The 57,671-nt window shown below is 63.8% G+C and carries 46 protein-coding genes and 2 tRNA genes (2 of these 48 cut by a window edge); 15 read left to right on the top strand and 33 right to left on the bottom strand.

Going from position 1 to position 57,671, the window contains the following annotated elements:
• From HMI59_RS07265 to HMI59_RS07245, 5 genes are all read right to left on the bottom strand, one after another.
• Positions 1–383: the 5' portion of a chorismate mutase gene (locus HMI59_RS07265; RefSeq protein ID WP_166183354.1), read on the bottom strand. It extends 7 nt beyond the left edge of the window; only the first 383 of its 390 coding nucleotides appear in the window; the start codon lies at positions 381–383; the stop codon falls past the left edge of the window.
• Between the two features lie 41 nt (positions 384–424).
• Positions 425–2,143 carry an ABC transporter ATP-binding protein gene (locus HMI59_RS07260; RefSeq protein ID WP_193593230.1) on the bottom strand — a complete coding sequence of 573 codons (1,719 nt, stop codon included), beginning with the start codon at positions 2,141–2,143 and terminating at the stop codon, positions 425–427.
• The gene (locus HMI59_RS07255) at positions 2,140–3,108 is read right to left on the bottom strand and encodes an ABC transporter permease (protein ID WP_227471621.1); all 969 of its coding nucleotides are present in this window, start codon (positions 3,106–3,108) and stop codon (positions 2,140–2,142) included. The genes HMI59_RS07260 and HMI59_RS07255 overlap by 4 nt, the downstream gene beginning before the upstream one ends.
• 44 nt (positions 3,109–3,152) lie before the next feature.
• Positions 3,153–4,244, bottom strand: a complete 1,092-nt coding sequence (locus HMI59_RS07250; protein WP_021471853.1) for an ABC transporter permease — start codon at positions 4,242–4,244, stop codon at positions 3,153–3,155.
• A 136-nt stretch (positions 4,245–4,380) separates the two neighbouring features.
• A complete protein-coding gene (locus HMI59_RS07245) occupies positions 4,381–6,009 on the bottom strand; it encodes an ABC transporter substrate-binding protein (RefSeq protein WP_193593229.1) in 1,629 nt (542 codons plus the stop codon).
• 204 nt (positions 6,010–6,213) lie between these two features.
• Here HMI59_RS07245 and HMI59_RS07240 point away from each other — a divergent pair, with 204 nt between their 5' ends.
• A complete protein-coding gene (locus HMI59_RS07240; protein ID WP_166183362.1) occupies positions 6,214–7,041 on the top strand; it encodes a caspase family protein in 828 nt (275 codons plus the stop codon).
• A 73-nt stretch (positions 7,042–7,114) separates the two neighbouring features.
• On the opposite strand, the gene HMI59_RS07235 is transcribed toward HMI59_RS07240, so the two are convergent.
• Both HMI59_RS07235 and mnmA read right to left on the bottom strand, forming a co-directional pair.
• Complete coding sequence (locus HMI59_RS07235; RefSeq protein WP_166183364.1) at positions 7,115–8,746, bottom strand: hypothetical protein; 1,632 nt, start codon at positions 8,744–8,746, stop codon at positions 7,115–7,117.
• A gap of 82 nt (positions 8,747–8,828) precedes the next feature.
• On the bottom strand, positions 8,829–9,968 hold the full coding sequence (mnmA, locus tag HMI59_RS07230) for a tRNA 2-thiouridine(34) synthase MnmA (RefSeq protein ID WP_166183366.1): 1,140 nt from the start codon (positions 9,966–9,968) through the stop codon (positions 8,829–8,831).
• Between the two features lie 159 nt (positions 9,969–10,127).
• Here mnmA and HMI59_RS07225 point away from each other — a divergent pair, with 159 nt between their 5' ends.
• A complete protein-coding gene (locus tag HMI59_RS07225; RefSeq protein WP_193593228.1) occupies positions 10,128–11,381 on the top strand; it encodes an NAD(P)/FAD-dependent oxidoreductase in 1,254 nt (417 codons plus the stop codon).
• A 35-nt stretch (positions 11,382–11,416) separates the two neighbouring features.
• On the opposite strand, the gene HMI59_RS07220 is transcribed toward HMI59_RS07225, so the two are convergent.
• The gene (locus HMI59_RS07220; protein ID WP_193593227.1) at positions 11,417–12,643 is read right to left on the bottom strand and encodes a cysteine desulfurase family protein; all 1,227 of its coding nucleotides are present in this window, start codon (positions 12,641–12,643) and stop codon (positions 11,417–11,419) included.
• Positions 12,644–12,652: 9 nt separating this feature from the next.
• Positions 12,653–13,321 carry a metalloregulator ArsR/SmtB family transcription factor gene (locus HMI59_RS07215; RefSeq protein WP_193593226.1) on the bottom strand — a complete coding sequence of 223 codons (669 nt, stop codon included), beginning with the start codon at positions 13,319–13,321 and terminating at the stop codon, positions 12,653–12,655.
• 93 nt (positions 13,322–13,414) lie between these two features.
• Here HMI59_RS07215 and HMI59_RS07210 point away from each other — a divergent pair, with 93 nt between their 5' ends.
• On the top strand, positions 13,415–13,831 hold the full coding sequence (locus tag HMI59_RS07210) for a hypothetical protein (RefSeq protein ID WP_193593225.1): 417 nt from the start codon (positions 13,415–13,417) through the stop codon (positions 13,829–13,831).
• Between the two features lie 12 nt (positions 13,832–13,843).
• On the opposite strand, the gene HMI59_RS07205 is transcribed toward HMI59_RS07210, so the two are convergent.
• The gene (locus HMI59_RS07205) at positions 13,844–14,515 is read right to left on the bottom strand and encodes a hypothetical protein (RefSeq protein ID WP_193593224.1); all 672 of its coding nucleotides are present in this window, start codon (positions 14,513–14,515) and stop codon (positions 13,844–13,846) included.
• A 165-nt stretch (positions 14,516–14,680) separates the two neighbouring features.
• Here HMI59_RS07205 and HMI59_RS07200 point away from each other — a divergent pair, with 165 nt between their 5' ends.
• The 4 genes from HMI59_RS07200 to HMI59_RS07185 all read left to right on the top strand — a co-directional run bounded on the left by HMI59_RS07200 (position 14,681) and on the right by HMI59_RS07185 (position 17,791).
• Positions 14,681–15,619: a J domain-containing protein gene (locus HMI59_RS07200; RefSeq protein WP_193593223.1), complete on the top strand. Its 939-nt coding sequence runs from the start codon at positions 14,681–14,683 to the stop codon at positions 15,617–15,619.
• A 35-nt stretch (positions 15,620–15,654) separates the two neighbouring features.
• Positions 15,655–16,122 carry a tRNA (cytidine(34)-2'-O)-methyltransferase gene (locus tag HMI59_RS07195; protein ID WP_021471842.1) on the top strand — a complete coding sequence of 156 codons (468 nt, stop codon included), beginning with the start codon at positions 15,655–15,657 and terminating at the stop codon, positions 16,120–16,122.
• A 177-nt stretch (positions 16,123–16,299) separates the two neighbouring features.
• A complete protein-coding gene (gene sigK, locus HMI59_RS07190) occupies positions 16,300–16,902 on the top strand; it encodes an ECF RNA polymerase sigma factor SigK (RefSeq protein ID WP_166183379.1) in 603 nt (200 codons plus the stop codon).
• 34 nt (positions 16,903–16,936) lie between these two features.
• Positions 16,937–17,791: an anti-sigma factor gene (locus HMI59_RS07185; RefSeq protein WP_227471561.1), complete on the top strand. Its 855-nt coding sequence runs from the start codon at positions 16,937–16,939 to the stop codon at positions 17,789–17,791.
• Positions 17,792–17,810: 19 nt separating this feature from the next.
• Here HMI59_RS07185 and HMI59_RS07180 read toward each other — a convergent pair whose 3' ends face one another.
• The 5 genes from HMI59_RS07180 to HMI59_RS07160 all read right to left on the bottom strand — a co-directional run bounded on the left by HMI59_RS07180 (position 17,811) and on the right by HMI59_RS07160 (position 22,930).
• Positions 17,811–18,344, bottom strand: coding sequence for a gluconokinase (locus tag HMI59_RS07180; RefSeq protein ID WP_193593221.1), 534 nt, complete (start codon positions 18,342–18,344; stop codon positions 17,811–17,813).
• Positions 18,345–18,418: 74 nt separating this feature from the next.
• On the bottom strand, positions 18,419–19,198 hold the full coding sequence (locus HMI59_RS07175; RefSeq protein ID WP_227471560.1) for a PIG-L deacetylase family protein: 780 nt from the start codon (positions 19,196–19,198) through the stop codon (positions 18,419–18,421).
• 4 nt (positions 19,199–19,202) lie between these two features.
• Positions 19,203–20,156, bottom strand: coding sequence for an electron transfer flavoprotein subunit alpha/FixB family protein (locus HMI59_RS07170; protein ID WP_069695179.1), 954 nt, complete (start codon positions 20,154–20,156; stop codon positions 19,203–19,205).
• 13 nt (positions 20,157–20,169) lie between these two features.
• On the bottom strand, positions 20,170–20,973 hold the full coding sequence (locus HMI59_RS07165) for an electron transfer flavoprotein subunit beta/FixA family protein (RefSeq protein WP_021471836.1): 804 nt from the start codon (positions 20,971–20,973) through the stop codon (positions 20,170–20,172).
• Between the two features lie 268 nt (positions 20,974–21,241).
• Positions 21,242–22,930 (bottom strand): S1C family serine protease, encoded by a 1,689-nt coding sequence (locus HMI59_RS07160; protein WP_166183388.1) that lies wholly within the window; start codon positions 22,928–22,930, stop codon positions 21,242–21,244.
• Between the two features lie 333 nt (positions 22,931–23,263).
• Between HMI59_RS07160 and HMI59_RS07155 the strand changes: the two genes are divergently transcribed.
• Together HMI59_RS07155 and HMI59_RS07150 are read left to right on the top strand one after the other, a co-directional pair.
• Positions 23,264–25,321 (top strand): TPM domain-containing protein, encoded by a 2,058-nt coding sequence (locus tag HMI59_RS07155; RefSeq protein ID WP_193593219.1) that lies wholly within the window; start codon positions 23,264–23,266, stop codon positions 25,319–25,321.
• 122 nt (positions 25,322–25,443) lie between these two features.
• A complete protein-coding gene (locus HMI59_RS07150; RefSeq protein WP_062097300.1) occupies positions 25,444–26,232 on the top strand; it encodes a PspA/IM30 family protein in 789 nt (262 codons plus the stop codon).
• 110 nt (positions 26,233–26,342) lie between these two features.
• On the opposite strand, the gene HMI59_RS07145 is transcribed toward HMI59_RS07150, so the two are convergent.
• The 5 genes from HMI59_RS07145 to HMI59_RS07125 all read right to left on the bottom strand — a co-directional run bounded on the left by HMI59_RS07145 (position 26,343) and on the right by HMI59_RS07125 (position 32,089).
• Complete coding sequence (locus tag HMI59_RS07145) at positions 26,343–27,149, bottom strand: GntR family transcriptional regulator (protein WP_193593218.1); 807 nt, start codon at positions 27,147–27,149, stop codon at positions 26,343–26,345.
• 128 nt (positions 27,150–27,277) lie between these two features.
• Positions 27,278–27,351, bottom strand: a tRNA-Met gene (locus tag HMI59_RS07140).
• 221 nt (positions 27,352–27,572) lie between these two features.
• A tRNA-Met gene (locus HMI59_RS07135) sits at positions 27,573–27,646 on the bottom strand.
• A gap of 195 nt (positions 27,647–27,841) precedes the next feature.
• Positions 27,842–30,823: a UPF0182 family protein gene (locus HMI59_RS07130; protein WP_193593217.1), complete on the bottom strand. Its 2,982-nt coding sequence runs from the start codon at positions 30,821–30,823 to the stop codon at positions 27,842–27,844.
• Positions 30,824–30,949: 126 nt separating this feature from the next.
• Complete coding sequence (locus tag HMI59_RS07125) at positions 30,950–32,089, bottom strand: PDZ domain-containing protein (RefSeq protein ID WP_193593216.1); 1,140 nt, start codon at positions 32,087–32,089, stop codon at positions 30,950–30,952.
• Positions 32,090–32,301: 212 nt separating this feature from the next.
• On the opposite strand from HMI59_RS07125, the gene HMI59_RS07120 reads away from it, so the two are divergent.
• On the top strand, positions 32,302–33,729 hold the full coding sequence (locus HMI59_RS07120; protein ID WP_021471829.1) for a zinc-dependent metalloprotease: 1,428 nt from the start codon (positions 32,302–32,304) through the stop codon (positions 33,727–33,729).
• 97 nt (positions 33,730–33,826) lie between these two features.
• Here the strand turns inward: HMI59_RS07120 and HMI59_RS07115 are convergent, their stop codons facing one another.
• From HMI59_RS07115 to nudC, 3 genes are read right to left on the bottom strand one after another with little or no spacing between them, the layout of a single operon-like run.
• The gene (locus HMI59_RS07115) at positions 33,827–34,393 is read right to left on the bottom strand and encodes a M48 family metallopeptidase (protein ID WP_021471828.1); all 567 of its coding nucleotides are present in this window, start codon (positions 34,391–34,393) and stop codon (positions 33,827–33,829) included.
• Entirely contained in the window at positions 34,393–36,513 is a 2,121-nt protein-coding gene (locus tag HMI59_RS07110) for an ATP-dependent DNA helicase UvrD2 (RefSeq protein WP_193593697.1), read from the bottom strand. The genes HMI59_RS07115 and HMI59_RS07110 overlap by 1 nt, the downstream gene beginning before the upstream one ends.
• An 8-nt stretch (positions 36,514–36,521) precedes the next feature.
• Complete coding sequence (nudC, locus tag HMI59_RS07105; protein ID WP_166183400.1) at positions 36,522–37,508, bottom strand: NAD(+) diphosphatase; 987 nt, start codon at positions 37,506–37,508, stop codon at positions 36,522–36,524.
• A 171-nt stretch (positions 37,509–37,679) separates the two neighbouring features.
• On the opposite strand from nudC, the gene HMI59_RS07100 reads away from it, so the two are divergent.
• Entirely contained in the window at positions 37,680–38,924 is a 1,245-nt protein-coding gene (locus HMI59_RS07100; protein ID WP_227471559.1) for a macrolide 2'-phosphotransferase, read from the top strand.
• Between the two features lie 15 nt (positions 38,925–38,939).
• On the opposite strand, the gene HMI59_RS07095 is transcribed toward HMI59_RS07100, so the two are convergent.
• Genes HMI59_RS07095 through HMI59_RS07085 form a run of 3 tightly spaced genes read right to left on the bottom strand, consistent with a single transcriptional unit; the run spans position 38,940 to position 46,251 of the window.
• Positions 38,940–42,443, bottom strand: a complete 3,504-nt coding sequence (locus HMI59_RS07095; protein ID WP_193593215.1) for an ATP-dependent DNA helicase — start codon at positions 42,441–42,443, stop codon at positions 38,940–38,942.
• Entirely contained in the window at positions 42,440–45,838 is a 3,399-nt protein-coding gene (locus HMI59_RS07090; protein ID WP_193593214.1) for an ATP-dependent DNA helicase, read from the bottom strand. The genes HMI59_RS07095 and HMI59_RS07090 overlap by 4 nt, the downstream gene beginning before the upstream one ends.
• Positions 45,835–46,251 carry an MGMT family protein gene (locus HMI59_RS07085; protein ID WP_031216334.1) on the bottom strand — a complete coding sequence of 139 codons (417 nt, stop codon included), beginning with the start codon at positions 46,249–46,251 and terminating at the stop codon, positions 45,835–45,837. The genes HMI59_RS07090 and HMI59_RS07085 overlap by 4 nt, the downstream gene beginning before the upstream one ends.
• Positions 46,252–46,315: 64 nt before the next feature.
• On the opposite strand from HMI59_RS07085, the gene HMI59_RS07080 reads away from it, so the two are divergent.
• The 4 genes from HMI59_RS07080 to HMI59_RS07070 all read left to right on the top strand — a co-directional run bounded on the left by HMI59_RS07080 (position 46,316) and on the right by HMI59_RS07070 (position 49,812).
• Entirely contained in the window at positions 46,316–47,026 is a 711-nt protein-coding gene (locus tag HMI59_RS07080; RefSeq protein WP_021471821.1) for a 3'-5' exonuclease, read from the top strand.
• Positions 47,027–47,350: 324 nt separating this feature from the next.
• Entirely contained in the window at positions 47,351–48,301 is a 951-nt protein-coding gene (locus HMI59_RS25620; RefSeq protein WP_021471820.1) for an ABC transporter substrate-binding protein, read from the top strand.
• 12 nt (positions 48,302–48,313) lie between these two features.
• Positions 48,314–49,078, top strand: coding sequence for an amino acid ABC transporter permease (locus HMI59_RS25615; protein ID WP_021471819.1), 765 nt, complete (start codon positions 48,314–48,316; stop codon positions 49,076–49,078).
• On the top strand, positions 49,075–49,812 hold the full coding sequence (locus tag HMI59_RS07070; protein ID WP_021471818.1) for an amino acid ABC transporter ATP-binding protein: 738 nt from the start codon (positions 49,075–49,077) through the stop codon (positions 49,810–49,812). Before HMI59_RS25615 ends, HMI59_RS07070 begins: the two co-directional genes overlap by 4 nt.
• A 164-nt stretch (positions 49,813–49,976) precedes the next feature.
• Here the strand turns inward: HMI59_RS07070 and HMI59_RS07065 are convergent, their stop codons facing one another.
• From HMI59_RS07065 to HMI59_RS07035, 7 genes are all read right to left on the bottom strand, one after another.
• On the bottom strand, positions 49,977–51,287 hold the full coding sequence (locus tag HMI59_RS07065; protein ID WP_193593213.1) for a glycoside hydrolase family 3 protein: 1,311 nt from the start codon (positions 51,285–51,287) through the stop codon (positions 49,977–49,979).
• Between the two features lie 115 nt (positions 51,288–51,402).
• Entirely contained in the window at positions 51,403–52,722 is a 1,320-nt protein-coding gene (gene hemL / locus HMI59_RS07060; protein WP_193593212.1) for a glutamate-1-semialdehyde 2,1-aminomutase, read from the bottom strand.
• Between the two features lie 44 nt (positions 52,723–52,766).
• A complete protein-coding gene (locus HMI59_RS07055; protein WP_021471814.1) occupies positions 52,767–53,846 on the bottom strand; it encodes an LLM class flavin-dependent oxidoreductase in 1,080 nt (359 codons plus the stop codon).
• The gene (gene hemB, locus HMI59_RS07050; protein WP_193593211.1) at positions 53,846–54,826 is read right to left on the bottom strand and encodes a porphobilinogen synthase; all 981 of its coding nucleotides are present in this window, start codon (positions 54,824–54,826) and stop codon (positions 53,846–53,848) included. Before hemB ends, HMI59_RS07055 begins: the two co-directional genes overlap by 1 nt.
• Complete coding sequence (locus HMI59_RS07045; protein WP_193593210.1) at positions 54,823–55,701, bottom strand: uroporphyrinogen-III synthase; 879 nt, start codon at positions 55,699–55,701, stop codon at positions 54,823–54,825. The genes hemB and HMI59_RS07045 overlap by 4 nt, the downstream gene beginning before the upstream one ends.
• On the bottom strand, positions 55,688–56,683 hold the full coding sequence (gene hemC, locus HMI59_RS07040; protein WP_193593209.1) for a hydroxymethylbilane synthase: 996 nt from the start codon (positions 56,681–56,683) through the stop codon (positions 55,688–55,690). The genes HMI59_RS07045 and hemC overlap by 14 nt, the downstream gene beginning before the upstream one ends.
• On the bottom strand, positions 56,680–57,671 hold the 3' portion of the coding sequence (locus tag HMI59_RS07035) for a ferrochelatase (protein ID WP_166183416.1). 232 nt of this gene lie beyond the right edge of the window; 992 of the gene's 1,224 nt are visible here — the last part of the coding sequence; its start codon lies off the right edge, out of view; it ends in the stop codon at positions 56,680–56,682. The genes hemC and HMI59_RS07035 overlap by 4 nt, the downstream gene beginning before the upstream one ends.

Below are 57,671 nucleotides of genomic sequence, written 5' to 3'. Positions count from 1 at the left end.
TGCTGGTTGGTGGTCTGGTGGTTCTCGGCGATGGCCTCGTGATGCCTGATGACCTCGCTGATGATGAAGTTGAGGAACTTCTCGGCGAACGCCGGATCAAGGTGCGCGTCCTCGGCCAAGCGCCGCAAGCGGGCGATCTGGGCGGCTTCCCGTCCCGGATCACCCGCCGGCAGCTTATGCGTGGCTTTGAGGATGCCTACCTTCTGGGTGGCCTTGAACCGCTCGGCGAGCAGGAACACGAGCGTGGCATCGATGTTGTCGATGCTGGAGCGGATGGACAACAGTTCGTCCATGATGGCCCGGTCCACTTGTCCGGACAGGGAACTCGCTGCCGGGTCGAAGGATTCGGAGTCATCAGGAAGGACATTGTTCTGCTCGGTCATGCCTCCCAGTCTAGGGTGTGGCACTTGGCCCCGCGTTGTTGTTACCCCGGGGTCGCTCCGCCCAGCAGCGCGCGGTGGGCCTCCCGCCGTCGGGCCTGTTCCTCCGGGTCCGGCACCGGCAGCGAGGCGATCAGCCGCTTGGTGTAGTCGTGCTGCGGCGAGCCCATGACATGGTTGCCAATCCCCTGTTCAACCAGCTTGCCTTTGTAAAGCACCCCCACCCAATGCGACAACATATCCACCACTGCCAGGTCGTGGCTGATGAACAGCGCGGCGAACCCATACTCCTCCTGGATGTCCTTGAAGAGATCCAGCACTTTTGCCTGGACCGAGACGTCCAAGGCCGAGGTAGGTTCGTCGGCAATGAGCAGGCGCGGATTCAGCGCGAGGGACCGGGCCAGGGAGGCACGCTGCCGCTGGCCGCCGGACAACTCGTGCGGGTACCGCTGCGCGTACGACGCCGGCAACTGGACTGATTCGAGCAACTCGCCTACCCGCTTGCGCGCCTCGGCAGCGCTTGGCTTGGTATGGATCATCAGTGGTTCCGCGACGCATTCCCCAATGGTCAAGTGGGGGTTGAACGAGGCTGCGGGGTCCTGGAAGACGAAGCCGATGTCCTTCCTGAGGGGGCGGAAGGTGCGCTCCTTGAAGTCGAGCATCTCGTAGCCGAGAACCTTCAGGCTGCCCCCGGTTACCCTGGTCAGGCCCGCAATGGCCCGACCGATGGTGGATTTGCCGGACCCCGACTCGCCTACCAAGCCAAAGACTTCGTTCTCGGACACCGTGAAGCTGACGTCATCGACGGCCTTGAAGCCGTGCTTGCCAAACCGTCCGGGATACTCGATCACCAGGTTCTTCGCCTCAACCAGGACCTTGCCGTCCTGGTGCAGGCGTCCCCGGGCTCCCTCGGATGCTGAGTTCCGCCCGAGATGGGGTACGGCGGCCAGGAGCTTCCGGGTGTACTCCTCTTTCGGTTCCGCGAACAGCACCTTGGAAGGCGCCTCCTCCACCACATCCCCTTGGTACATCACCACCACACGGTCGGCGAGATCGGCCACCACTCCCATGTTGTGGGTGATGAGGACGATCGAGGTGCCGTAGTTGTCCCGCAGATCGCGCAGGAGCTGCAGGATTTCGGCTTGGACGGTCACGTCCAACGCGGTGGTCGGCTCATCCGCCACGATCAGCCCGGGGTTCAACGCCAGGGCAGCTGCGATGACCACACGCTGCTTCTGGCCGCCCGAAAACTGATGCGGGTAGTAGTCAACCCTCGTCTCCGGGTCGGGGATTCCGACCTTCCGCAGCGCCTCCGTGGCACGCGCCTTTGCTTCCTTGGCGGAAACCCGGTGCCCGTCAGTACTGTGGGCCCGGATGCCCTCGGCAATCTGCCACCCCACCGTAAAGACCGGATTCAGTGCCGTGGAAGGCTCCTGGAAGACCATGGCAACGTCGCGTCCGCGGATACGGCGCAGGGCTGATGTGCCGAGGCTGATCACGTTGTTGCCTTTGATGAGGACAGCGCCGGAACTGATGGCTGTTTCGGGAAGCAACCCAAGAATGGTCTTGGCCGTGACGGTCTTGCCCGATCCTGACTCGCCCACAATGGCAAGTACTTCGCCGGCTCTCACGTCCAGGCTCACATCTTTGACCGCCCGGACGTCGCCGCCGTCCGTAGCAAAGGTGACCTGCAGTTTCTCAATGGACAGGACCGGTTCCCTTTGCGGGGCGTGGTCCTGGGCTTCTCCGAGGTTGATGCTCATGGCGTGGGTCCTTCCGCCGGTGCGGTCCCGGTTGTGCCGGACTGTGCACCGTTGGGTTTGGTGGCGCCGGCCCGTTTGCGGCTCCGGATCCGGGGGTCGTTGAGGTCATTGATGCTTTCGCCCACCAGGGTCAGTCCAAGCACGGTCAGGACGATGGCCAAGCCTGGGAAGACGCCTGTCCACCAGATGCCGGACGAGGTGTCCGCCAAGGCCTTGTTGAGGTCGAAGCCCCATTCAGCAGCCGAAGTGGGTTCGATGCCAAAGCCCAGGAAGCCAAGGCCGGCCAGGGTAAGAATCGCCTCCGAGGCATTGAGGGTGAACATGAGCGGCAACGTCCGGGTGGCGTTCTTGAAGATGTGGCGGCTGATGATCCGCAGGCTGGAGGCCCCCAGCACCTTGGCCGACTCCACGAACGGCTCGGCTTTCAGGCGAATGGTTTCGGCCCGGATCACCCGGAAGTACTGCGGTACGAACACCACCGTGATGGCGAAGGCGCAGGAGAATATGCCGCCCCAGAAGCTGGACTGGCCACGGCTGATCACAATGGAGACCACAATGGCCAGCAAGAGTGTGGGGAAAGCGTAGATGGCGTCAGCCACCACCACCAGGATCCTGTCCAGCCAGCCTCCGAAGTAGCCGCTCAGCAGTCCAAGGGCCACCCCAAGGAACAGAGACATGGCTACGGAGACCACGATCACGGTCACAGCGGTCTGCGATCCCCACACCACTCGTGAAAGGACGTCATAGCCTCCCACGGTGGTGCCCCACAGGTGCTTGGCACTCGGTGCCTGCTGGGTGGGGAACGAACCGGAACCATCACTGAGTTGCGAATAGCCATAGGGGGCCAGCAAGGGGGCAAAGATGCTGGTCAGGACAAAGAGGCCGCTCAGGATGACACCGGCAATCAGCATTCCCCGTTGGAGGCCGACGCTCTTACGCAGGTGGGATACCACGGGCAGTCGCATCAGGAGCGGTTGCTTGGGCGCAGTAAGTTCAGGAGTACTCAAGGTCAGTACCTCACTCGCGGGTCGATGAGGGCCGCAATAATGTCGACAATGAAGTTGGTGACGGCAACGATCACGGCCAAGAGCACCACGATGCCCTGGACGGCTACGAAGTCGCGGGCGTTCAGGTACTGCACCAGCTGGTACCCGAGGCCCTTCCACTCGAAGGTGGTTTCGGTGAGGATGGCGCCGCCGAGCATGAGCGCGATCTGCAGGCCCATGACCGTGATAATGGGGATCAACGCGGGCTTGTAGGCGTGCTTGGTGACCAGTCGGTACTCGCTGACACCCCGTGAACGCCCGGCTTCGACGTAGTCCTTGCCCAGCGTTCCGATCACGTTCGTCCGCACCAGGCGGAGGAACACACCGGCGGTCAACAAACCCAAGGCGATGGCCGGGAGCACGGCGTGGGAAACGATGTCACCCAGTGCCGTGAAGTTTCCGCTCCTGATCGCATCAAGCCAATAGATGCCCGATGGCGCTGCAAGGTTGCTCATGGCCAACTCGGTCCGGGTGGAGGCCCTCCCCGCCACCGGGAACCAGCCGAGCCATACCGAAAAAGTCAGTTTGAGGAGAAGGCCCGAGAAGAAGACGGGCGTGGCGTAGCAGAGGATCGCGAAGAGCCGCAGGACCGCGTCCGAAGCCTTGTCCCGATGCTGGGCCGCGATGAGCCCGAACGGAATGCCGACAGCGAGGGCCACGACCAAGGCGTTGATGCTCAATTCCAAGGTGGCCGCGCCGAAGGTGAAAAGTACCTCGACCACGGGACGGCGATCGGTAATGGTAGTGCCGAAGTTTCCGGTGATCAGCTGGCCAAGATACTCGAAGTATTGGACCAATACCGGCCTGTCGTAGCCGGCCTCATGGATACGCTGTGCGAGGACGTCCGGTGGGAGCCGCCCGCCTTGGGCAGCGGTGATGGGGTCGCCGATGACCCGCATGAGGAAGAAGACCAGGGTCACCAGGATGAAGACCGTGGGGATGATCAGGAAGAACCTGACCACGATGTATCTGCCAAGTCCTCCCCCGGACCTGGATTTGCTTTTGGGTGTGACGACGCCGGGTTCGGCGTCAGGCACGTCAACGAGTGTTGTCATTTGCTACCTGCGATTCCTGCTTTGGTTCAGCGGAGTTTGGCTGGAGCGTCTGCCGGGCTTCGAGGAGAAGGTGGCTCAGCAAAGGGGGCGGGACACCGGATAAGTGTCCCGCCCCCTTCCCAGCGCAGAGGCGTGGTTACTTGGACACGGTTCCGAGGCGGAACTTGAAGGAAGCGTCCAACGTCTTGTCGACGCCGTTGACGCCGCTTCCGGCGATGGCCACCTGGGCGCCCTGAAGCAGTGGCAGCGTGGAAATATCCTTCGCCAAAGCGTTTTGGACCTCTTGGATGTCCTTCTCGCGCTTTGTCTTGTCGGCCTCCGTGAGCTGCTTGCTGATCAGTTCGTTCACCGTGGGGTTGTTGTAGTGGTTCTTGAGGAACCCGCCCTCGGGGAAGAACGGCGTCAGGTAGTTGTCAGCATCGCTGAAGTCGGGGAACCAGCCGAACTGGAACAGGGGGTACTCGTCGGCGCGGCTTGCCTTGCTGTACGTGACCCACTCGGTGGACTGCAGGTTGACGGTAAAGAGCCCGGACTTCTCGAGTTGTTCCTTGACCATCGCGTATTCGTCACCCGAGGATCCGCCGTAGTGGTCCGGGTTGTACTGCAGGTTGAGTGCCACCTTCTCGGTGATCCCGGCATCGGCAAGCACCTTCTTGGCCTTGTCCAGGCTGGGCTTGCCGTCCTCGCCGTAAGCATCCTTGAAGGACTGGTTTGCCCCGAGGAAGCCGTTGGGGACGTTCGAGTAGAGCGGGAGGTAGGTGCCCTTGTAGACCTGGTCGGCAATGGCCTCCCGGTCAACGAGGTGTGCGATTGCCTGGCGGACCGCCGTGGCCTTGGCGGGGTCGGCGTCGGCGGCTTTGGTGCCGAAAGGCATGGTGTCGAAGTTGAAGGTGATGTAGCGGATTTCGCCGCCCGGGCCGGTGACTACCTTGACCTTGGAGTCCTTCTTGAGGTCGTCGACGTCTGTGGCGCTCAGGCTCCGGAAGGCGACATCGATGTTGCCCTGCTGGATATCCAGCTTCAGGTTGGTGGGGCTGGCGTAGTACTTGATGGTCGCCTCGTTATTGGCCGGTTTCCCGAGGACTCCTTGGTAGTCCGGGAAAGCCTTGAAACTCACCAACTCGTTCTTCTTGTAGCTGTCAATCGTGTACTGCCCATGGAAAGCCTTGGCTTTGATGATGTCCTCATCAGGGAGCACAGCGTCTGCCGGGAAGACTTCGTCGTCCACAATCGGCGCGGCGGGGCTGCTCAGGATCTGCGCAAAGGTCTGGTCGTTGGCGAGCTTCAGTTTGAAGACCACGGTGTTCGCATCGGGGGCCGTGACGCTCTCGATGTTGGTCAGCAAGGATGACGGACCCGCGGGATCGGCAATCGCCACCTGCCGGTCGAAGGAGAACTTGACGTCCTTCGAGTCGAGGGTGTGCCCGTTGGCCCATTTCAGGTTGGGCTTGAGCTTGACGGTGTACTCGGTGGGCGCCGTAAAGGATGAGGACTCCGCCAGGTCCGGCTCGGGCTCCGCCCCGCCGGGTTTGGAGTTGAGCAGGAACGAATAGATCTGGTTCATCACCATGAATGAACCGTTGTCGTAGGAGCCTGCGGGATCCAAGGAGGTGACTTTGTCCGTAGTGCCATAAGCGATGGGTCCGGCTGCCGCCGGCGCGGAAGAAGATCCTCCGCCCGAGGGCCCTGTGCATGCAGTGAGTGCGAGCGCGGAAACGCCCGCGAGCGCGATAACGCCATGCAGGGCCTTCTTGTTCATTGCCATCTGTGAACCTTCTGTTCGATGGATTGGGCGCCCCATCAAGGGATGAATGTGACGGAGCGCACTCTTGATTCCACGATTCAATCAGACTTCCCACCCGAAAAAGCGGCAATTTTGTGATTCGAGATACAAAATTTACCTGCGAGTAGCTCAGGTGGAAGGGCGGGGACCATTGCCTGGCTCCCGCCCCGGGAATATCTTTGGCCCATGAGCAAGGCAGCCCTCTGCGTAGGCATCAACCAGTTCAAATTCCTGCCCCAATCAAGCTGGCTCCAAGGCTGCGTCAACGACGCCGAGGATCTGTCCGGCCTTTTGGGCTCCGCGTACGGTTTTCCCCCGAAGGAAGTCGTGGTCCTCCGGGATGCGAAAGCCACCAAGAAGAATGTCATGGCCGAACTCTCGCAACTGGTCGACAAGGCTGTGGACGGGACCGCAGACCACATCGTCTTGACGTTCTCCAGCCATGGAACCCAGATACCCGACACCAGCGGCGACGAGCCCGACCGCCTTGATGAGGCCTTCGCCTGCTACGACATCAACAATGCCGGCGATGCCTGGGATCCTGACACAGTGATCTCCGACGATGAACTGTCGGCAATTTTTGAACGCCTGCCCGATGGGGTCCTCATGGACGTCATCCTTGATACCTGTCACAGCGGAACCGGGCTTAAGTCCCTGGACCTGCTGCCCGGCAGGCGCCCGCGCTTCCTGCCGGCACCCACGCCCAAGGCCGTCATCGCCTCGGAAAACAGCGACGTCCGGACGCTCAGGGACATGGTCAAGGCGGCCAAGCACTCAAAACCCGTGCTGATGGCAGCTTGCAGGTCCGACCAAACAGCCGCCGATGCCTACTTCGACGGCCGGTATAACGGTGCCTTCACCTACCATCTGGCAAGGTCGCTCCAGAGTGACGGCTCGCTGGGACGTGCAGACCTCCTCAAACTCGTCAGCAAAGCGCTGAAAGCGGGGGGCTTTGACCAGGTGGCGCAACTGGAAGGCACGACGGCGGCCCGCAAGGCAGCGTGGGGAAGCTGACGTTGGGGCAGGCCGCAGGAGGGCAGACATCGGTTCACGAAGGTCCGTCCAGCGCTTGTATTCCCGGTGACGCCTACTCTCCGGTGGAGTGGAACTTGGCCTTGACTCCGGAGGAAGCGGCTTCCTCGATGTCGTGTTCCTCGTCCGAGCCGAACAGCAGCCCCTGCCGTTCCCTGTCCATGACGGGCTTCAGGGCCGCATAGACGAGGCGCCCGCCGGCGTCGAACCTCAGCAGCCCTCCCCCGCGGATGTCCACATACTCCCTGCGCGTTTTGAGGCCAAGCCGGACGAATGCTTCGCGCCTGCTCATCCGCACAGTCTGGATGAACGAGGCGCCGATTTCGGAAACAATGAACCCGTCCGGAGAGACCCTTTCCGATGTCCGGACACGGGTGGAACTCAATGGAGTACGGCGCTCCAAGCGGGCCGCGTCCAGGAGCCTCGGATTTTCCCAGACGAAACGCTGCACTTCCTGGGGGTCGGAGCCCAGCGCGGAAAGCCTGACGGGATAACGGAGCCCCTGGTAATTCTCCACGCCGCTGATGTTGTTCAATGACACCCGCCGGATGCCGATGGCTGAAAACTCGGCCTGCAGCGCTTCGCGGTAGCCATGCGGGTCCTCAGGCACCATGTCCAGGTCCGCCGCGATGATCCCGCGCAGGAGGTCACGCCACCCGACGTCAACGGGAGGCATATAGGACAGCCCCCTGATCACCATCCGCAAGACCCTCGTGGCGACAATCGAACCGGACTCCGCTTTTTGGTGCAGGCTCTGCGCTTCCCCGAAACGGTTGTTTCGCTCGGACCACAATTTCTGCACGGCACGGAGCACGGCCCCCACTACGACAGCTCCCCTCGCGTGGGGCTCCGGGAACTGCTGCCAGTTCTCCGGAATTGCGCCGACAAACGGCTCCCGCAACGGCCCGCGCGCGAACAGGTCACGGGCAAAGTCGAACAGCGAGCGCAGCAATAAGCCATCATCCACCGCCTGGCCCGCTTCGAAGCCTCCGGCAGCTGCCTCCAGCTGGCGGTACACGATGTCCCTGGAAGAGAAAACGGACAATATTGCCACCAGGTCGGCCAAGGCCTCGTGCATGGCCAGCTGCTCCAACGTAGCCAGTTGATCCGCCCAGGCCGGCCTGAACCCGTCGAGGATCGCGTGGGTCACCTCGTGGGCCACGATGTCCCGGTAGAGGGCCGTGGGCACCTTGTAACCCATACGGTCAACGGAACCGAAGCGGATGGTGTTGCTCCCGCGCTCGTAGCCGGTGTCTGTTGCCGTGACCAGGTCCCGGGCCTTGAGGATCAGCCTGCCCTCCGGGTTCCACGGCATGCGGCGGCCCAAGGTGGTCTCGAAAATATCCAGGGTGTGCATGGCCACCCCGTAAACGTGCTGGGCCAGGAAGCGGGTGTCATCCAGGAGTTCGCGAAGGTCCGACGGCGGAGGCTGGGACAACAGCTGCCATGGATCGCCTTTGCTGGTCAGGGTCACCGGGGAAACGGTCGTGCCCCGCCATTTACGGATGTGGACGGCGTAGCGATTGCCTGTCGGACCGCGGCGAAGACGTTCTACGGGTATCCGGACCTGGGCGGTCAGCGGCGGCGATCCCGCTGCGCCTATGGGCCCTTCCGCGAGGACGGTCACTGAGACCGTCTGCCCCGCCTTGATGTCACCAGGGCTCTTCTTCGGAAATGCCACTGCCATCGCCGTCCCCATTGCGGACCCCACCGCAGCGGATACGCTGCTGAGGCAAGTATGGGCGTCCGCCCGCCTGTCAGGCAACCAGCTAGAGGGCGGCCCTCTGCAGTGAGCGGGCGGCGTCGATGGTTGCCTGTCCGAGAACGCGGCTGCCCTGGTACAGGACCACCGTCTGCCCGGGCGCGACTCCGCGCAAGGAATCGGTCAAGGTGACCACAAGTTCAGTCCGTTCAACACCGGCATCGTCCTGAACCGACTCGACCCGGGCCGTTGCCGGAACCGGATCACCGTGGGCCCTGACCTGGGCGTGGCACGGGAACTGCCCGCCTGTCGCGACCTCCGCGATCGGCAGGCCTGCCCACGACACCTTGATCCCCCGGATCTCATCGATGGCCAGCAACGCCTCCGGGCCAACCACAACCTTGTTTTCCTTGGGGCGGATTTCAAGGACGAACCGCGGCTTGCCGTCGGCGGCCGGGGTACCCAGCTTCAAACCACGGCGCTGCCCCACTGTGAAGGCGTTGGCCCCCGGGTGCTCGCCGACCTTCTTGCCGGTTTCATCAACGATGTCTCCGGTGGTCATCTCGATTTTTTCGGCAAGCCAGCCCCGGGTGTCGCCGTCGGAGATGAAGCAGATATCGTGGCTGTCCGGCTTGTTGGCCACGGAAAGGCCTCGCCGTTCCGCTTCGGCCCGCACCTCGGCCTTGGAGGGGGTGTCAGCCAGGGGGAACATGGAATGCTTCAACTGCTCATGGGTAAGGACGCCCAGGACGTAGCTCTGGTCCTTTGCCCAGTCCGCGGCACGATGCAACTCCCGGTTGCCGTCCGCATCCTCAATGACCTTGGCATAATGGCCGGTGCACACGGCATCAAAGCCCAGGGCGATGGCCTTCTCAAGGAGCGCAGCGAACTTGATGCGTTCGTTGCAGCGCATGCAGGGGTTCGGCGTCCGACCTGCCGCATACTCGTCAATGAAGTCCTGGACGACGTCTTCCTTGAAGCGTTCCGAGAAGTCCCAGACGTAGTACGGGATCCCCAGGACATCGCAGGCGCGCCAGGCATCGCGGGAGTCCTCGATGGTGCAGCAGCCACGGCTTCCCGTCCGGAGGGTTCCAGGCATGCGCGACAACGCCAGATGGACTCCGACGACGTCATGCCCGGCCTCGACTGCCCGGGCGGCTGCTACAGCGGAATCAACTCCGCCGCTCATTGCTGCAAGTACTCGCATGCTGGCTTTCTGTGATGGGGATTGGGTGGCACGGATCCGGCTCAGGTCAGTCGGCGCGCCCATCTATTCTAGCCGATTCCCTTGAGCGGACAGTTTTCCTTGACTGCCGCCCCCAACGCTTCTAAAGTCAAAGAGACCAGTTTTAGAATCGGAGTTGACATGGCAACTGAACGAATGGTCATAGCCGGCGGAGGCCTGGCTGGCGCTACCGCCGCCAAGACACTGCGCGCCGAGGGGTTCGAAGGACCCATAACCCTCCTTGCGGCCGAATCCCGGAACCCCTACCTCCGCCCGCCGCTCTCCAAAGAGTTCCTCCTGGGAAAGGCCGATGAGGAATCGGTGCCGGTCATGCCCTCGCAGTGGTACGAGGAAAACGATGTGGAGCTCCTCACGGGCACTTCCGCGACAGCCATTGACACCAGGGAGCACTCGGTCGCCTTGGACGACGGGAGCTTCCGGCAGTACGCCAAGTTGCTGCTGGCAACAGGGGCCCAACCCCGTCGCATCCCCCTTCCGGGCTCAGAGCTTGAGGGGGTCATGACGTTCCGGACCTTCGACGACAGCATCCGCTTGCGTTCGCTCCTGGAGCAAGGCGGACGGCGGGTGGTCATGATCGGTTCAGGATGGGTCGGCATGGAACTCGCGGCGGCGGCACGCAGCTACGGCAACGAGGTCACCCTGCTTGGCCTGGAGGATATCCCGCTGGGCACAGCCATCGGCCCCGAACTGGGCACCTACTTCCGGAGGCTGCACGAGGACAACGGATGCAGATTCCATCTGCCGGCCAGTGCGGTTTCCATCGAAGGACGCGGCGGGCACGCCTCGTCCGTCACCACCACCACCGGGGCTGAGATTCCAGCGGACCTGGCGATCATCGCCGTCGGCATCGCTCCCGACACGGCACTGGCCGAAGCGTCGGGCCTTGAGGTGCGCAACGGCGTCGTCGTGGATGCCTCACTGCGGACCAGCGCACCGGACGTCCTCGCAGCCGGAGACGTAGCCAATGCGCTGCACCCCTTTACCGGCGAGCACCACCGCAGCGAGCACTGGGCCAACGCCCTCAACGGGGGAAAGGTTGCGGCCAAATCCATGCTGGGCCAGGACGCCGTCCTCGACGCGGTCCCGTACTTTTATACGGACCAGTTCACCCTCAGCATGGAATACTCCGGTTTTCCGTCGCTCACTACCGGCATCGAGCCCGCCATCAGGGGCTCAATGGAGGACGGGAGCTTTACCGCATTCTGGATCCGGGACGCCCAGGGCGGCACGGGTCAGGTGGTGGCAGGGATGAGCGTTAACCAGAGGCGGGTCCAGAAACCGATCAAGGCGTTGATTTCAGGGCGCGTCCCCGTGGACACATCCCGACTCCTGGATCCGGCCATTCCTCTGGAGGAGTTTGCGGCTGCTGCATAGCAGGAGGCCCGCAACCCATCCGCAGGCCGCGCAAGCTAGGCCCGGATACCGTTCCGGGCTTCGGTGGCGGCGGTCTGGATGCTCGATTCATGGCCGGCCATACCCGCCTGGCGTGCCCGCGCGTACGCATCCGGCAGTGCTTTCAATAGGGCTTCCACGTCAGCGTCTGTGGACGAATGGCCCAGAGTGAACCGCTGAGCGCCCCGCGCGGTGTCTTCGTCCAAGCCCATGGCGAGCAGGACATGGGAGGGCCGGGGAACTCCCGCGGTGCAGGCAGAACCGGTGGAGGACTCGACTCCGGCCAGGTCAAGCAGGAACAGCAACGAATCACCTTCGCAGCCGGGGAACGTGAAGTGGGCATTGCCGGGCAAGCGACCTTGAGCCGGAGCGCCGCGGAGCACTGCCTCAGGAATTGCCTTCCGCACGCCGGCAATGAGGCGGTCACGCAACGAGCTGAGCCGCCCGGCTTCGCCGTCCAGATTGGCGACGGCGGCCTCAGCGGCAGCAGCGAAGGCCGCAATGGCCGGGGTGTCCAGCGTCCCGGAGCGCACGTCGCGCTCCTGGCCGCCGCCGTGCTGCACGGGGGTCAGGGAGACGGCCCGGCCCAGGAAAAGGGCGCCCACACCTACGGGTCCGCCGATCTTGTGGCCGGAGACCGACATGGCGGCAAGGCCTGAGGAGCGAAAGTCCAAAGGCACGGCGCCGAAAGCCTGGACGGCATCCGAATGAACCGGAATTCCGTGGCGGGCCGCGAGCCGGACGACGTCCGGGATGGGCTGGATGGACCCTACCTCGTTGTTGGCCCACATGACGGTCACCAAGGCCACAGAGCCGGGATCACGCTCAATTTCGCTCTCAACGGCGTCCAACCGGACCACGCCTTGAGCGTCAACCGGAAGCCAGGCAACCTCGGCACCTTCGTGCCGCTCGAGCCATTCCACCGCGTCCATGACGGCGTGATGCTCGACGGCGGAGCAGAGTATCCGTGTCCGCTTCGGGTCCGCGTCCCGCCGGGACCAATACAAGCCCTTGACGGCCAGGTTGTCGGCCTCCGTACCGCCGGAGGTGAAGATGACTTCTGAAGGATGCGCACCCGCGGCAGCGGCAAGCGTTTCACGGGCCTCTTCCACCGTCCGTCGCGCCCGGCGTCCCGCACTGTGCAGGGAGGAAGGATTTCCCGTCCGGGCAAGTTCGCGGGTCATGACGGCGAGCGCTTCGGCCGACATGCTGGTGGTGGCGGCGTGGTCAAGGTATACGGGCACCCTGCAATTCTATCGAGCTGCGGTGATGCGGGCGCAGCAGTGGCCGGGCCCCGGATCGGGAACCACGGAGTCAGCCGGCAGCCCGGACGACTCCGCCGCCCCTTTGAGCAACGCTCCGTTCATGGCACACACCACGTCCGCATGGTCGCGGGACAGCCGATGAAAGGGACAATTGAGCAGCCTGTATCCACCGCTGCCGTCCTCCACGGGTTCGTACCCAAGATCGGCCAGGACGGCTGAAAATTCTCCGGGCCGTCCGGATTCGCGTCCCCTGAAGTGGGCGGCCGCTTCAAGGGCCTCCGCAACGGACCCGCCGTTGCCAAGAGATGTGGAGATGGCACGCGCCATGACGTCCCCGGCAAGGTCATAGTGCCGGTCCGGAACCGAAGCGCCCACTTCATCCACGGCCGTCCGGTAGAACTTCGAAGGCCGCCCGGAACCCGGACCGCTTTTGGCCGAGGTTTTCCGGAACTCAACCTGCAGCACTCCGTCACGGACCAATCGATCCAGGTGGAAGGACGCGGTACTGCGCGGGATACCCAGTGCTTCGGCCGCCTGGTCCCGCCCCACTGCATCGGCCGCGTCGCCGACGTACCTGAAGAGGGCACGGCGGTTCGTGTCGTCCATGGACGCCAGCGCCGCAATCCTGGCGAGCCACGGTGCCTTTTGCTTGCTCATGGTTCAAGGCTATCTCTAAAAACAACATTCGTTGATTAATCATCCCGGCGATTCTAAAATCAAGATACCTATTTATAGAAAGGGAGCATCGCCATGGAACCTTCAACTGCACACGCCGTCTCCACCACCACGGTGTTGGAGGACCGCACATCCCGTCAGGCGTTCGTCCTGCTGCGCACCATCTTTACGGTGGCGCCCATCCTGTTCGGCGTGGACAAGTTCACCAACCTGCTCACGGACTGGACCGCCTATCTGGCGCCCGCGGCGACCACCGTCATCCCGGTTCCGGCCCAGACCTTCATGTATGGCGTGGGCATCATCGAGATCATTGCCGGCATCATCGTCGCCCTGCGGCCACGGATAGGCTCGGTCATTGTGGCCTTGTGGCTTCTGGGGATCATCGTCAACCTGCTGGTGTTGGGCAGCTTCTTCGACGTCGCCCTGCGGGACTTCGGCCTCCTGGTTGGCGCCTTGGCCTTGAACCGGCTTGCTTCAAGGCACGGGAAGTAGGCCGGAAGGTGCTCAGGCGGGTGGTACCAGTACCACGCCGGATTCGACGTCGGCCCTCGCCTTGGCCAGGGCGGCGTCATCAGGGCACGTGACGGACACGTAAACGGATGCGGCCGGGCCGCTGAACAGCCGACCCAAAACCACTGCGGAAGCACCACCATTTGCCGCTGAGGATTCCAGCGCCAGCAGTTCCACTTTCCTCAGCGGCTTGTCCACATCCTGCCCCCAACGAAGTGTCACAGGCGTCAGCCGGCCGGGATCGATCGCGGGATTCATGTACTGGAACATGGCCTTCGTGGAGGCGTCGTCGTTTCCGGCTTCGACAAGGGGCCCTTGATTGGTCGAGACGCGGGTGACCGCCACGCAGCCATCGGACTTCTTATATTCGTCCTCGCCCTGCTTGGCTGCATGGACCAACGACCATCCCGGGACTTCCTGCAACTTGGACTCCATGGTCACCGGATCCCCCGGTACCAGGCTGGCCCCGGCGCTCAACGGCAGATCCTTCGCCGCGACAGCAGCTGCATCGTGGCCGGGCGTAATAGTCGGCGTCGATAACGTGGATTCCACCGGCGACGGCTTCGGAGCGGCCGGGTCAGGTACGTTGACGCTACAGGCGCCGAGGACTGCGGCTGATGCCACGGCACCCAAGCCAAGCAGCCGTCGTCGAACATTGCGTACCACTGTTGCTCCTCACTCGCCGTCCTGCCCGACTGAGTCTAGCCGCCCTGCCGGGAACCAGAGCCACCGCTGCGAACGTTCAACTGTTGGCTGGATAAACTGGCCGGAACCGCGCCCCTCCCCTGTGGATGCAAGGAGGGACGCACCAGACTAGAGAAGGGCCCGTGCTTGGCCGAGGGCAACAGTTCGCATTACCAGGTCCTTCGCGTGTCCGTCACCGCGACGGACAAGGAGATCAAACAGGCCTACCGCAAGGCCGCCAGGAAGGCACACCCGGACCATGGCGGAGACGCTGAGATCTTCCGCCGGGTTACCTTGGCCTACGAAACCCTGATCGACCCGCGCCGCCGGGCGGAGTACGACCGCAGGTACGCCGCCAATACCCCGGCCCCGGGCCGTTCCGGAGCAGCAGCTTACGAGGGACCTGCCAGCGGGTCCGCCACTTCCGCAGGAGTCAGGCGCCCGCAGCCCCCCCGCAACACCGCCGGGGACGCCCCGGTGTACGTTCCCGCGTTCGATGACCCCAACGAAGTGCCCCTCATTTCCCGGGCAGAGGCCGTGCAGCAAATGCATGGCATGCCCCGCAGGCGGGGCATCTTCGGGGCAGAAGCCCGTATCCAGCGGGAAACGCGGACAGTCCAGCTCATCAGCAAACAGGTCCTGTCAGCTATTCCTGCGGCCAGGCTCATCAACGGGCTGCGGTCCCCGTCGGACAACAACCACATTGACCACGCCGTGCTGTCCGGATACCGGCTCGCCCTGGTCGGCTCGATGCTGCTCCCCAAGGGTGCCTATGCCTGGGACGGCCAATCGTTACGCCACGGCGGCCGCTCCATCGCTCCCCCGCAACTGGCCCACATCGTCAGGCACATGCAGGACCTTTTTCCCGAGCTCAACGTCACCGGGTGGGTTGTCCTGCACAGCCCCGACGGCAATCTGCACGAGCCCGTGATCGACCACTACGGCAAATCCCGTTCCGGAGGCGGAGTGGAAATAGTCAACGGTGCAGGCCTGGCCCGGGGGCTCAAGCAGTTCCTCAGTTCCGGGCCGGCGCCGAACACCGTGGTGGTGCCGGTCCTGGCACGCTTGCTGCAGGGCATGCACTGACCTGCAGCCGCTCCAGGCATCGCTAGGATGGGACGGTGTTCCGCATCCTCTTCCACACTCCCGAAATTCCGGGCAATACCGGAAATGCCATCCGCCTTGCCGCCATCACCGGCGCTGAGCTCCACCTGGTTGAGCCGCTGGGCTTCGACTTCTCGGACGCAAAACTTCGCCGTGCCGGCCTCGATTACCATGACCTCGCCGTCGTGACCGTTCATCAGGACATTGACGCCGCTTGGGCTGCACTCCAGCCGCAACGCGTCTTCGCATTCACGTCCGACGGCGACACCACCTACACGGATATCGCGTACCAAGAGGGCGACGTACTGCTCTTCGGGCCCGAATCCGTCGGCTTGCCTGAGTGGTTGAAGCAGGACCCGCACGTAACCGCACGCGTCCGGCTGCCCATGCTTCCTTCCCTGCGCTCACTCAACCTGGCCAACGCGGCGTCCATCGCCGTGTTCGAGGCATGGCGCCAGAACGGCTTCGCCGGAGCCAAACTGTAGCCATCCGGACCGGCTGCGGCTCCGAATACCTGATGCGGGAAAAAACCGCCGAAGGCCGGGAAGGAGACGCATGTGAGTACGCTGGAGAGGGGCATGCCGCCACGCAATGTTCCAGCGGCAGTATCTGGGCCCGGTTGGCCTGCACGTCAGCCCTTGGACAACATATGCTGGACAGTGATGGACACCCCCAACAACCCCGCTCCCCCGGTTTTTGAAACCGCCCCGGCAACTGACGTGGGTTCGCAGTTGGCCGGTTTGCTTGAGTTGGTTGCCAACGGCGACCAGCAGGCCTTTGCGGATTTTTACCGGCTCACCTCCCGACGCGTTTACGGGATGGCCAAACGCGTCCTGATCGACCCGGACCTCAGCGAGGATGCCACCCAGGAAGTTTTCATGCAGGTGTGGCAGGGCGCTGCCAAGTTCGATTCCTCGGCGGGAAGCCCCATGGCCTGGTTGATGACCATCGCCCACCGCCGGGCCATTGACCGCGTCCGGGCGGTCCAGGCCGCCTCGGACCGCGAAGCCAGGTACGGTGCGGCAAGCCAGGATCCCGACCATGACGTCGTGGCCGAGGAAGTTGGAACCAACCTCGAAGCCGAAGCTGTGAGCCGCTGCCTGGGAACACTGACCGAAACCCAGCAGGAGTCTGTCCGGCTGGCCTATTACGGCGGCCTCACGTATCGGGAAGTCGCAGAAAAACTCGGCGCAGCCGTGCCGACCATCAAGTCCCGGATCAGGGACGGCCTCCTGCGCCTCAAGACGTGCTTGGGGGTGGGCTGACTTGAGCGAAAGCAGTGGAGGATTCATCCGCAAAATGTTCGCGAACGACATCGCAACCGACCTGGCCGAAGGCCGTGTCCTGGAGTTGGCAGAACTCTATGCCTTGGACGCCGTTACCGATTCCGAACGCGCCTTGATCGATGACTACATCAAGGACGCTCCCGAGGGACCTGAGTTCCTTGAGCGCGTCCGGCAGGCCCGGGAAACATTGGCCATCAGTTTTACCGCCGAAGAAGAGCCCCCGGCCCGCCTGTTCCACGACTTGATGGAGAAGATCGCCCACGAGCCCCGCGCCCAGGGAGTTGATGCCCAGGACGTTGAGGCCCGGGGAGGTGACGCCGAACAGGGGCCGGGCGCACCTGTGGTGGCTGACAAACCTGCAGCACCGGCCGCCGTCGCGGATCTTGACGGAGCACGGACCAAACGCGCCGAAAGGCGTCGCCTTGGCGGTGCCCGTGGCTGGTTGATCGGAGCTGCGGCCGCCGCCGTCATCGCCGTGGCCGGCGTCGGCATCGGCGGCTACATGGCAGGCCAGAACGATCCCGTCGCCCAGGTCCTCCAAGCCCAGGACGTGCGGAAGAAGACGGCCGACGTTCCCGGCGGCGGCACCGCCACCATCTCGGCGTCGTCGGCGAAGGACTCGTTCGTGGTCCTTATGGACGGCGTAGCCCCTGCCCCATCAGGCAAGGTGTATCAGCTGTGGACCCTCCCCAAGGACGGTTCGGCACCTGTCCCGCAAGGCACCATGGATGCCGAAACCCTCTCAAAGCCTGCTGTGGTGAAGGGACTGTCCGCGGCGTCTTCCGTGGCAATTACGGTGGAGCCCACCGGCGGATCGCAGGCCCCCACCAGCGACCCTGTCCTGGTGGTACCGCTCGGCTCCGCTTGATGGCAGGCACCCGCCCGGGTCAGCCCGCGCCGGCGCCAACCGGGTGGAGACCAAGGCGTTCGATGACCTCGTCCGCCTCTTCGGCGGGCGAGGCCGAAACACACAGCGAAACGTAGTTCTCGTCCTCGGTCGGTTCTTCGAGCGCTTCGAACTGCGACTCAAGGAGGGACGCCGGCATGAAGTGACCGTGCCGGGAAGCAAGCCGGTCCGAGATCCTGTCCTTGCTGCCTTGCAGGAAGACGAAGACCACGCCCTCGCCCCGGAGGACGTCCCGGTACTTCTTCTTCAGGGCGGAGCACGTAATGATGGCCGGAGTGCCTGCGGCAGTGTGCGCTTTGATCCAGTCCGCGATGGTGCCGAGCCACGGCCAGCGGTCCTCATCGGTGAGCGCCTGTCCCGCGTGCATCTTTGCCACATTTGCTTCCGGATGCAGGTCGTCGCCCTCGGCCAGGTCCCAGCCAAGCTTGCCTGCGAGTACGCCCGCTACCGTCGACTTGCCGGAACCGGAGACCCCCATGATCACCAGAACGGGCTGTTGTGCAGTCTTCGCCATCAAAGTCCGCCTTCCTCAAATAAATATGATTTAACCGAGGTCAAGCATATGGCAGGGGTTACATCAGGGCAATATCAGAACCCTGCTATGGTGCTGTTTCCGTTGACGGCCACCACGTGGAACGCCTCAGCACTCCGGCCTTCAGGGAAGCCCGCGCGTCCTCCGTTCGCGATCAGGTTGTTCCGCACCACGCGTTCCATGTGCGCCACGTCGGGATGCTGGCTCGCATGGATCCGGATGGCCGCCAGCTTCGCGTCCACGTGGTCCGTGACGTCAACAAAGTGGTTTTCCAGCGATCCGGGGCTGGAGATGAACCATAGCCAGGGCAGCTTGTAAGCCTCAAGGCCGGCGTCGGCGAGTTCCGGGTAGGCGAACGGGTTCTCCACTGCAGGATAGATTGCCCGTGTCACGGCCTCACCCGCTGCCAGATGGTCGGGGTGGCTCTTCTGGATCCGGTCCCAGTTCCGTTCAGGGTGCATCGTCAGGACAATCTGGGGACGGATCCGGCGGATCAGTTCCACCACCCGCTTGATGACCTCGTGTGTCGGCTCCAAGTACCCGTCGCGCTCATGCAGGTAGTGGATATCCTGCACTCCTACCATGGAAGCCGCGTGCCGTTGTTCCTCGGCCCGGAGCTCAATGATGCGCTCACGGTCCACGGGATCAAACCCGCCGGCGTCACCGTCGGTCATGATGCAGTAACTTACCTGGACGCCCGCAGCGGTCCAGGCAGCAATGGTGCCGGCAGCTCCGAAGTCGATGTCGTCCGGGTGGGCAGTAAAACAAAGCACCCGCTCAACGCGCTCCGTGGAGGCATTGAACGGGCTCTTCGATGACGAAACGTCAAAAGCCAAGGAACTAGCCCTTCCGCTTCTTGATCTCGGCTGTAGCCTGGGGCAGGACCTTGAAGAGGTCTCCAACGATCCCGAAGTCGGCGATCTCGAACACCGGAGATTCGGCATCCTTGTTGATGGCCACGATCACCTTGGAGGTCTGCATGCCGGCCTTCTGCTGGATCGCTCCGGAAATACCCGCAGAGATGTAGAGCTGTGGCGAGACGGTGACGCCGGTCTGGCCCACTTGGGCGTCGTGGCCGATCCAACCGGCATCCGTTGCGGCTCGTGAAGCGCCAACGGCAGCCCCCAGGACGTCCGCCAGTTCCTCCAGCGGTCCGAAGTCGCCATCAACACCGCGGCCACCTGCCACCACGATCCGGGCCTCGCTCAGGTCCGGACGGCCGGAGGCAGGCTTGGCCTCGCGGGATGAGATGCGCGCTGCCGCCGCGGTAGCGTCGGCCGGAACTTCCACCTTGGCAACCTCCGGCGTGGTAGCGGTATCTGCAGGCTGCGGTTCAATCAAGTTCGCCTTGACAGTCAGCACGGCAACTGGCGTCGTGGCCTTGGCGGAGGTGTTGTACGAGCCGGCGAGGACAGACTTATGGGCTGTCCCATCGGCTTCCACCCCAACAACATCCGTGATGACTCCGGCGCTGAGCTTGATGCCCAGCCGCCCGGCGATCTCCTTGCCCTCGGGCGAGTTTTCGAGGAGCACGCGGGTTGCTCCCGAGGCCGCCACAGCGGCGGCAAGGTAAGCGGCCTTGGGCCCCACAAGGTAATCGCCCAGATCGTTCGACGACGGCTGGTACACGGCAGTGACGCCATAGGCGCCCAGGGTCGCCGCGGCGTCGTCGTTCAGTTCACCGTTGACCGCCACGGCGGTCTCCCCCAGCTGGCGGGCGAGGGTCAGGAGTTCCAGGCTGCTCTTCTTGAGCGATGCTCCCGGGTTGTCAATGAAAACAAGTGCGTTTGCCATGTGTGCAGTCCTCTTAGAGCAGCTTCTGTGCGGCCAGGAAGTCGACCAGCTTGATGCCGGCGTCGCCTTCGTCATTGATGATGGTGCCTGCTGTCCGCGGCGGCCGGGCCTCTGCCGTTTCCACCACGGTCCAGGATCCGGCGAGACCCACCTGGGAGGCATCAACTCCAACGTCGGCCAGCGTCAGGGACGCGATCTTCTTCTTCTTGGCTGCCAGGATGCCCTTGAAGTTGGGGTACCGGGGCTCGTTGATCTGATCGGTGACAGAGACGAGCGCGGGCAGCTGCGCTTCCACTGTTTCCGAGTGCGTCCCCGCATCCCGGCGTGCCACGGCAGTGCGGCCGTTGACCTCCAATGTGGAGGCGAAGGTGAGCTGCGGGAGGCCGAGGCGCTCGGCCAGCTGCGCGGGAACCAAGGACGTCTCCCCGTCCGTGGAAGCCATGCCCGTCAGGACCAGGTCCACGGGACGTCCGTCGGAGGAGATGTGGCGGATGGCGGCGGCAAGGGCCAAGGACGTGGCAGCGGCGTCGGATCCTGCCAACGCGTCATCGCTCAGGTGCACTCCGGAGTAGGCACCGATCTGCAGCGACTTCTTGACCGAGTTCACGGCCCCGGAGGGACCCATGCTCAGTGCGATGACCTCGTTGCCGGCCTTGGCGCCGCCGCGTTCTTCAGCAAGTTGCAGCGCGGCCTCGAGGGCGTATTCATCCAGTTCGGACAAGATACTTTCGTCACGGTCCGTGGTGTTGCCCGGTCCTGTGATGTGCCGGTCGAACTGGGCGTCCGGGACGTGCTTGACCAGAACGACAATCTTCAATGTCTCTTCCACTGTCTTCGAAGCAGCCTTCCATGCTTGTGGACGGCCAACCGCAGTAAACGTGGCCGTGAAACGCCCAACGCGTGGGCTCCCCCTAGCTAAGCATATTGCCCGCAAAAAACCATTGCGGGGTTAACTCCTGTTTCAGGATCGGTCCTCGCCCGCGGCGGACGCCCGACGGCGGGAGGGCACCATGGGTTGGTTGCCAACCGCAGGTGCCTCCCGCCGTCGTACTTTACGTTGGGTCCAGCTTTACGTTGGGTCCGGCCTACTTGGCGGCGTCGAGCGTGACGTCGACTTCCTGTGACTGGCCGTTGCGTTCGATGGTGACCTTGACCTTGGCACCGGCAGGCTGTTCGCGGACGGCGGCAGTCAACTGGTTGGGGTCGCTGATGGCGTAGTCGCCGAACTTGGTGACGACGTCCCCTACCTTGATGCCGGCCTTGGCGGCCGCCGAGTCCGCTGTCACTGACGCGACTTCAGCGCCCACCGAGAAACCGGAATTGCCGCCCGTGGACGACTTTGACCTGACCGACACGCCAAACTGTCCGTGGCTGGCCTTCCCGTTGTCGATGATTTCCTGGGCAATCCGCTTCGCGTGGTTGATCGGCACACTGAACCCAACGCCGATGTTGCCGGTCGAAGAATCGGAATTGCCGCTGCCAGCCGAGGCGATGGCGACGTTGACGCCGATGATCTCGCCCTTGCTGTTGACCAAGGCGCCGCCGGAGTTGCCCGGATTGATGGCGGCGTCCGTCTGGATCACGTTGATGGCAATCGATCCCTCGTTCGCCGAGCGCTGGCTCTGGCCGCCGTTCGGCGGAGCGAACTGGAAGCCCTCGTCGTTGCCCTGGCTGTTGTCCGGCCCATCCTCGGGAACGGCTGACGAGGCAACGCTGATGGTCCGGTTGAGCGTTGAGACAATACCGTCGGTCACCGTGCCGGTGAGTCCAAGCGGCGAACCGATCGCGACGGCGGTGTCCCCCACGTTGATCTTGGAGGAATCACCCAGCGTGGCCGGCACCAGCCCGGAGGCGTCGGATACCTTGATGACCGCGAGATCGGACAGCGGGTCAGTGCCCACGATCGTGGCCTTCATGACCTTGCCGTCACTGGTACGGACTTCGATCGCGGCGTTGGACGTAGCGCCGTCCAGCGTCACCACGTGGGTGTTGGTCAGGATGTGGCCTTGGTCATCAATGATGATGCCTGAGCCCGTGCCACCTTCACTTCCGCTGGTGGCCTTGATGGTGACAACGCTGGGTGACGCCTTTGCGGCAGCAGCCGTAATGACGTTGACGTCGTCCTTGTTGTTCACGATCAGGGTGCTGGACTGGCCGCTGCTGGAGGACGCCGTGGCAGGCTCATCCATCAGCGCACTGGTACCAGCCACCACTCCGCCGCCCACGAGGCCCGCTGCCAGGATGCTGGCAACCAGTGTCCCGACGCCGAAGACCGGCTTGGCCTTCGTTTTCCCGGAGGGCTGCTGGCCGGGGGCGTGGTAAGTGCCTTGGCCCTGCCGTGCGTGGCTGCTGTTCGGGTCGTGGCCGCCGGTGGATTGTGCGCCGTAGAACGGGTGGCGCTGGGGGTACTCCGGCCGCTGCCCGGCAGCTGGGTAGCCTCCGCCGTACGGGGCCCGGTCCGGCTGCTGGTAGCCTCCGGGCTGCGCTTGGCCGTGTTGGGGTTGGCCGGGCTGTGACTGGCTTGTTTGGGGCTGGCTGTGCTGAGCCTGTCCGTATTGGGGTTGGGCGAACTGCGGGCCTACGGCGGGGCGGCCTCCCTCGGCGCCCGGCTGGAACGCCGGCAAGGGGGCAGTGGGCTGGGCAGGAGCTCCGTAGCCGGAGCCGGCTGCGGGTTGCTGCCGGGTGGGGTTGGCATCGGAAGTGCCCGTACCGTCCCGTGGCGCCGAAGGCTCGCGGTTCTCCGGTGCATTTCCCTGAGCTGGGTTCTCCGTCATGGGGGTGTCCTTTCGTTCTGACCTACCTCAACTATGGACCCGTTGACTGGAACAATTTCGGACGTTTGCTGGGAGCTTACTGAAAGGCCCCTTTCCTGCCCGGGAACACGCTGTCCCCACCGGCGCTGAAGGCTTCAACGCGCGGAACTTCGGGGTTTCTCCTGTATTTCGCTGGTGGCATATTCAGCCCTGTGGACGGGGTATGGGGTGCACCATAGAATCAAGAGGAATTGCCACAGCGACCTGCGGCTTTACACCATGCGTGGGGGCGCTGAGCATTCTGTGACGATTGGTTCGCCCTGTTCCAGTCGCAGACGTGCTGAAGGGTTGCACATGCGGTCAATAGTGAAACGTGTACTCGCCGTGATTGGCGTGGCTGGAGTGCTGGCCCTCCCGGCCGGCTCGGCCTGGGCTGCGGACCCGGTCACCATTCCATCCGGCACAAACATCGTCGATGACGCCAACGTCCTTGGCAGCCGGAAGGGCGAGGTCCAGGACGCCATTCAGAAGACGCTCAAGGACCACAAGTACAACCTCTACGTGGTGACGGTTAACTCTTTCGAGAACCCCTCCGATCCCAAGGCTTGGGGCGAGGCCGTGGCCGAGAAGAAGCAGATGGGCAAGGCGGACGTCATCCTGGCGATATCGACTGCCGGCCAGTACTACTTCGCCCCGAATTCCCAGAGCTCTATCTACTCCAAGCGCACCAACATCACACAGAATGCCATTGTCGCGAACCTTGCCGGCGGCAAGAAGGACTACGCCCAGGCAGCCATTGACACCGCAGCCGCCATTGGCGACGCCGCCGGCGGCGGAAGCGGCACCGTACCCAGTGGCAACAGCGGAGCCGGCGTCCTGGTGGGAGTCGGCGCTGTGGCCGTCGCCGGTGCTGGAACCTACCTGTTCCTGCGGAATCGGCGCAAGAAGGCCGGCCAGACTTCCGACGCCGGGTATGGTCCCCAGAGCGGGCAGCTGGACCCCTTGGCCGGCCTCAGCATTCCCGAGCTTCGCCAAAGGAGCGGATCGCTGCTGATCGAGGCGGATGACGCCATCAAGTCCAGCGAGCAGGAACTCGGTTTCGCGCAGGCACAGTACGGCGATGCAGCCATCGGCAACTTCACCAAGGCCTTGCAGGAAGCCAAGAACCACATGACGGAGTCGTTCAAGCTGCAGCAGCAGCTCGACGACCATATCCCCGACACCGAGGAACAGCAGCGGAGCTGGCTCGGCGAGATCATCCGTCGTTCCGAGGCCGCGCTGGCCTCCCTCCGTGACCAGAAAGCCGATTTCGATTCACTTCGCGAACTGGAGAAGAACGCTCCCCAGGCACTCGCGGCAGTAACGAACGGGGCACGGGAAGCGGACGCACGAATTGCCAGCGCCGAACAGTCTCTCGAGGCTCTTCGGACAAAGTACGCGGACTCCGCGTCGGCGCAGGTTTCCGACAACATCCTGCAGGCCAAGGAGCGGCTCGCGTTCGTCCAGAACGCGGCGGCAACAGCCCAGGAGAAACTCGCTTCCGGCGAAAACAGCCTTGCTGCTGTTGCGGTGCGCGCCGCCGAAGAGAGCCTTCATCAGACCAACGTGCTGATCGACGCGATCTCCAAGACCGCCGGCAGCCTGGACGAAGCCCGGAACTCGCTCGAAAGCGCCGTGGCCGAAACCAGCCAGGACCTGGCGCAGGCAAGGGCAATGATCCAGTCCGGACAGCACCCCGAGCTCGCCGGACCGGTAGCTGGCGTTGAAGCAGCCCTGGCGCAGGTCAAGAATGAAATCAGCAGCGGAAAGATCGATCCCATCGCAACCCTGACGCGGGTGGAAACGGCGCATCAGGCCCTGGACCAGGCCCTCTCCGGCATCCGGGACCAACAGGAACAGGCGCGCCGCGCACAGTCCTCGTTGCAGCAGACCATCATGGCTGCCCAAGCCCAGATCAGTGCAACCAGCGACTACATCACCGCACGCCGCGGTGGGGTCGGCACCGAGGCACGCACCCGGCTGGCAGAGGCCCAACGGAACCTGGATTACGCATTGTCCATCTCCCGCAATGATCCCGTCACTGCACTGACCTACGCACAGCAGGCACACTCGCTCGCGGCGCAGGCGGCACAGTTGGCACAGGCCGACGTCGACCACTTCGGCTACGCCGACCAGGGCTATGGCCGTGGCGGCATGTTCGGAGGCGGCGGAGGCGGCGGCGGACTTGGCGGCGCCATCCTGGGTGGCATCCTGATCAACTCCATCCTCAACGGCGGAGGCGGCGGATGGGGCGGTGGCCACAGCGACGGCGGCGGAGGAGGCTTCTTCGGTGGCGACTCCGGCGGCGGATGGGGCGGCGGAGGCGACTTCGGCGGTGGCGACTTTGGCGGAGGCGACTCCGGCAGCTTCTAGGCAACACAAACTGGTTCCCGCCACCACGAAACAGGTGGGCCCCTGGCCCCATTCACCTAAGCGGTACAACAACTGATCACTGATTTCAGTGGCTTCCACTGAGCAGGACGAAAGGCAACACCATGGTTAAGCAGTCCATTTTCGGTCGGATCGCACAGCTCGCGAAGGCAAACATCAACTCTTTGCTGGACCAGGCCGAGGATCCGCAGAAAATGCTGGACCAGATGGTCCGCGACTACACGAACAATATTGCCGAGGCCGAGTCCGCAGTGGCACAAACCATCGGCAATCTCCGGATGCTGCAGGCCGACTACAACGAGGACGTCAAGAACGCCCAGGACTGGGGCAACAAGGCGCTGGCTGCCTCCCGCAAGGCCGACGAATACCGCGCTTCCGGTGACACCGTGGATGCCGAGAAGTTTGACAACCTCGCCAAGGTTGCCATCCAGCGTCAGATGGCAGCCGAGTCCGAGGCCAAGGCAGCGGAGCCGAGCATCGCTTCGCAGACCGAAGTGGTGGACAAGCTCAAGAGCGGCCTTGACCAGATGAAGAACAAGCTGAACCAGCTCACCGCCAAGCGCAACGAGTTGGTAGCCCGCTCCAAAACCGCAGCTGCACAGTCCCAGGTCCACGACGCCCTCAAGAGCATCGACATCATGGACCCCACCAGCGAAGTGGGCCGTTTCGAAGAGAAGATCCGCCGCGAAGAGGCCAAGGTCCTCGGCCAGCAGGAACTGGCTGCCTCCAGCCTCGACGCACAGTTCAACCAGCTCGAAGATCTGGGCGAGCAGACGGAGATTGAAGCACGCCTGGCAGCCCTCAAGTCCGGTGGCAGCAAGCCTGCCATTGGAAGCGGCGCCCCCGCCTCCAGCGGTGTAACCATCGACGAAGCAGATTTCGACAAGCTCTGATCACTGCCTCGGGTCACTGATCACTGAGTCGAGTAACTGGCCGGTCCTCCAAGGGCCGGCCAGTTTTGCTTAACGCCGGGATGATTGGGCTCCCTACCCGCCGCGCCTGCTCAGGGAACCGGAAACGCTGCCGGGTCCGTCGTGGGCCGGGCCGGAGCCGCTTCGGTGGCCACCTCGGCCCGGATCTCAAAACCGTTGGGATGGAAGTACGTCACAGTGCACTCCAGGACTTCGTCATCGGCACCCAGGGTGGTCCTCTCAAGCCGCGGCACTACCGGGAACTCCCGCACATTCAGGGCGTCAGCAAGGTGCTCAGGCGGTGCGTGCATGGTCACGGTAATCTCGGCCCGTTGCAGGGGTTTCAAGGTCCTGTCCTGGATCACCTGGTAGATGGAGTTCCGTTCTGCGTCAGCAAGGCTGATGTGCCGGCCGATATGGGACGGGATGAAGATTTCCGCTATGGCGTAGGGCCATCCTCCGCTGGAGTAGGAACGGCGGATGACCAGGACAAGGTTGTCCGCGGAGACGAGCTTGGCAGGGACGGTGTTGTCTTTTTCCATCCACTTGTACTCGATCAACCCCTTGACCGTTTTCATCCCGGCAGCCGTGAAGGTCTCCATGAAGGGGGCCAGCCGGTTGAGCATGCGGGCAGGGCGCTGCGCCATGACGAATGTTCCCTTGCCTTGGCGGCGCACAAGGAGCCCCTTGGCTACGAGGGTTTCCATGGCCTTCCTGACGGTGGTGCGGCTGATTCCGTACTCTTCCATCAGCGACTCCTCCGTGGGAATCCTCGCACCCGGTTCCAGGCGGCTGACGTGGTCCGCCAGGACATCGGCCACCTGTTGGTACACGGCCACGGGACTGTTCCGCTGCAGGACCTGGCCCTCAAGCTTTTGTGTGAAGTCTTCTTCGACCATTGGCCCTTCCCGGCGATCGGCGTGCCCAGCTGTTCGGGAATCGATGCTAGCACCGCATCAGGACGGTGCTGGATACGCATAAACAAAAGATCCGGACCAGTGATTACTGATCCGGATCTTTTCTCCAGTTGCGGGGACAGGATTTGAACCTGTGACCTCTGGGTTATGAGCCCAGCGAGCTACCGAACTGCTCCACCCCGCGTCGCTCAAACAACAATACCCTAAGCGGCAGGGTGCTGATGACCATATGGCGCCCGGAGTGCCCGAGATCACGTCGCGGATCTGCGTCCGCGAAAAACTCGCGTCCGTGAAAATTCGGGGTCCGTGAAAATATGCGGCCGCTAACCCAAACATGGGGTCCAAAAAATACCCGGAAAACAGAAAGTCCGGATCAGTAAGACTGATCCGGACTTTCCTCTCCAGTTGCGGGGACAGGATTTGAACCTGTGACCTCTGGGTTATGAGCCCAGCGAGCTACCGAACTGCTCCACCCCGCGTCGCTCCAACAACATTACCGTCCGCGGACCGGCAGTCCAAATCCTGGAGCCGTGATGTGCGTCTCCCCTGACCGGGAGCCCAGCGCCGGCCTCCTGTAAAGGCTTCGGCACCGGCTTCCTTAAGAATCGGCACAGGCTTCCTTAAAAAGCGGTGCCCGCTCCTGGTGGGAGCGGGCACCGGCCTTGCTATAAGGACTAGCTACTTGGGGAGGGCGACGGCGTAGCGCTGGGCGTCGCCGCCGGTGCGGGAGTTGCTCCCAGCCTGGCCTCGGCGTCGAGTGCCTTCTTCAAGGCCTCCGACAACTTGGTCTGCTGGGTTCCGTAAGCGGCGAAGTCGCCCTTGGCGAGAGCGGCCTGGCCGTCCGTGATGGCCTTGTTGGCTTCATCCAGTGCCGCCTTGAGTTCGGCCTTGGCGTCCGCCGGAGCCTCAGGCGTGGTGGTACCCGGCGGAGTTGCAGGAGTCTGGCCATTGTTATCGGAGTCCCCGGCCTTCGCACCGGAATTGCCGCCGAACAATTGGTCCAGCGCCTCATCCAGCGTTGGCGCGAAGCCGATCTTGTCGCCGAAGGCCACCAGGACGCGCTGCAGCGTCGGGTACGACGTCTCACCCGTCGACTTCAGGTAGACCGGCTGCACATACAGCAGGCCACCGCCCACGGGGAGCGTCAGCAGGTTGCCGTTCAATACATCCGAGGCTCCTTGTCGCAGGAGGTTCAATGCCTGGGACACGGTGGGATCGGAGTTGAACTTGTTCTGCGCCTGGCCGGGGCCCGGCACCTGCGTGTCAGTGGGAAGTTGCAACAGCCTCAACTTGCCGTAGCTGTCCGCCTTCACACCCTTGACGTTGCCGGCGTCGGAATCAGCAGCCAGGAAGCCATACAGGATGTTCCTCGCATTTCCGTTGACGGTCTGCGGAATGAAGGACGAGGTGAGCTGGAACGCTGGCTTGTCCTGATCGGGCATTTGCAGCGACATGTAGAACGGCGGCTGCTTGACCGGCTCCGAGACCGTTGGATCGTTCGGAACGCTCCAGGCATCGTTGTTCTGGTAGAAGCTGTCAGCGTCGGTCACGTGGTAACGGCCCAGGAGTTCACGCTGGACCTTGAACAGGTCCTCCGGGTAGCGGACGTGGCTCATAAGGTCACCGGACATCTCCGTGTACGGCTTCAGCGTGGTCGGGAAGACCTTCTGCCATGCCTTCAGGAGCGGATCCTGTTCATCCCATGCGTAGAGAGTCACCGAGCCGTCGTAGGCATCAACAGTCGCCTTGACCGAGTTACGGATGTAGTTGACCGAGCTGTTTGGCAAGGCAACCGTTCGTCCGGCAGTCGTTTGGGAGTCGGCGGTGGCGTTCTGCAGCTGCTGCGGCTGGGAATACGGGAAGTACTGGCTCGTGGTGTAACCGTCCACGATCCACTTCACGCGACCATCCACCACAGCCGGGTAGGCATTGCCGTCCACCGTGAGGTAAGGCGCCAGCTTCTCTACACGTTCGCGCGGGTTGCGGTCGTACAGGATCTGGGATTTCTCGTTGACGCCGTCGGACAGAAGCAGGTCCGAGGACTGGAACTTGATGGAGTAGAGAATCCGGTTAAGCCAGTTGCCAACATTCGGTCCACCGTTTCCAGTGAAGGTGTACTGGGTTTCCCCGGTGCCTTCACGCCCGGCCGGCCGGTCCTGCTCACGGTGGGGTGAGCCCTCCGGAGCGCCCACAATGGAGTATTCAGGCGAATTCTCGCCGAAATAGATGCGCGGCTGGTAGGAAGTGTCGTTGCCGAGGACACCACTGGACGGGATACCGGACTGCAGGAACTCCGGCTTGCCGTCGACCGTGAACTTGTTGCCCTTGGCTGCTACTACGCCGTAACCGTGGGTGTAGACGATGTGCCGGTTCACCCAGGTTTGCTGGTTGGCGCTGAGACCATCGGGGTTGAGTTCGCGCACGGCAATCACCGTGTCCTGAACCTTTCCGTCCACCGTGTAACGGTCCACGTTCAACGTCTGCGGGAACTGGTAATACGGACGGTACTGTTCCAGCTGGGAGAACGCCGAGGACACAAGGTTGGGGTCCAGGAGGCGGATGTTCGCGGCCGTTTGGGCGTCCTTGGCAAGCGCACCGCTCTGCGCCGTCGTCGTGGCGTTGTAGGCCGATACCTCGATCTTGTCCAGACCGTAGGCGGAACGGGTCATATTGATATTGCGGGAAATGAATTCCCGTTCCAGCGTGTTCTCCGACGGGCGTACCTGGAACTGCTGGATCACCCAAGGGTAGACGCCGCCGGCCAGGATCGCGGTGATGATCAGCATGGCGGTGCCGATGACCGGCAGGCGCCAACGGCCAATGACTGCGGCGACGATGAACAGGATAGCTACCAGGCCTGCCGCCACGGCCAGGATGGCCTTGGTTGGCACCACGGCGTTGACGTCCGTGTAGAGCGCACCGGCCCAACGGCCGGAGGCACTCTGAACCGTCGTGTAACGGTCCAGCCAGAAGTTGACACCAAGCAGCAGCAGGAACAGTGCGCCTGTGACGGCGATGTGGATCTGGGCTGCACGGCTGGTGAAGACCCCACGCTCCATGAGCCGGATGCTGCCGTAGAGGTAATGGGTCAGGATGCCGGCAATACCCGCAACTACGGCGATGCTGATCAGGAATCCCGTGACGAAACCAAGGAATGGCAATGACATCAGGTAGAAGCTGATGTCAAGGTTAAACAGGGGATCCGCCTGTCCGAAGGGTTCCTGGTTGAAGAACAGAAGAATCTTCTGCCACTGGCTGGCGGCAGCGCTGCCGGCGAAGAGCCCAAAAAGGATAGGCAGGCCGACCATGACGACCCGGCGCACAGGTTCCAGCTGCGCCTGGTAGCGGTTGAGGTTGTCGCGGGCTTCGGCGTCCGGGGCATACACCGGCCTGGACCGGTAGGCGATCCGGATTGCGAAGAAGACGGCGGCGAACATCATGGCAAAGCCGACCATGAACGTGATGATCCTGGCGAGGTTCTCGCGGATGTAGACCTCGAAGAAGCCCAACTGCTGGTACCACAGGACATCTGTCCACACATTGGCGAAGAAAATGAACCCGACGACCGCCACGGCCACGACAATGAGCGTCGGGGTCAGGGCACCTCGTCTCAGCGGCGATCTTCCGGGTGGGCTGGAGCTGGCGGGACGGGACAAACTCTGTACCTCATTGGTCGTCAGTTAAAAGTCGGTATGCGGGTGTTCGACGGCCGTCCCAGCTGGGTGCAGGTGAAGCCGTCATATATGCCACGAGTGGCGGCGGAGCTAAGTTCCACGGCCAGTCTAGTTGTTTGCGCAGGTGGGGAGGCCCGATGTGTCCTGGCCCGAGCCGAGCTGCTCCACGGCGGCCTTGGCATCCGCCAAGGTCTCCACCTTCACCACTTGAAGACCATCCGGGACGTTTCCCACGACGTCTGCACAGTTCGCTGCGGGGGCGAGGAACATCGTCGCTCCATGCTGCCTGGCCCCGATCATCTTCTGCGCTACTCCCCCGATGGGCCCCACAGCCCCGTCCGCAGTGATGGTGCCGGTTCCGGCCACATGCCGGCCGCCGGTGAGGTCACCGGGAGTAAGGGTGTCGACAATGCCCAGTGCAAACATCAGGCCCGCGCTGGGGCCACCCACGTTGTCCAGGGAAATCTTCACGTCGAAAGGGAAGGTGAAATCGCTGGACAGCAAAATTCCCAGGACGTAACGGTCGTTGGCATTCTTGGTTGGCGTCACCGTGACCGACGTCGTGGATCCGTTCCTGTCTATCCCGACGACCACCGATGCCCCGGCCCCGGCGGAGAGTTCGGCCTGGACCACGCTCATGGACGTGATGGCTTTGCCATTGATGGCAAGGAGGCGATCGCCCTCCTGCAGTTTGCCTGATGAAGGAGAATCATCGGAGAGCCCCGCGACCGTCAACCGTTGCTCAAAGGGAATGTCCAGCTCACGCAGTGCCGCCGCAACAGCATTCTCCTGCGAAGTTTCCATGGCGATCTCGCCCTGCTGAACGGTTTGTTCCGCGGTGGTGCCCTTGGGATAAATCAGTTCTTCCGGATAGACAGCCTTCGATTTATCCAGCCAGGCACGGAAAAGATCGTAGATGCTTGCCGGGCTCTTCGGACCACCGGCCATCAGGACAGTGGTCAGATCGAGGTTGCCTTTGGCCTGGTAGGTTTCATGGCCGGACACAGTGATGACAGGTTTATCGCCGTCCTGGCCAAGGGTATTGAACGTCGGGCCTGCGGACTCCACCACGTAAGGAACCGGAAGGGCAGCGGCTCCCAAACCGAGGCCCAGCGCAACCAGGCCCGAAACAACCATCATCATGTATCGGCTGGAGCCGCCCGGAGGCGCGGGCGCCGCGGACGTGGGATCGGCGTCGGGCGTTTGACGCGGGTCAACCGAACCTTCGGGGCTGGGCGAAGTAAGCATTGGTGCCTCTCTATGCCGCCACTGCCTGACGGCCAATTTTCTCTCCTGCCGCTACGGCGGCAGAGGGAACATACCAAGCATCCACACTACGCGTTCGTAAAGCCGGAAGGCCTCTTTGCCTACAGCGAACGGCGCACCACGCAGGCAGACAGCCCCTCCGGCGCGCGGTACGGTGAAAGTGATCACCAGCCAGTTCGACGATCGGCGGCACCATGTCTTCAAACCCCAGCAATCCGTCAAACGACGACGAAACCCCCAAGGATCCGCTAGCGGAAATGCTGCAGAACCTGATGGGCGGCCAGGGAATGGGAAACATCGATCCGGCCGAACTGGCAAAGGCCGCCGGGCTGCCCAACGACCCCAACCTGCTGCAGCAGATGTTTGCACAGGTCCAGGCCATGATGAGTTCCACCTCTGACGGTCCTGTCAACTGGCAACTCGCCCACGATAATGCCCGGCGGGTGGCGGCTGCCGGCGGCGATCCGTCGGTGAACTCCCAGCAGGCGCGCGAGATCGATGAAGCCCTTCGACTGGCGGAACTGTGGCTGGATCCTGTGACCGACCTTCCCTCAACCGGACTGATCGGCCGCGCGTGGTCCCGTGCCGAATGGGTCGAGGCGACGTTGGGGACGTGGAAGCGCCTTACGGAACCTGTTGCCAACAGCGTCGCAAACGCCCTGTCGAACGCCCTCAGCCAGCAAATGCCCGAGGAAATGAAGTCCATGATGGGCGGCGCTTCCTCGATGCTGCAGAACATGGGTGGAGCGATCTTCGGCATGCAGCTTGGACAGGCAATCGGCGCGCTCTCCGCCGAAGTCGTCAGCTCAACGGACATCGGCGTTCCTTTGGCGGACCTGGAAATGGCGCTCCTGCCTGCCAACGTAGCGAAGTTCGGCGAAGGACTGAGCCTGCCGGAGAACGACATCCGGCTGTTCCTCGCCGTCCGCGAAGCTGCCCACGCCAGGCTCTTCGTCCAGGTACCGTGGCTTCGCGGACACCTCTTGGGGGCCATCGAGGCCTACGCCCGGGGCATCCACATTGACATGTCCCGGGTCGAAGACCTCGCCAGGGACTTGGATCCGAGCAACCCGGAGGGTATCCAGGAAGCCCTGTCGCAAGGCGTCTTCACTCCCGAACGGACCCCGGCGCAGACGGCAGCCCTGGAGAAACTGGAAACCGCACTGGCGTTGGTCGAGGGCTGGGTGGACGAGCTCACCGCCGAGGCCACAGAGAAGGTCCTGCCTTCAGCGACGGCGCTGCGCGAGATGGTTCGGCGACGCCGCGCAACCGGCGGCCCTGCCGAACACGCATTCTCTTCCCTTGTAGGGCTGGAGCTGCGGCCCCGGCGTCTTCGGGATGCCGCAACACTGTGGGCAACCCTCAAGCAAGAGCGCGGCATCGAGGGCCGGGACGCCATCTGGCACCACCCGGACCTCCTGCCCACCGGCGAGGACCTGGACGATCCCAACGGGTTCTCCGAACGGCGCCGGCTTGCTGAGGCAAGCGACAGCGAAGTGGACGATGCCCTGCAGAAACTGCTCAGCGGCGGCTACGACACCCCGGATGATGCCGCGGCCCCGGACGAGCCCAAGGCCCCTGAGGATGGAGACCCGGACTCCGAATCCGGACCAACGAAGTAACGGCTCCGCGAAGAAACCCCTGAGCCAACAGCTACGGCAGTGGCCGCCCACGTAGGCGGCCACTGCTTTTGCTTGTCCGGCGTCGGGACTCTTTAGATCACTCCGGGTTCAAGCCACGCGAGGTGGCAAAGGCGACTCCTTCGAGAAAACCCTTGGCTTGCTGGGTTTGCGGATAGGCTTCCAGGAGACGCCAGAAATCCGCCGTGTGCCCGGCCACCAAGAGGTGCGCCAGCTCGTGAAGCAGGACGTAATCGATGACCCACTGGGGCATGGGCTGCAACTTGTGGGAAAGGCGGATGGTTCCATCGGCCGGCGTCGCCGATCCCCACCGGGAGTTCTGGTTGGTAACCCAGCGGACCGACGTCGGGACTGCCCTGCCGTCCAGGTAGGTCCGGGATAGATAGTCCGCCTGCTGGGCAAGCGCCTCATCGGTGGCCGGACGGCGTTTGCCCGAGCCGCCCGCACGGCGCTCCCCCTGCGTCTTCAACTTGGCCAGCATGCGGCGCACCCACTCACGTTCCTGGGCTTTGCTGAAGGAGGCGGGAATGGCCACCACCGCATTGCCGTCTTCCCAGAACGCCGCTACGGTCCTTCGCCGACGTGCGGAGCGCCTCACGAGCACCGGGGCGCCTTCCTCTGTGCGCAGCGGGATGTCGTCAGCCATCAGTGTCCGGAACTCTGTTCAATAACCTGCAGTACTGCTTCCCCATACCGCTCCAGCTTCGATGGCCCCACGCCTGCCAGCCCGGCCAACTGCTCCAAGGACCCGGGCCGGGCCTCGGCGATAGCTGTCAAGGTGGCGTCGGTGAAGACGACGTATGCAGGCACATCGGCTGATTGTGCCTCCTCGCGGCGCCACTGGCGCAATGCTTCGAAGGTCTGTTCCTCGTACGACGGCGGGCACTGGTTGCAGCGTCCGACCTTCCGTTCCGCCCCGGTTGCAAGCATGCTGCCGCAAACCCTGCACGACGCCGGGGCAGCCGCTTTTCGCCGCGGCTTACCGGCGCTGCTCCGGGCGTTGGCAGTTGCCACCGAGTCAGGACGAAGGCCGTCAAGGAACCGCGACGGCTTGCGGTTTGCCCTGCCGCCGGGCGTCCGGGCAGTGGACCAGGACAAGTTGAGGTGTTCGCGGGCCCGGGTGATCCCGACATACAGCAGCCGGCGTTCCTCGTCCACGTCCTCAGGTGAATCGGCAAAAGAAATGGGCATGAGGCCTTCACTAAGCCCTACCAGGAAAACGGCATCCCATTCCAAGCCTTTCGCGGCATGCAGGGAGGCAAGGGTGACGCCCTGCACCGTGGGAGCGTGTTGGGCCACGGAACGTTCCTGGAGCTCATTGACAAACTCAGCGAGGGTGAAGCTCTCTCCCCTGGTGGCGGAAAGCTCATCCGCCAATGCCACCAGCGCCGCCAAAGACTCCCACCGTTCGCGCAACGCCCCTCCGCTGTGCGGGGCATTCTCCGTATAACCCAGGGAAGCGATGATGTCCCGCACAACTTGGCCGAGGGACTCCTGCGGGCCTTCCGCCACTGCCCGGGTAGCCGCCCTCAACTGGAGGATGGCGTCGCGGACTTCCTTGCGTGCAAAGAACCGCTCTCCGCCGCGCAGTTGATAGCCGATTCCTGCGGAGGCCAACGCTTGTTCATAGGCTTCGGATTGGCCGTTGGTGCGGAACAGGATAGCGATCTCGCTGGCCTTGACTCCGGCGTTGAGCAGCTCCTGGATCTTCCCTGCCACGACTGCTGCTTCTGCCTCGTCATCAGGGCACTCCACGAACCGGGGATCGGGTCCGGCAGGCCGCTGGGCCACAAGTTCGAGCGGCGGTGCCCAGGCTGCATCGGCTGCCGGGCCACCGCTGCGGCGCGAGCCAAGGAGGTCATTGGCCAGCTTGACCACTTGGGGCGTTGACCGGTAGTCGCGGATGAGCTTGACCACCGTGGCTTTGGGGTACCGCGCCTTGAAGCCCAGGAGGTGCTGGGGGGAAGCACCGGTGAAGGAGTAGATGGTCTGGCTGGCATCGCCCACCACGCACAGTTCGTCGCGTTCGCCGAGCCAGAGATCCAGAAGCCGTTGTTGCAGCGGTGAGACGTCCTGGTACTCATCCACCACGAAGTGGCGGTACTGTTCCCGCACCGTAGCGGCCACCTTGGGATCTTCCTGCAGGATCCCAACGGTAATCAGCAGGACGTCCTCGAAGTCAATGACGTTCCGGTCCGTTTTGATGTCCTCATAGGCCTGGAACACGCGCGAGACGGCCGTGAGGTCCAAGCCGCCCGGAGTACCGCGGCCCTGCGCGTTTTCCAGGTAATTGGCTGGCGTCAGCATGGAGACCTTCGCCCATTCGATTTCCGCGGCGAGGTCCCTGATGGATGCGCGGTCGGTGCTCAGGCGAAGGCGGCGGGAGGCCTCCGCAATCATGTTCGCCTTGTGGTCGAGGAGGCTGGGCAGCGTGCCCCCGATGGCTTGTGGCCAAAAGAACTGAAGCTGCCGCAGCGCCGCAGCGTGGAACGTGCGTGCCTGTACGTTGGGTACGCCAAGGTCCCTGAGCCTGCTGCGCATTTCAGCAGCAGCGCGGGCGGTGAAGGTGACAGCCAGCAGCCGCTGTGGTGAGTAGACGCCCGAATGCACCCCGTACGCGATGCGGTGCGTAATGGCCCGGGTCTTTCCGGTGCCGGCGCCGGCCAGGACACAGAGCGGCCCCGTCAGGGTGCTGGCTACCTCGCGTTGTTCCTCGTCCAGGCCGCCCAGGATTCTGTCCTCAAGTGTCCCGTCGGCCGGCGTCATTCCTTCGATCACGGTTGGAGGTCTTCGATCACTCCGCCGTACCAGTGCTCTATCAGGGAACGGGCAATGGACAGCCGCGTGGAAATGGTGATCTCGCCGCGCAGCACGGCATCCTGCAGTTCTTCGCGACTGAACCACCGGGCGCGGGTAACCTCAACGCCGTCGGGCCGGGCAACGGCGTCGTCCGTGGTGGCAGTGAACCCCAGCATCAAGGACGCCGGGAACGGCCATGACTGCGAACCCAGGTACTGGCAGGCGGTGACCCGGACGCCAACCTCTTCGCCGATCTCCCGGACGACCGCCTGTTCCAACGACTCACCCGGTTCAACGAAACCGGCCAAGGTTGAATAGTTCTTTGCATCCGCCGGACCGCCGCCGCCCAGGAGCAAGCGGCCATCAGGCCCGACCACCGTGACAATGATCGCCGGATCCGTACGCGGGTAGTGTTCCGAGTTATCGGCGGGGCAACGCCTGACCCAACCGCCGGCCTCAACGTCGGTGGGTGTGCCGCACTGCGGACAATGCGTATGCGTAGCATGCCAGTTGCTGATGGCACTGGCCTCAACAAAAAGCGCGGTGTCGCTTGCATCCAGCCGTCCTGCGACATCCCGGAAACCTGCCCACTGCGTATCCGCCGGAGCCAGTGAACCGAGGGTCAGCTGTTCACGCACGGAGAAGAGGACAACGGGGGTGCCTTCCGGAACCGATGACGGGCCCAAGGTGGTGCCCAGGTAGATCGGGAGGACGTTCCCCGGCCCGGACTGGTTCAACCCCTGCCATAGAGTGAGGGCATGGCCGAACCACAAGCCTTGGCCGTTTACCAAGGCTTGGCGTTGTGAAATCACTATGGCCTTGGCCGTCCCCGAGGCAATAAGCTCCTCCACCATTCCCGGCTTGAGCCGTGCTGCGGAGCCGCGATCCACCAGGGCAGGGCGCACCGGAAGAACAGTGTCCATAAGGTGGTTGGCCAGGGCTGGAGACTCCGTATAGCTCATGTATCTACCGTACTGACTCGCACCGACAAATAACATTTCAAGCATCCCGATGTGGACGCCCGACGGACGCAGCCCGCGTACGGCCCCGATTCGTCGTTGATTTCCGGAAGATCTGGAGACTCGCCGCAGTGCATCATGGCCATGGGCGCGACTCAATCTACCGTTGAAGACGTGAGAAGAACACCGCTTGAATTGGCCGCCATTGCAACCGCGGCGGTGCCCGGGCTGGCGCCGACGGCCACAGCCCCCTCCCCTGACGACGCCGACTTCGACTCCGCGTTGCTGATGGATGGCGAGGGCAAGCGCTGGCGCGTCAGGTGTCCCCGCCACCCGGAGGCCAGCACGCGGCTCGAGACGGAGTTCATGATCCTGCGCGCTTTCGCGCCTGCCATCCGGGCCGAGCTGCCGTTCCATGTGCCTACCGTGGCAGGGACGGTCCGCCAAGGCGACCTCACGACCTTCGTTTATGCGCATTTGCAGGGTTCCACCCTCTCCATCGAGGAACTCTCCGAAGGCAGTCCGGACCTGGCACGCGAGATCGGTTCGGCACTTGCGGCGATCCACGATCTTCCCTTGGCGCTGGTCACCAATGCCGACCTCCCCAGCTATTCGGCCAATGAGTTCCGGCAACGCAAACTCAACGAACTGGACCAGGCGGCGACGACGGGAAAGATTCCGGCCGTCCTCCTGCGGCGTTGGGAACATGCGCTCGAAGACGTGGCATTGTGGCGGTTCAATACCTCGGTGGTGCACGGCGATCTCCACGAAGACAACCTCATGGTGCAGCACGACGCCGTCACTGCTGTCACCGGGTGGACCGACCTCCGCATCGGCGACCCCGCCGACGACTTCGCCTGGTTGGTTGCTTCCAATGAGGCATCGTTCATTGATGCGGTTCTGGCCCGGTACACGCAGGTCCGCCGCGAGAATCCTGATCCCCACCTGCTTCGGCGGGCGGCTCTCCTGGCCGAATTCGCCCTTGCGCAGTACTTGGTCAAGGCGATGGCCGTCGGGCACCAGAACATGACGGCGGAAGCCGAATCCATGCTGCAATCGCTCGCCGATGACATCGAAGAGCAAGCACGGAAGGATGAAGCAGCCCGCGCCGAGGAAGGCACCGCGGACGAGCGCGTGGATGCCGCTGCTCCGGCGGACGCCGGCACAAGTGTAGGGGCCGCTCAGCTGCAGGGACCGGCGCTTCCCGCCGTGAGTGTGGCGGCCATCCCTGACGCCGAAGCAGAGGCCGCTTCATCAGGTGCCGGGGACGTCGAGTCCGAACAGGACCCCGATGCCACGGGGACAATCCCCGTTGTCGCAGCAGGGCCTGCCACCGGGACCTCGGAGCAGGAAGACACCTCCACTACGGCCATCAACGTCGTCAAGCTGGCGCCGGTGCACGCGGCGGACAGGGCCTAAGCCCCACCGCCACGATTATTGCCCTCTCCCGCCACCGTTGTGGAGCAGGGCCTTGGCGATGATGCCTTCAAGCTCTTCAGCCGTTCCGAGGTCATGCGGACGCACAACGGCGTCCTCAGCGACGTAATAAAAGGCAGCGCTGACATCCTCCAGCGGAACCTGCTGGAGCCTCGCCCAGGCCAGGCGGTAAACAGCCAACTGGACCGCCCGTGCCTCCAATTGCTTTCCTGAGGGGCGCCGACCCGTTTTCCAGTCAATCAACTGCCAGCGGCCGTCTGCGTCGCGGAAGACGGCGTCGATCCTGCCGCGAACTACGACGTCCCCGATCTTCGTCTCCACGGGTACTTCCACGAAGGCAGGTGCCCTGTGTGCCCACTCAGACTGTTTAAAGGCGTCAGCCATTTCCTTGAGCCCGTAGGCGTCGTCGATGTGGGCGTCCGCTCCCGGGGCCTCGTCGAGGTCCAGCATTCCGGTGGTTCCGAAGTACTCTTCCACCCAGGCGTGGAAGGCAGTTCCCTTCCGTGCGGACATTCCCGGTTCCCGTGGCACGGGTCTACGCAACTGTGCCAGAACTGCCGCGGGATTGGTTCCCAAGTCGACAAACAGCGAGGCCGAGATATGGCTGGGCAGATGGACGGCTTGCTCCGAAGAGTGCCGGCCATGGCGCGCGAGCAGAAGTGCAGCTTCTTCCGACCATCGCAGGAACCGCCCGTGCGTCGCTGTGTTTTCCTGTGGCAAGGGTGGCTCTGACCCGTGATCCCCGATGAACCCGCGAACCAGTTCCGCTGCCCTGTCCATTGCCGCACGACGACCGGGGGCCAACCGCAGGCGGTTGCCGTTCCGGGGATCCGACGGCCCTTCCAAGGGATCATAAGGAAAGAGCGCTACCTCAACTGTGGTTGTCAGCGGACTCGACTGCGGCAGTGCTTCCTCGGACACTGATTCCGGGTGGATCCCCGCTGCGCCGTGGTCTGCGAGTTGGGCCAATTCCGATAAGAAGGGCGACATCTCTGCAATACCCGCCCTGGAACCGTTCCAGGCGGCGCTTGAGACCCACAGCACGAACTTTGCCCGCGTGTAGGCAACATAGGCGAGGCGCCGCTCCTCGGCCTCGCCATGGTGCTGAACGTCGGCTTTGAAGGCCTTCTCTGCGTCGAGCCATCCCTTCTGGTCAGGCTGGTCAAGATCCCACTGTGGAAGGTCCGCGTGGTCCCCCCGCAGCGGCCACGGCAGGGCGGACGAGCCACTGCTCCAGCGCGAGTCACGGTTGCTGGGGAAAGACCCGGAATTCAGGCCCGGCACGAAGACCACGTCCCACTCCAGGCCCTTGGAAGCATGGACTGTCAGCAGCTGTATCGCTTCCCGGTTCGCCTCTACCGGAGCTGCATCCAAGCCGCCTTCCTCCGAGGCCGCGGCTTCCAACCACGACAGGAAAGCCAGCAGATCGATCCGCTGCGACGTCTGCAGGAATCCTGCGGCGGCGTCCTGGAACGCGTCCAGGTTGCGCCGGGCCTGATGAATGCTGACGCCCGGCTTGGCCGCTACTTCGATGTCCAGGAGCATGGCCCGTTCCACCTCACCCAAAAGCGTCGTGAGGTCGTCACCGATGTAGCTGCGCAGCACACGCAACTCCGCGGACAGCTTTGCGAGGCGGCCCAGGGCCTCCCCGCTGATAGTCCTTCCCTGCGCCGAGGTCCACCCGGCCTGAGGCAGGTAGTCCAGGGCTTCGACGAGACTGGCCGAGTCCGTGAGATCGCTCTCCACCACGACGGCCTGCGGGTCCTCATGGTCATCAGGGAAGGCCGTCTGCACCCCGGGGGTTGACCGGCGACGCGCCAGGTAGCGTGACCAGTCACCGAATGCCATGAGGTCTGCCGGACCGATCCGCCAGCGTGCCCCCGCCAACAACCGCATCAATGCATCGGAGCGTCCGGGATCGGCCAGTACGCGGAGCGTAGCCACCAGGTCCACGATCTCCGGTGTATCAAGCAGGCCTCCGAGGCCCACGATCTGGTAATCGATGCCCTGGACCTCGAACTCCCGGCGCAGGCACTCCATCTGGGCTCGACGACGGCAAAGTACTGCCATGGTGGGCCTGACCGGCGTTCCGTCTTTCTCCTCCTCAAAGATGGTTCGCTGGTACCGGCGGACATCCCTGGCCAAGGCTGCGGCCTCCTGTTCGTCCGTCTGGAAACGGCCCATGACGACAGCGCCCTCCACCGCCGCCGGGCTGGGGACCAACGGCGGCACCTGCACTCCGCCGGACCTGGTACGGTCACCGGCCGGGCCGTCGGTGGAGGCTTCCTGATTCAACGGTGCGGCAATGGTGTTGGCAGCCGTGAGGATGTTCCGACCATTCCGCCACGCCGTAGTGAGGTAGGAGGTGGGCGCCGGAGCCAAGCCAGGCTCTCCGCGTCCCGGGCCTGTGAGGCGCACCGGGAACTCGTGCACGAAATGGAACAACTGCCCGGCCGAAGCTCCCCGGAACCCGTAAATGGACTGGTTGGGATCGCCCACGGCGGTCACGGCATGGCCGTCCCCGAAAAGCCGGGAGAAGAGCACCAATTGGGCGTGTGAGGTGTCCTGGAACTCGTCCAGGAGGACCACCTTGTACCGTGCCCGTTCAGTGGCCGCTGCCAACGGAATATCGCGGGCAATCCGTGCGGCCAGCGCTACGAGGTCCCCGAAGTCCAGGACGCCCCTCTGCCGCTTGGCTTCCTGGTAGCGGACCACCATATCAGCCACGCTGGCCCGCGTGCGCAGCATCGCTGCCATGTCCAAGGCGCCTTGGGTTGGATTCTTTTTGGAACCGGCAACGTAAGGCAACCGGGTCAGGACCCCGACCTTTTCCAGGATCCATTCCCGCACCGCGTCCGGCTCCCGGAGATGCTCGGCACATTCACCCGCGAGCTGGATGACGGCATTGACAAGAGTGGACTTAGCGGCCGTGAAATGCTCGAAGGTACCGTCGTAAGCCTCAACGATCTGGCTGGCCAATTGCCACGACTGGGCGCTCCCCAGCAGGACGACGTCCCGTTCGATGCCCAGGCGCAATCCGTAATCGGACACGATGCTGCTCGCATAAGAGTGGTAGGTGGATACCTTGGGCTCGAGGTCGTCGGCGTTGGCCAGGCTCTCCGGAAAGCCAAGCCGGCCATCATCTTCGGCAGCAATGCGTTGAAGCGTAGCGAGCTTGGCCCGGATCCGGCTGGCCAACTCACCGGCAGCCTTGCGGGTAAACGTAACCCCCAAAACCTCTTCAGGACGCACCCAGCCGTTGGCGACCAGCCACACCACCCGGTCCGCCATGGTGGCGGTCTTGCCGGAACCCGCGCCGGCGATGACCAGCCGGGGAGTCAGCGGGGATTCAATGATGCTTGCTTGTTCCGGAGTTGGCCTGTTCTTTTCGCCAAGGATGCCCGCAAGCTCAGAAGGCGTAAACCGGACCGGGAGCGGTTCATGGGAGCGGGGATCGGTTGCAGCAGTTGTGCCCATCCCGTCCAGAAGATCGATCGTCATTCCGTGACCTGCTTTCCTCTGGCACACAACGGGCAAACATCGGGCAGGCGGCAGCCGTGTCCGCCGAACCCGCTCTTGCCGGGATCGTGCCGGGCTTCGAATGTTGCTCCTGCCATCAAACGTGCGGCTTCGTTGACAAGGGGCCCAGCCCAATTGTCCTCTGCCTCCAGCGCATCCTGTTGTTGAATGACGGGCGTTTTGGTCTTGGTTCCCAACTGGGCGAGGGCGGCGCCCCCCGGGGCGCGGGCGGATGCAGCATCCGTGGAGGAGTCGGCGTCGACATTCGGTCCAACCACGCCGGCATCCTCAAATGCCCCTTCGAGGACGGCGACCTGGTAAGCCCCGAGCTGCGGGTGGCGGGCAACGTCCGCCTTACCGGGCTGGCGCTTGCCGGTTTTGAGGTCCACGATCACCAATCTCCCTTCGGCATCAATTTCCAAGCGGTCCACCTGTCCGCGCAGGACTGCGTGGCGGGCGCCGTCGTCGGTTCCGGACTCACCGTGTTCGAGGTCCGGGAGGCGGACTTCGAAATCGTGTTCCACTGCCAACAGGCTTCGGCCTTCGCTGCGCATCTCCACTACGTACTGGGCCAGCTTGCGGACCATCAGTTCAGCACGCTGGAAATCGAGCTTGCCTTCCCAGTTGTCCTTCATGCCCAACGTGGGCCAGCGCTTGACGAGTTCGGCAACATACTCGGCTCCCGAGGCCTCCGGCAACTCCTGGGCAATGCCGTGAACCAGGGTCCCCAGGCTTCGGGCAAAGTCCGTTGCTGCTTCTCCGCCGGCGGCCTGGACAAACCAATCAAGAGGCGATTTGTGAACGGTCTCCACCTTGGACGGCGACACGCTGACCGTTCCGCCGGGCGGTACGATGGCGGCCTCCGAACTCAGGGGCGCCAACCCCCACCAGGAGTCCGGGTGGGCTCCGGGAACGGGTGGCTCGGCCATGGCGAGGCGGGCAAGCACACGCGCTGCAACGGCCGCGACATCGGGTTCTCCCGGAGCTGCCGGCTCTCCGGACTGTGCATGCTGACGGAGCTCGGCAACCAACGCACGCAGCGTCATGGGCCGGTCCACGGGGGTGTACTCCCGCTGGTACTCCCCCGGCGGCAAAGGTGCCGCATAGTCCAGGAACGAGGAGGGCTGTTCGTCCTCGGACGATACTGCCGTGCAGATCAGCACCTCGCGGGCCCGCGAAACCGCCGTGGAAAAGCTACGGAGCTCGTCATAACGGATGTCCCTCAGGCGGCTCAGTGGTCCGCGCCCCAGCGCGTATTCCACGCCATGCTCTACGGCATCGGCGAACAGGGTGCTTCCCAGCAACTCACCGCGAAGCCGGGTGTTGGGCCAGACCCCTTCCTGGAGCCCGGCAACTATGACGACGGGCCACTCCCGGCCTGCCGCCCTGGCGGGCGTCATCAGTTCGACGCATTCTTCCAGTTGTGCCCGCGCCGCCAGGGTGTCCATGGGAAGTTCCTGGTTCAGCAGGTACTCCAGGAATTGCTCGGGCCCGGAGCCCGGCAACTGGTCCACGTAGCGTTCGGCCGTATGGAACAGGGCCATCATCGCATCAAGGTCGCGGTCGGCCCGCGCGCCCGCATTGCCGCCTTCGAGGGCTGCTTCCGCCCACCGTGATGCCAGTCCGGTGGCGTTCCAGAGCGCCCAAAGGACCGATTCGGCGTTGGCCCCGGGCTCATTCGCAGCTGCGGAGCCGGCCGCAAGCATTCGGGAAAGCCTCCGTGCAGCGCTTCCCTCGATACCCAGGGTTGCAAGGGCACCAGGCTGCAGGAGCGCTTCTACCAGGAGGGCATCACTGGACCTGCCTCCGCCTCCTTGGAGCTCCTCGCGCCGCAGGGATTGCCGCAGCCTGCGCAGTTCAATGGCCGATGCGCCACCAATCCGCGAAGTCAGGAGGGAGACTGCGGTTTCCGGTGTGAGTTTCTCCGGATCGAGGACGACCGCGAAAGCCTCCAGCAGGGGCCGAACTGCTACCTCGTCCCGGACTGCGGAGTCGGCAACGGGAACGCGGACGGGAATTCCTTGGCCGCTCAGGTACCGCTCCAATTGGGAAATCTGGCCACCGTTGCGGACGATGACGGCGATCTCGCTGAGTTCCCGGCCCTCCCGTAGCTGCGCCAGGAGGATGCGCTGCGCTATGTAGCGCATCTCGTGGACGGAAGAGGGCAGTATGTGGCCCTCAGCCGTACCCTGCACGCCGGGGACGGAATGGCCGTTGCGCGGCTTGCCTGTTTCCGGCTGCGCTGGAACATCCGGCTGCGCGAGTACATCCGGTTGCGCCAGTACTTCCGGCGGCGCTAAAACACGGGCCAGCTGTCCGCCCGCACGTTGCGAAATCCGTGACGCCACCCTGGTCCACGCCTCGGCGACCTGCGGAGCGTGGCGATGCGTGACTGACAACGGGCGGACGAGGACATCTTCCTCCCGCCCGCCCCGCAGCAGGGATGGAAGGTCCGCCACCAAGTCCGGGCGCGCGCCTCGGAAGCCCTGGACTACGGTGTCCGGCGAGTATGTGACCAGGACATCCTTGCCTTCGGCAATGTCTGCCAACAGTTCAAAGATGGCCGGGTTTGATTCCTGTGCATCATCAACCAGGATCAATTGAAGCCGTTCCCGTTCGGATGCCAGGAAGGCCGGCGAATCCTGGAAGATCTGGCGGGCCGTGGTAAGGATTCCGGCGGGATCGAAGGCCTCCGGCATACGCAGGTCCAGGACGTCCCTGTACTCACGGTAGAGCTCGGCCGCAGCCATCCAGTCCGGCCGCCCGCATTCCCACGCGAGCGCCACCAGGTCCTCGGCCGTGCGTCCGGATTCGATAATACGGTCGAACAACTGACGGATCTCGTGCCGGAAACCCCGGGTGGACAGAGCCGCCGACAGATCGTCAGGCCACGGCAACTCGAAGCCCGGCGCGGCGTGGCCCTCCAACAGTTCCTTGATGATGAGGTCCTGCTCAGGTCCGGAAAGCAGTTTGGGTGGCCGCGGCAGCGGCAGGACGCCTTCTGCCTTGGCACGCCGGATGACATCGAAAGCGTACGACGCCCAGGTGCGTGCCGGCGTCGTACTCAAGCTCCTGTCCAACCGCCCTGTGAAGGTGTCCCGCAAAGCAGCTGCGGCTTGGCGGCCAGGGGCAAGGATTAGGATATTCTCCGGATCCACTCCGCCCCCGGTGACGCGGCGTACGGCCGATTCAACCAGGACAGTTGACTTGCCCGTGCCCGGCCCGCCAGGGATCAGAACCGGGCCGCTGCCCTGCCCAAGGGTCACGATTGCTTCCTGGTCCGGCGACAACACGGGTGCCTCGTAATGCGTTTCCTTCGGAGGAAGCAGGCGCAGCGCGGCCGGGGCTTGGCGGTTCTTGGCGGCAGTTACGGTCACACAGTCATTTCATCATCGGGCACTGACAAAATATGGAGCTGACGCTCCAACTGGTCGGAGATCACATCCAGTTGGTCAAATTCCTCGTCCGAAGGTGCCCAACGGGCAGACACCAGGTCCACCCTCCAGCGCCCCTCCCCCGTTCGCAGGAAAGCGTCATACGCACCGTGGAGCGGCGTCTCTTCCTGGAGGTAGTGCCGCAATGCTTCGGCTTCATGCCCGGGCGGCGCTTCGCCGCTGGCACGGAGGACGCGCCACCAGGGAACAGCGCTGCCATAGTGGCTCATCACGGAGCCGACCTGCCTCGGTCCGCCGGAGCCAAGGAGCTCCGCAACGTCGCCATAGGACACCGCGGCGCCCGACGGGATGAGGTCAACAACGGCCAGCACCGCAGTTACATACTCCATCCGCATGTGATCAGCGTAGCTGCAGAGTGTCGCTCCCAATAGTGTCGGTGCCGGCCGGTAGCTTGAAACCATGAGTTCCTGGAATACCCTTCCCCGTGCTGCCTTCGACCTCGAGACCACCGGAAAGAATTCCCGCTCCGCCCGGATAGTCACGGCGTCAATCACTGTTGTGGACTCCCGCGGCGAGCTGGTCCAGGAACATGAATGGCTCGCTGACCCCGGTGTTGAGATTCCCCTGGAGGCAAGCGAGGTCCACGGCGTCACCACAGCCAAGGCCCGGGCCGAAGGCCGTCCGGCGGCTGACGTGACGCGCGAGGTCGCAGGCGTCCTCCAGGGACTTTTCGATGACGGCACGCCCGTCATCGCTTTCAACGCCAGTTACGACTTCACGGTGCTTGCGGCAGAGTCGGCCAGGCACGGCGTGCCGCAGCTCACCCGTTTCCCCGTCCTGGACCCCTACATCATGAACAAGCAGGTGGACCGGTACCGCAAGGGAAAGCGGACGCTGACAGCCCTTTGCGAAGAGTACGGTGTCCTTCTGGACAACGCCCACACTTCTGCTGCGGATGCGCTGGCCACCCTTCGCGTCCTGGACGCCATGGCGGGAAAGTTTCCCAAGTTGCACATGCCTGCATCCCAGTTGCATCATTTGCAGGTGGACTGGGCAGCTTCCCAGGCTGCCGACTTCCAGGAATACCTCCGCCGGAGCAAGCCTGCTGCAGTCATCGAAGGCCAGTGGCCAGTGCTCCCTCCGGAGGATGCCAGCCGCGGAGGTTTCTGACCTCCACCCTGCGGGCCTGTGACGGAGTGCGATGCAACTCACAGGAATTCAGGGAACTCCTTTGCGGGCCGTGATGCGCCCACTGATTTCCCAAGCCCGGCTACTGACGGAACCTAGGAGGGCTACGCAGGCCCCACGCCTTTCGATAATTCGGTATTTGAAGGTCTCATCGGTCACCTGTTCGATTCACAAGGCCTCCGGGCGCTGGTGACATAATTAAGTTTGGCGGGTCGAAGTCTGCTAGGACAGCCGGAAACCTGGTGCTGTTACGTTCCCCGCCCACCACAAACGTCTGACGTGACCTTCGATGAAAGTGATTTCTTGATGAAATTCAAAGCGCCCAAGTGGCTCGCTGCTGCTCCCGTTGCAGCAGCCCTGGTGATCTCCCTCGCGGCCTGCGGCGGAGGAACCTCAGAGTCGAGCAGCTCAGCGACGGATGCACTCGCGGGCAGCGACCAGCAGACGCTGGACAAATACACCACCGCGGATGTCACTCCGATCGACCAGATCGATAAGTCGAAGCTTGGCCTCATCACCGAAGGTACGCTCCGCGTCGGCACGCTCAGCGACGCTCCGCCGAACATCTTCATCGATGGCTCCGGCAAATTCACCGGCTATGACAACGAGCTCCTGCGCGCGGTCGGCGACAAGCTGGGCCTGAAGGTCGAGTTCGCTTCCACCGACTTCTCCGCACTCCTGTCGCAGGTAGCGAACAAGCAGTTCGACGTCGGATCCTCCTCGATCTCCACCACGGACGCCCGCCGCAAAACGGTCGGCTTCACCAATGGCTACGACTTCGGCTACATGGCGGTCGTGACCAAGAATGACGCCAAGGTCACCGGGTTCGCCGACCTCAAGGAAGGCGTTCGGATCGGCGTCGTCCAGGGCACCGTGCAGGATGACTACGTCACCAACACCCTCAAGCTTGAGCCCGTCCGTTTCCCTGACTACAACACTGTCTACGGCAACGTGAAGAACGGCCAGATCGATGCTTGGGTTGCTCCCTCGCAGCAGGCCACCGGCCAGGTAAAGGAAGGCGACAACACCAAGATCGCCGAAAAGGTTGTCAACACCCAGAACTTCACCGCGTACGCCGTGAACAAGGACAACCAGCCCCTGATCGACGCGCTGAACGCCGGCCTGGACGCTGTCATCGCTGACGGCACGTGGACCAAGCTCACTGCCGAATGGTACGAGGACCGTCCGACGGCGGCCGAGCAGACCCCGCAGGGCTGGAAGCCGGGCAGCAAGGCCGTCCAGATTCCCGCCAAGTAACGCGGGGGTTCCATGGATATCCTCAAGCAACTCGCAGACACCTTCCTTGACTGGGAGGCGATGGGCGAAGTCATTCCCAAGATGTTCGCCGTAGGCCTGCCGAATACCCTCGTTTTGGCAATCATCTCGGGGATCATCGGGACGGTGCTGGGCATGGCCCTTGCACTGATGGGGATTTCCCGGAACCCTGTGGCCCGGTGGATTGCCCGTGTGTACACGGACATCCTCCGCGGCCTGCCCCCGGTGCTGACCATCCTGGTGATCGGGTTCGGCTTCGGACCCATCATCCGGGAACTGACCGGCTCCACCAGCCCGTACCCCATGGCAATCGCTGCGTTGTCCTTGATGTCCGGCGCCTACATCGGCGAGATTTTCCGATCGGGCATCCAGAGTGTTGACAAGGGCCAGCTGGAAGCCTCCCGCGCCCTTGGCTTTGGCTACGGCGCTTCCATGCGGCTCGTGGTGGTACCCCAAGGTATCCGCCGCGTGCTTCCGGCGCTGGTGAACCAGTTCATTGCACTGATCAAGGAATCCTCGCTGGTGTTCCTCCTGGGTCTTCTGGCCTCGGAACGCGAAATCTTCCAGATCGGCAAGGACGCAGCGGCGAACACAGGAAACCTGTCGCCATACGTTGCTGCGGCTGTGTTCTACCTCGCGTTGACCATTCCGCTGACGCACTTCGTGAACTGGATCGACGCCAGGATGCGCTCAGGACGCCCTGAGAAGAAAGAACCGGACGATGCCGCGGCAGTCGTCGGAAAGGGAGCCCAGGCATGAGCGAGTTCACTTCGGGGTCATTGACGGCCAAGAACATTCACCTTTCCTTCGGCAGCAACCATGTCCTGAGGGGCATCGACCTGCACGTACCGCAGGGCACCACGGCATCCGTGATCGGTCCTTCCGGTTCCGGCAAGTCAACCCTGCTCAGGGTCATGAACCGGCTCATCGAACCCGACCAGGGGGACATCCTCCTGGACGGCAAATCGGTACTGAAGGACAACCCGGATGAGCTCCGGCGCCGCATCGGCATGGTGTTCCAGCAGTTCAACCTGTTCCCGCACAAGACAGTTGCGGAGAACGTGACGCTGGCCCTGCGCAAGCTGCGCGGCATGTCCAAGGACCAGGCCCGCGAGGAGGCCCTGGCCCAACTCGATCTGGTGGGACTGAAGCACAAAGCGGACGTCCGGCCGGCCAATCTCTCCGGTGGACAGCAGCAGCGCGTGGCTATTGCCCGCGCACTGGCCATGAAGCCGGAAGTCATGTTCTTCGACGAAGCAACATCGGCTTTGGACCCGGAGCTCGTCAAGGGCGTCCTGGCCCTGATGACGGACTTGGCCAAAGGCGGCATGACCATGGTTGTGGTCACGCACGAGATGGGTTTCTCAAGGAACGTCTCGGACACGGTGACCTTCATGGACGCCGGTGTGGTGGTGGAGTCCGGTCCGCCGGAGGAACTGTTCACCAGCCCCCGCACCGAACGGCTGCAAGGATTCCTTTCGGACGTCCTCTAAGGCACGTTCCCTCACGGCCGCCATCCCGGGCCGCCGCTGACTGAAAAGCCCCGTCTTGCTCCGCTAACCAGCGGAGCAAGACGGGGCTTTCCTCTTGGGTTCTGGTTTCCGTGGATCCCCTGGCTTCCACGAAGACCGGGATGGGCCTTTAAGACGCGCCCGCTCTAAAGGGCTGACGCGGCTTTGACCCGCAAAATCGTCAGGACTGCATCGTCGATCTTCCGCATGAAGGCAGGATCCGACTGCGCCTTGTCGACGACGGCCTGGTGCATGGCAGGGATCCGGGAAGGGTCTGCGCAGACCATCATGGTTCCCCCGGCCCCGAAGAAGTTCAGCGCCCGGTCAGCACTCCCCCAGGGCTCCAGTTGGGCGGCACTGCACAGGTCATCCGAGACAATGATCCCGTCGAATGCCAGGTCCTCGCGGAGCATTGACGTGATCACGGGCGAGAACGGAGCAATGGTGGCGGGGTCAATCTTGTCGTAGTACGCGTTGGAGAGCATGACCCAGCGGGTTCCATTCTTGATCGCCGCACGGAAAGGCGCCAAGGCGGGATCGGTCCGGGTTGTTTCCTTATCCCGCACGTCCTTGCTGACGTCCGTGTTGGGCACCACCCGCCCCAAGCCCGGGAAATGCTTCACCACCGGCGCCACGCCTGCGTCGGCCATGCCCAAGGCGAAGGCGTTACCCAATTCGGACACCGTTCCGGGTGAATAGCCGTACTGACGCTGGAACCGTCCGATAGGGCCGTTGGACGGTGCGAACTCCGGGCTGGCAACGGTGTCCAGGACCGGCGCGAGGTTCACGTTGACACCTGCGCTCCGCAATTCCTTGCCCCACACGGCTGCCTCGGAACGTAACCGGGTTCCGCCCAGCCCGGCCTGTGCTGTTGCCGCAGGAATGGTTGTGAATCCGGGACCGGAAAGGACCTGCACGTTGCCGCCCTCTTGGTCCGTCCCGACGAACAGCGGAAGGTTGCCGGTGGTGCCCGGGCTGACGGTTCCGGTCAGGGAGGCCACGACCTTGGCCGTTGCCTCGGAGCCTGCTTTGCTGCGGCCGCTCAGGTAGACATTTCCTGTGTGGTAGGTAGTCAGGGCCGTCATGGTGCCCGGATCCGCGCCCGTTGCCTTGGCTGCGACCATGAACAACTGGCCAACCCGCTGATCCAGGCTGAGCCGGGACAATTGTTGGGACGCAGTATCAGCAGGTGCGGCCGAAGTAGGCGGCGCAGCGCTCAAGTTGGGCCCCGCGTCCGGGGAGGCTGAGGCGGTGCCAGGACTTTGCGTCGCGGCCGGCGGGGAGGACGCCGACGGCGGAGCGGGGCTTGAGTGCGGGGCAGTCGGGGTGGCGGACCCGGGAGCTCCGCTGTTGGAGCACCCGGTTGCCAGAACTGCGGTGAGACCAAGAGCCATGACGGTCTTGCTGACAGCCGTGACGGACTTGCTGGGGAAGGCAAAGGACGTGGTGGTGCGCATGGTAAACCGTGGATTCGTTGGGGTTGGGTTCCCCTACGACACTACCCCCGTTAAGCAAACAGCGCCCCATCAGCATCATGGAAGCCGAAGGGGCGCCGGTGGTTGGCGCCGGCCCTTAGGCGGTTGCTCCGGCGGCGGCCTTGGCTGCTGCCGGCAGTGCGTCGTAGATCCGGTTCATGGCAGCGTCGTCGTGGGCTGCGGAGAGGAACCATGCTTCGTAGACGGACGGCGGAAGGTAGACGCCGGAGTCCAGCATGGAGTGGAAGAACGGGGCGTACCGGAATGCTTCCTGGGCCTGGGCGTCCTGATAGTTGTGCACACCGTTGGCCGACGTGCCGAAGGCCACCGAGAACAGGTTTCCTGCGCGCTGGATGGAGTGGTCCACGCCCTCGGCGTCCAAGGCGGACGACAGGGCCGCGGAAAGTTCCAAGGACCGGGCATCTACGTGCGCGTAGACCTCCGGCGTGGCGTGCGTCAGGGTGGCGACACCTGCGGCCATGGCAACGGGATTCCCGGACAGCGTTCCCGCCTGGTACACCGGTCCCACCGGGGCCAAGTAGTCCATGACGTCGGCACGGCCGCCGAGGGCCGCCGTCGGCATTCCGCCGCCAATCACCTTTCCGAAAGTCAGCAGGTCCGGAGCCCAACCTTCCTGCTGACCGGTCAAACCCCAGTAACCGGCGTAGCCCGTACGGAATCCGGTCAGCACCTCGTCAAGGATGAGCAGTGCGCCGTGTTCCTTGGTGATGCGTGAGAGGCCTGCGTTGAAGCCCTCTCCCGGGGTGACAACGCCCATGTTCGCCGGCGCTGCTTCCGTGATGACCGCAGCGATGTCCTTGCCGTGGGCGGCGAAAGCCTCTTCCACGGCGGCCAGATCGTTGTACGGCAAGACCATGGTTTCGGCGGCCGCCGCTGCCGTCACGCCGGCGGAGCCCGGAAGTGCAAGGGTGGCAACGCCCGAACCTGCGGATGCAAGCAAACCGTCGAGGTGGCCGTGGTAGCAGCCGGCGAACTTGATGATGAGGTTCCGGCCGGTGAAGCCGCGGGCGAGCCGGACTGCGGTCATCGTGGCTTCCGTGCCCGTGGAAACCATGCGGATCCGTTCCACGGCGGAAACGCGCTCTTTAACCAGTGCGGCAAGGTTGGCTTCGTCCGGAGTGGACGCGCCGAAAGAGAGGCCCCGGTCAACTGCCGCGTGGACAGCCTCGAGGACGGCGGGGTGGGCGTGGCCCAGGAGGGCCGGGCCCCAGGAGCAGACGAGGTCCACGTAATCGCGGCCGTCAGCATCGGTGAGGTAGGCACCCTTGGCGGAGACCATGAACTTCGGTGTACCGCCCACTGAACCGAACGCACGAACAGGCGAATTGACACCACCGGGCATCAGGGATTGGGCCCGATCGAACAGTTGGTCGGACACAGGGGTGTTTGAGGTCATGGTTCCTATTCTTCCAGTGATTCCAGCGCCGCTATGACGCTTGCTTAGGCCTGTTCGGCGAGGAGCTCCGCCACGCGCGGGGCCACCTCGGTGCCGTAGAGCTCGATGCAACGCATCATGGACCCGTGCGGCAGCGTTCCGTTGCTGTATTTGAGATCGAAGCGGTCAACCCCGAGGTTCCGTTTGAGGAGGGCTATTTTCCGGGCTACTGTCTCGGGCGAGCCCACGTAGAGGGCACCTTGGAGACCGCACATGGCCTCGAACTCGCCGCGGTTACCCGGACCCCAGCCGCGCTCGGACCCTATCCGGTTGCGCTGCTCCAACCAATGCGGAAAGAGTTCTTCGCGCGCGGCTTCATCAGTTTCGGCGATGTATCCCGGCGAGTGCGTGGCGATCTGGCGCATGGGGTGCCCGTACTTCCCCATCGCCTCCCGGTAGAGATTGACCAAGGGCGCGAAGCGTCGGGGTTCTCCCCCGATGATGGCGAAAATAATGGGGTATCCGTACTCCGCACACCGCAGCACGGATTCCGGTGTCCCGCCTACGCCGATCCAGGCGGGCAACAGGTGGTGCTGGAGCCGAGGGTAGACCTGCAGCCCGTTGACGTTGGGCCTTGTCCGGCCTTCCCAGTGAACGGGCTTCTGGGCCCGGACCTTGTGGAACAGGTCCAGTTTCTCCTCGAACAGCACCTCGTAGTCAGCCAGGTCCAGGCCGAAGAGAGGGAAGGATTCCACAAAGGATCCCCTGCCCAGCATCACCTCGGCACGCCCGTTGGACAACGCATCAACGGTAGCGAAGCGCTGGAAAACCCTGATGGGGTCATCGGAGCTCAGGACCGTCACCGCAGTTCCCAGTCGGATCCGTGAGGTCACGGCGGCAGCGGCGCCGAGGAACACTTCGGGCGCGGATACCGCAAAATCGCGGCGGTGGTGCTCCCCGACACCAAAGGCGTGGATTCCGACGGCGTCCGCCAGTTTTGCTTCTTCCAGCAACTCGCGAAGGACTTGCGCGTGTTCCTTAGGGTTCCCGTCGGCATCCAGCCCCGCGTCTCCGAAAGTATTGAGGCCGAGCAGGATCTCCCCGGGGCCCACAGGGGCCGTGGGATCGGACGATACAGGGGTCATCAGGACTCCTTAAGCCAGCCTGCGAGTTCGGAGGCCCAGTAGGTGAGGATGGTATCGGCACCTGCCCGTTTGATACCCAGGACGGACTCCGTGATGGCACCCCGACGATCGATCCAACCGTTCGCGGCAGCCGCTTCGATCATGGCGTATTCGCCCGAGATTTGGTAGGCGGAGACCGGGACCGGACTCATCGCCGCGACGTCGGCCAGGATGTCGAGGTAGCTCATGGCGGGCTTGACCATGACCATGTCAGCCCCCTCTTCGAGGTCCAGTTCCACTTCCAGGATCGCTTCGCGGCGGTTGGCAGCGTCCATCTGGTAGGTTCGGCGGTCGCCCTGCAACTGGGAATCCACGGCTTCACGGAACGGGCCGTAAAAGGCCGAAGCGTATTTTGCGGCGTAGGCCAGCACGGCCGTGTTCTTGTGCCCGGATTCCTCCAAGGCCTGGCGGATGACGGCAATCTGGCCATCCATCATGCCCGAGGGCCCCAGCACGTGCGCACCCGCTTCGGCTTGGGCCACAGCCATCTGGCCGTAGATTTCCAGGGTGGCGTCGTTGTCCACGTAGCCATTGGAGTCCAGGACCCCGCAGTGCCCGTGGTCGGTGAATTCGTCGAGGCAGACGTCGCCCATGATCACGAGGTCGTCACCCACTTCGGCTTTGACATCGCGGATGGCCTTGTTCAGGACGCCCTCGGGATCCAGGGACGCGGTCCCCCGGGCATTGCGAACCTCGGGAACTCCGAACAGCATGATGCCGCCAACGCCCAGTTCCACAGCCTCCGCAGCGGCACGCTTGAGCGTGTCCGTGGTGTGCTGGACGACGCCGGGCATGGAAGTGATGGGGCTTGGCTCCGTCAGGCCCTCGCGAATGAAGGCGGGCAGGATCAGGTCTGCGGGCGCCAGGCGGTTCTCTGCGGTGAGGCGTCGCATGGCCGGTGTCGTGCGCAGGCGGCGTGGACGGTGGTTCGGAAAGCTCATCTTGTGTTCCCTTCATTGGCGAATACGGATTCCAAGGCGGTCGCGATGCCGTCCGGGGTGGGTTCCTTGGCTGTGGCAGCAACTGTCAGGCCGAGCCGCGCTGCTTCCGCGGCGGTGGGGCGTCCAATGGCCACAAGGCGGCACTTTCCCAGCGGCAGGAGGTTGCCGGCGATGCGCTTGGCGCCGCTGGGTGAGGCGGCCACAACGGCGTCGAGCGTGCCGTGGTCGAGCGCGGCGCGTACATCCTGGACGGTCACTTCACGGCCTGCTTCCTGGCCGGAGGCCACGACGGCGGGCGGCAGTTCACCGGCAAGGCGCCGTTCCGGCCGGGCCGGGTAGTCGACCGTGTGATAGGCGGTGACAACGGATACGGTCGCACTTTTTGCCTGCAGCCCCTCGGCCAAGGTGCGTGCGGCGATGTCCGCTTGGGGAAGGAACGCACGGCCCCCGCCAGCGGGCCACAGAGACACCAGGCCTTCGGCGGACTGCTGGCCTACCGGGGCCAGGTCCACGGCGATCCCCAGTGCCTCAAGGACGCTCCGGGATGAAGTGCCGACAGCGGCAACCCGGGTAGTCCCGGGTACCAATTGGCGGGGCTGGATTCCCCGTTCGGCGGCCTTTTCAATCAGCACGCGGATGGTTGTGACGCTGCTGATGACCAACCAATCGAAGGAGCCGCCCTGGAGTTCATCCAAAGCGGCGTCCATCGGCCCCTGGTCCTCGACCCGCTCAAAGTCGATGAGCGGGAGCACCAAGGCTTCCGCCCCCTTGCCCTGCAGAACGGCAGCAAGGGGCCGGGCCCTGTCCGCACTCCTGGTGATCAGGATGCGGCGGCCCTTTAGGGCGTGGAAGTCCGGCTGGTCAGGAAGCGGCAAGGTCCGCGATCTCCGCGGCGCCGGCGGCGAGCAACTGCTCTGCCACTTCGATGCCGAGCAGGGTGGCTCCAACTTCCGTCAGCCCGTCCGTGGCCTTCTTTTCCCTGACTGTCCGGGTCCCATCCACGGCGCACACCACTGCTTCAAGGTGCAGCATGCTGCCTTTCCGGAACGCGTAGGCACCCACGGGGGCTGCGCAGCCTGCCTCGAGCCTGGCCAGCACAGCACGCTCTGCAGTCACCGCAAGCCGGGTGTCGTCGTCGTTGAGTGCGCTCAGGGCCTGGGCAAGCACTCCTTCTCCCCCACCCGCTTGGCCGCGTTGCGGCGCATCGGATGTCCGGCATTCGATGGCAAGCGCTCCTTGCCCGGGAGCGGGGAGCATCACTGACGTTTCGAAGTATTCGGTGACGGTGTCCAGCCGGCCCATGCGCTCGAGGCCGGCGGCGGCCAGGACTACGGCGTCGAGGTCGTTGGATTTGCCCTCCACGACGTCGTCCGTGGCGTTGCCGGGCAGCCCCGGGACGCGGCCAAGGCGGGTATCGACGTTTCCGCGGATATCCAGGACCTCGACGTCGGGACGGGCAGCACGCAGTTGAGCCGCGCGGCGCGGGGAGCCCGTGCCGATCTTCGCCCCGCCCGGCAGTTCGGCCAGGGTCAGGCCGTCGCGGGCACACAACACATCCCGGACGTCCACGCGCTTGGGCGTTGCCGCAATGGTCAGCCCGGGCTCGGCGCCTGTCGGCAGGTCCTTCAAGGAGTGCACGGCGACGTCGCAGGTTTTTGCCAGCAACGAATCACGGAGCGCTGCAACGAACACGCCCGTGCCGCCCATTTGGGACAGCGAACCCGTCCGGACATCACCTTCGGTCCTGATGTGGACCAGCTCCACGGGAAAGCCCCCGACGGCGGCCAAGCGGTCCGCCGTCTGCTGGGTCTGGGTGAGGGCCAGTTTGCTGGCCCTGGTCCCGATGCGGACGCTCACTTGCTGCCCTCCGGCACCGGGTAGGGGTCATGTCCGCTACCGACAGTGGCGCCTTTCTCCGCTATCACGGGCTTGGCGCCCCGGAAGTTCTCGCAGCAGTTCGGGCGGCATACGTCGTACCACGGGCCGAGGTCCGTCACGTGCGGCCGCTCGGAGATGTTGTTCTCCACTGTGCGTTCGCAGATCAGGTCCACCAGGCCGGAGACAAATGCCGCGTGGGTGCCGGGCGTCGGGACCCTGGTAGCTTCGATTCCGAGGTTTCCGCACGTCTCCAGCGCCTCGGTGTCGAGGTCCCAGGCGACCTCCATATGGTCGCTCACGAATCCAAGCGGCACGATCACCACACCGCGGACGCCCTCGGGCGCGATCGCTTCAAGGTGGTCATTGATGTCCGGTTCCAACCACGGAATGTGCGGCGCTCCGGAACGCGACTGGTACACGAGGTCCCAGGCAACGTCCGGTGCCACCTGGTCCATGATGGCTTTGGCGTTGGCGAGGTGCTGGGCTGCGTAGGCGGAACCTTCGGCAAATTCGCGGGGTTCGTCCACGGACCGGCCCGCAGCCTCGGCGTCCCGGGTAGGGATGGAGTGGGTTGCGAACAGGACACGGATCTTGGAGTCCGGGTCCGTTTCGCCTGCGGCAACGAGCTTCCCGCGGATCTCTTCCAGTCCGGCCGCGGTTCCTTCCAGGAACGGCTGCACTACGCCGGGGTGGTCGAAGTATTGGCGGATCTTGTCGACTTCCAGCTTGCCGTCCAAACCCGTTTCCGTCAGCGCAACGCCGATGTCCTCGCGGTACTGGCGGCAGCTGGAGTAGCAGGAGTAGATGCTGGTGGTGAGCATCAGGATGCGGCGGTGGCCGGCGTCGTAGGCGTCCTGCAAAACCGGCGCGATGTACGGGTCCCAGTTACGGTTGCCCCACAGCACAGGCAACTCGATGCCGCGGCGGGCGAGCTCACCCTCAATGGCGGCTTTGAGCTCACGGTTCT

The organism is Paenarthrobacter sp. YJN-5 (assembly GCF_015040095.1).
GTDB lineage: Bacteria > Actinomycetota > Actinomycetes > Actinomycetales > Micrococcaceae > Arthrobacter > Arthrobacter ureafaciens.
The sequence above is the reverse complement of the archived record's forward strand: the minus strand, read 5'-3'. Positions and strand labels throughout refer to the sequence as shown.

Bases quoted from the DNA above. Each gene is read 5' to 3' on its own strand.
- HMI59_RS07260 (WP_193593230.1), bottom strand. From the start codon at position 2,143: ATGAGCATCAACCTCGGAGAAGCCCAGGACCACGCCCCGCAAAGGGAA.
- HMI59_RS07255 (WP_227471621.1), bottom strand. From the start codon at position 3,108: ATGCGACTGCCCGTGGTATCCCACCTGCGTAAGAGCGTCGGCCTCCAA.
- HMI59_RS07250 (WP_021471853.1), bottom strand. From the start codon at position 4,244: ATGACAACACTCGTTGACGTGCCTGACGCCGAACCCGGCGTCGTCACA.
- HMI59_RS07245 (WP_193593229.1), bottom strand. From the start codon at position 6,009: ATGGCAATGAACAAGAAGGCCCTGCATGGCGTTATCGCGCTCGCGGGC.
- HMI59_RS07240 (WP_166183362.1), top strand. From the start codon at position 6,214: ATGAGCAAGGCAGCCCTCTGCGTAGGCATCAACCAGTTCAAATTCCTG.
- HMI59_RS07235 (WP_166183364.1), bottom strand. From the start codon at position 8,746: ATGGCAGTGGCATTTCCGAAGAAGAGCCCTGGTGACATCAAGGCGGGG.
- mnmA (WP_166183366.1), bottom strand. From the start codon at position 9,968: ATGCGAGTACTTGCAGCAATGAGCGGCGGAGTTGATTCCGCTGTAGCA.
- HMI59_RS07225 (WP_193593228.1), top strand. From the start codon at position 10,128: ATGGCAACTGAACGAATGGTCATAGCCGGCGGAGGCCTGGCTGGCGCT.
- HMI59_RS07215 (WP_193593226.1), bottom strand. From the start codon at position 13,321: ATGAGCAAGCAAAAGGCACCGTGGCTCGCCAGGATTGCGGCGCTGGCG.
- HMI59_RS07210 (WP_193593225.1), top strand. From the start codon at position 13,415: ATGGAACCTTCAACTGCACACGCCGTCTCCACCACCACGGTGTTGGAG.
- sigK (WP_166183379.1), top strand. From the start codon at position 16,300: ATGGACACCCCCAACAACCCCGCTCCCCCGGTTTTTGAAACCGCCCCG.
- HMI59_RS07185 (WP_227471561.1), top strand. From the start codon at position 16,937: ATGTTCGCGAACGACATCGCAACCGACCTGGCCGAAGGCCGTGTCCTG.
- HMI59_RS07180 (WP_193593221.1), bottom strand. From the start codon at position 18,344: ATGGCGAAGACTGCACAACAGCCCGTTCTGGTGATCATGGGGGTCTCC.
- HMI59_RS07170 (WP_069695179.1), bottom strand. From the start codon at position 20,156: ATGGCAAACGCACTTGTTTTCATTGACAACCCGGGAGCATCGCTCAAG.
- HMI59_RS07160 (WP_166183388.1), bottom strand. From the start codon at position 22,930: ATGACGGAGAACCCAGCTCAGGGAAATGCACCGGAGAACCGCGAGCCT.
- HMI59_RS07155 (WP_193593219.1), top strand. From the start codon at position 23,264: ATGCGGTCAATAGTGAAACGTGTACTCGCCGTGATTGGCGTGGCTGGA.
- HMI59_RS07150 (WP_062097300.1), top strand. From the start codon at position 25,444: ATGGTTAAGCAGTCCATTTTCGGTCGGATCGCACAGCTCGCGAAGGCA.
- HMI59_RS07145 (WP_193593218.1), bottom strand. From the start codon at position 27,149: ATGGTCGAAGAAGACTTCACACAAAAGCTTGAGGGCCAGGTCCTGCAG.
- HMI59_RS07125 (WP_193593216.1), bottom strand. From the start codon at position 32,089: ATGCTTACTTCGCCCAGCCCCGAAGGTTCGGTTGACCCGCGTCAAACG.
- HMI59_RS07120 (WP_021471829.1), top strand. From the start codon at position 32,302: ATGTCTTCAAACCCCAGCAATCCGTCAAACGACGACGAAACCCCCAAG.
- HMI59_RS07115 (WP_021471828.1), bottom strand. From the start codon at position 34,393: ATGGCTGACGACATCCCGCTGCGCACAGAGGAAGGCGCCCCGGTGCTC.
- HMI59_RS07110 (WP_193593697.1), bottom strand. From the start codon at position 36,513: ATGACGCCGGCCGACGGGACACTTGAGGACAGAATCCTGGGCGGCCTG.
- nudC (WP_166183400.1), bottom strand. From the start codon at position 37,508: ATGAGCTATACGGAGTCTCCAGCCCTGGCCAACCACCTTATGGACACT.
- HMI59_RS07095 (WP_193593215.1), bottom strand. From the start codon at position 42,443: ATGACGATCGATCTTCTGGACGGGATGGGCACAACTGCTGCAACCGAT.
- HMI59_RS07085 (WP_031216334.1), bottom strand. From the start codon at position 46,251: ATGCGGATGGAGTATGTAACTGCGGTGCTGGCCGTTGTTGACCTCATC.
- HMI59_RS07080 (WP_021471821.1), top strand. From the start codon at position 46,316: ATGAGTTCCTGGAATACCCTTCCCCGTGCTGCCTTCGACCTCGAGACC.
- HMI59_RS25620 (WP_021471820.1), top strand. From the start codon at position 47,351: ATGAAATTCAAAGCGCCCAAGTGGCTCGCTGCTGCTCCCGTTGCAGCA.
- HMI59_RS25615 (WP_021471819.1), top strand. From the start codon at position 48,314: ATGGATATCCTCAAGCAACTCGCAGACACCTTCCTTGACTGGGAGGCG.
- HMI59_RS07070 (WP_021471818.1), top strand. From the start codon at position 49,075: ATGAGCGAGTTCACTTCGGGGTCATTGACGGCCAAGAACATTCACCTT.
- HMI59_RS07065 (WP_193593213.1), bottom strand. From the start codon at position 51,287: ATGCGCACCACCACGTCCTTTGCCTTCCCCAGCAAGTCCGTCACGGCT.
- hemL (WP_193593212.1), bottom strand. From the start codon at position 52,722: ATGACCTCAAACACCCCTGTGTCCGACCAACTGTTCGATCGGGCCCAA.
- HMI59_RS07055 (WP_021471814.1), bottom strand. From the start codon at position 53,846: ATGACCCCTGTATCGTCCGATCCCACGGCCCCTGTGGGCCCCGGGGAG.
- hemB (WP_193593211.1), bottom strand. From the start codon at position 54,826: ATGAGCTTTCCGAACCACCGTCCACGCCGCCTGCGCACGACACCGGCC.